Consider the following 55,692-nt stretch of genomic DNA (forward strand, 5'->3'; position numbering starts at 1 on the left):
CGCGCGGCCCGGGCCCGGCGCGCCGCCGCCTCCTGCGCCGCCGCCAGCCGGGCCACGGCCTCGGTCGAGTCGGCCACGTCGCGCTGCGCCGCCTCGACCGCACGCGCGGCTTTCATCTCGGCCTCGAGCGCCTGCAACCGGGCGGTCAGAAGCTCGCGATTGGCCGATGTCTGCCGCGCCGCCTGCACCGCCTCGGCCGCCTTGCCGCGTTGCGCCATGCGCTGGGTCAGGGCGCCCTGCGCGGCGACAAGCTCGCCCCGCGCCGCCTCGGCCAGTGCGCGCGCCTCCTGCGCCCGGCGCTGCAGACCGGCCGCAGCGGCCTGCGTCTCGGCATGGCGGGCCAGCGTTTCCACCTCGCGGCGGAGCGTCTCGGTCTCGGGCGCCCGGGCGGCTTCGGCCTCGGCCCGAACGGCGGCGCGCTTCGCGGCGGCTTCGGCAACCTCAAGCCGCGCTTCTGCGGCATCCATCCGCGCGGCCGCCGCCTGCGTCTCGCGCGCGGCCTCGGCCACCCGAGCCTCGATATCGACCAGCAGCCGCGCGCGGTCGGCGCGGCGGACCTGCGCGGCCAGCTCGGCCATCGCGGGCCCGGCCTCGCGTATCTCGGCCAGAGCCTGGTCTGCCGCCGCCGCCGCCAGAAACCGCGCCTCGGTCTGTTCTGCCGTGCTCAGCCCCGCACGTGCCGCCACCGCCTCGCGCGCTGCCGCCGCCTCGGCGGTCCGGGCCTCGGCCAGCCGCGCCTCGGCCGCGGCAAGACCGGTCTCGAGCGCCTGCATCCCGTCGAAACCCTCGGCCGCAAGCCGTCCCTCGCAGACCGCGCGCGCCTCGCGAAGGGTGCGTTCCAGCATCTCGGCCTCGGCCTTCATCGCCTGCGCCAGCCGCCGGTAGAGCGACACATCGAAGAGCTCGCGCAGGATCTCCAGCCGCTCGCGGGTGCGCGCGGCAAGGAAGGTCTCGAACCGGCCCTGGGGCAGCAGCACGATCTGGCGGAACTGCCCGGGCCCATAGCCCAGAAGCCCGGTCACCGCCGCCGCGACCGCGCCCACCTTCTTTTCGGCCAGCACCTTGCCGCGCCCCTCGGGTCCGATCCGGTCGAGCGCGAGCCCCGTCGCGTCGAAAAGATAGGCCTCGTGCGGGTCGCGGGTTTCGCCGCTGCCCCGGGCCTTGGGTCGCGCCTGGTCGGGGCGGCGCAAGAGCACATAGCGCCTCTCGCCCAGATCGAAGACGAACTCGACCTCGGTCGGCATGTCGGGATCGGCATGGTCGGCCCGAAGCGAAGGCGCGTCCTGTTCGGCCCGCGCGGCCTCGCCGAACAGCGCGAAGGTCATCGCGCTGAAGATCGTCGACTTGCCCGACCCGGTCTGGCCGTAGATCCCGAACAGCCCCGCCGCCACGGCGGCACGGAAATCGACCACCTCGCGGCCGGGAAACGGACCGAAGGCCTGCAGGGTCAGGCGAACCGGCCTCATGCCCCCTCCTCGCGGCCACGCAGCCCGTCGAGCGTCGCGACGATGGCCGCCAGTTCGGCCGCGTCCGGCCCCTCGCCGCGCAGCTGGGTCAGGAAATCGCCGATCACCGCCAGCGGATCGTCAAGCGCCGCGGGCGCCCCGCCCAGCGCCTTGACCTCGGGCGCCTGCATCTCGCGGGCATAGGCCAGATCGCAGGCATTGGGAAAGACCGCGCGCAGCCGCCGCATCGCGTCGATCACCGGCGCCTCGTCGGTCAGGACGACGCGCAGGAAATCCTCCGTGGGCGGCAGGTGCAAAAGATCGGCATGGCGCCCCTCGATCACCCGGACGCCCCGGATCGGCCGGAACGGGATTGGCGCAATCCGGACCTCTCCGGCGCCGCCGATCTCGACCAGGCTCATGGATTTCTCTTCGCCCGCCTCGTCGAACCCGAAGGCCAGCGGCGCCCCGGCATAGCGGATCCCGGCGCGGCCCGCCGATTGCGGGCGGTGAAGATGGCCCAGCGCCACGTACTGGGCGCCATCGAAAAGCTCGGCCCCGACCGTCTCGACACCGCCGATCCGTGCCAGCGGCCGTTCCGCATCGCTGACCGCAGCCCCGGCGACGGTGCCATGCGCGACGATGACCCAGCGCGCGCCTTCCGGCAGCGCAGCCCGGGCGGCGGCGATCTGGGCGCGCATCACATCCTCGGGCGAGGCGAGGCTTTCGTCGCCGAAAACCTCGCGCGCGGCATATTCCCAGGCGAAGGGCAGCGCCGAGATCGCCACAGCGCCATGCGCATCCTCGAGGATCAGCGGCGGTTCCTCGGCCGCGACCGTGCCCCGGATCAGCGCGCGCGCGGTGTCGGTCATCACTGACATCGCCTCGATCCGGTCGCCGGAATCGTGATTTCCCGCGATCATCACCACCGCCGCGCCGGTTTCGGCCCGGATCCGGGCCAGGAAGGCGTTGAACTGGCGCACCGCGCTGGCGGACGGGGCCGCGCGGTCGAAGACATCGCCCGCGATCACCAGCGCGTCTACCTCATGGGCCGCCACCGCCGCCGCGATCTGGTCCAGCACGGCGTCATGGTCGGGCTCCAGCGAAATGCCGTTGAACTGGCGTCCAAGATGCAGGTCGGCGGTGTGGAGAAGTCGCATGCCGGCAATCCGTTCCGCCAATCGGGACAGAAGTCTAGGTGTAGAAGCGAAGGCCGGTCAAGCGGGCGTCAGCTCAGCGCATGAAGCGCGCGGCCTCGATCCAGTCGACCATGGCCATGTCGATCTGGCGCAGGATCTCGGCGGCGCGGTCGGGCTCGTTGCGGTTTTCCAGCGCGTCCAGCGCCATATGCAACGCCCGGTGCATCTGTTGCACCCCGTCGATCGCCTCGCGGCTGGCCACAGGTTTCATGCCCGCTCCTATACTGTCTCCGGTCCCGAAGGGCAGAGATGGACCGGAACCCCGGCCCGAAGCAAGGCCGGAGGCAAGGGTTCAGCGCCAGATCGGGTTCGACCAGGCCCGCCGCCCCGCCGCGTCGATCGCCGTCACCCGCAGCCAGGGCGAACCGGCGCACCGCCCAAGCGGCACCCGCGCCCGGGTCATCGCGGCCCCGTGGCAGGCCACCGCAGCCGAGCCCCGGCCCTGGACGATCACCGTCGAGACCGCCGAGCATGCCACCTCGACCGCCGCGCCATCCAGCGCGACCCCGCGCAGCTCGGGCCCCTGGGTCGCATAGAACCGCCCGGCCTTCAGCGCGGCCAGAAGCGGCTCGGGCGCGTTCTCTTCGGCCTTGACCATGACCCAGCCGCCGAAATGGTCGGGCTCGGTGAAATGCGCGTCGTCGGTCGCGATCAGGCTCAGCCGCCGGCCCTCGGTCAGCAGCAGATCGGCGATGCCGAAGCCATCGGCCCGGTCGCTGCCGACGGCGCAGCCGTGATTGTAGACCTCGACCGCATGGGCGGCCTCGATCCCGCGTGCATCGGCCAACGTCAGCCCCGACCATTGCGGGTGGGCGATGGCCACGAAAGCCCCGGCCGCGGCGGCCCGGGCGGCGATGGCGGCGCCGGTTTCCTGACCCTCGGCAGGGGCGAAATCGGGCGCGTGGCCCGGCGCGAAATCGGCGGGCAGCCCCACGGCCAGGATATGCCAGAGCTCGCCATTGGCCATCGCACCCGAATGCAGTTCGGCCCCCAGAAGGGTGGTGAAGCCTGCGCCCCGGAACGGACGGGTGTCGGCCACCGGATATCCGTAGAGCCCGATGAAATGATCGGTCAGCGCAATGAAATCGTAGCCTTGCGCGGCATAGCGGCGACAGACCTCGGCGGGCGGCAGCACCCCGTCCGAAAGCGTGGAATGGGTGTGCAGGTTGCCGCGAAAGAACCGCCCGGGCGCGGTGAAGGTGTCGGTCATGTCGCTTGCTCCGCCGCGCGCCGCTCGTGCGCCTTCAGCGCCGCCCAGGCCAGCGCGAAGGCGACGGTGGCCAGAATGAACAGGATCCCCAGCGCATTGATCGCGGGCGAGAGCCCGAAGCGCATGCGCGAGCCGATCTCGGTCACCAGGGTATGTTCGCCGCCGATGGCGAACATGGTGGTGTTGTAGTTCTCGAAGCTCTGCAGGAAGGCGATGACGGCGGCGGTCAGGATCGTCGGGCGCAGGAACGGCAGGGTGATCCGGCGGAATGCCTGGAAGGGCGTCGCCCCAAGATCGAGCGCCGCCTCTTCCAGCGCCCCGTCCTGACGTTGCAGCCGGGCCATGAACATCAGCATGGTATAGGAGGCGATGAAGGTGGTCTGGGCAAGGATCGCGGTGAACAGCCCGGCCGAGACGTCGAGCCCGCGCCAGAAGATCACGGTCGAGATCCCCAGGATGATGCCGGGCGTCAGGAGCGGCGAGACCATGGCGGTGTAAAGCACCCCCGCCGCCCGGCTGCCGAGCCGCCCCAGCAGCAGCGCCCCGGCCAGCCCCATCGGCAAAGCCAGCGCGATCACCGCGCCGGCGATCAGCACCGAATTGGCCAGACCCGACCACATCCGTCGGTCCTGCCAGAGCTCGGTGAACCAGTGCAGGGTAAAGCCCTTCCAGACCGTGACCGAGGGCGGCGAATAGTCGTTGAAGCCCGCCGCCACCATGATCGCGAGCGGCAGGAACATGTAGAGGAAGAAGACCCCCATATAGATCCGCAGAAGAAGGCCGCTGCCGGTTCGCGTCATTTCGCGATGTCCCTCAGCCGGACCTTCAGCAGGCGCATCATCAGGAAGACGAAGCCGGTGCAGACCGCCAGCAGGCTGACCGCATAGGCCGCGCCCACGTTCCAGTCGGACGCCTGGAAGAAGCGGTTGTAGACAAGCTGCGCGAACCAGGGCGCCGCGGTGCCGCGGGTCATGATATAGGGCACCGAATAGGACCCGGCAGACAGCATGAAGGTCATGATGCAGCCGACCGCGATGCCGGGCCGGGCATGGGGCAGCACGATCCGCCGGTGGATCTGCCAGGTCTTCGCGCCCAGGTCGCGCGCCGCCTCGATCTGGTTCATGTCCAGCGTTTCCAGCACGTTATAAAGCGGGAAGACCATGAACAGGATATAGGCATAGACCATCGCCACGAAGACGCCCGACCCGCTTTCGAGAAACGGCACCGGGCCGATCCCCAGCAGCCCCAGCGCCGCGTTGAGCGGCCCGCCGTAGTTCAGGATCATCTGCCAGGCAAAGACCCTGAGCAACTCGTTGATGGCATAGGGGATGACGAGGGCCAGCATGATCAGCGCGGCCCGGCGCGGCGGTTCCAGCTTGGCGATGGCGAAGGCGATCGGATAGCAGACCGCGAAGGCGATGGCCGTGACCGCCAGCGCGGCCAGGATCGTCTTGGCGAAGATCCGCAGATGCGCCTGGCCCATCTGGGCGTAGTTCGTCAGGGTCCAGGTCCTGACCGGGGTGCTTTCCCGGGTCTCCAGATCGGCGATCTCTGCCGCAACGGCCGCGCGCTCGGCGTCGATCTGCGCGAGCTTCGCGTCGGTCGCGGACGGTGTGCTGAGCGTCCGCGCCGCCGCGCGATCGAGCGCCAGCATGTCGAGCCGGTTGTAAAGCCGGTCGATCTGTACCGACAGCTCGGCCGCGCCCGCCGGGCGGTCCATCTTCCACAGCGACTGCTCGATCATGATGACCTGCGGCGCGGCGATCAGGCCCAGCACCCAGATCCCGGTCAAAAGCACGATCAGCGCCGCCAGCGGCGCGCCGAAGCTGCGCCTAAGCCGCGTCATCGGCGGTCTCGCCTGCGGGCAGGATCACGCCCGCGCGGTCGGCAAAGCCCAGCCGCAGCGGGCCGGCGGGCAGGCCGCCCGACCCCGAATTGACCCGCTGCACCGTCAGCCGCCCGGCACCCGTCTCGACGATCAGGGTCGAGAAGGCGCCTTCCATGTCGCGGCGCACCAGACCGCCCTCCAGCACATTGGCGGCGGCCTCGCCCGGGGCCAGCAGATGCAGCCGCTCGGGGCGCAGGAACAGCACCGCCTCGGCGCCCGGCGCCAGCCCGCCCGGGTTGGGCGCAAGAAAGCGGCCGCCTGCGGTGGCGATCCGGGCGCGGCCTTCGGCAACGCTTTCGATCCGTCCGGGCAGGCGGTTCATCTCGCCGACGAAGGTCGCGACGAAGGCGGTGGCGGGGCGGTCGTAGACGTCGTCGGCGCTGCCCACCTGCACGATCCGGCCCCGGTTCATCACCGCGACCCGGTCGGACATGGTCAGCGCCTCGCCCTGATCGTGGGTGATGTAGACGAAGGTGATGCCGGTCGTCTCCTGCAGCTGTTTCAGCTCGGCACGCATATGCTGGCGCAGCTTGAGATCGAGCGCCGAGAGCGGCTCGTCGAGCAGAAGCACCGCCGGTTCGACCGCCAGCGCCCGGGCGATGGCGACCCGCTGGCGCTGTCCGCCCGACAGCTCGGAGGGCAGCTTGTCGCCCTGCCCGCCCAGCGCGACCATGTCCAGCAGTTCGAAGGCCCGGGCGCGGCGACGGGCCGTCTTCCAGCCGCGCATCTCGAGCCCGAAGGCCACGTTTTCCCAGACCGTCATCAGCGGAAACAGCGCGAGGTTCTGAAAGATCAGCGCGGTCGGCCGGTCGGACGGCCCGATCCCCGCCATCGGCTGTCCGCCGATCCGCGCCTCGCCCTCGGACGGGTCGAGAAAGCCCGACAGAAGCCGCAGGATCGTGGTCTTGCCGCAGCCCGACGGCCCGAGGATCGAGAAGAACTCGCCCGCCTCGATGGTCAGGTCGGTGGGATGGACGGCCTGAAAGGTGCCGAAACGCACCGCAGCGCCCGAAAGCGCGATGTCCATGCCGCTGGGGGTCGGGGTCATGCCGGGTCGGTCCGCGTGAAAGGGCGCGGGAGGATCGCCCCCCGCGCCTGGCCTGTGGATCAGGCGTTGGTCAGCTTTTCGACATATTCCTCGCGCACCGCCGAGAACCACGGCGTGAACATCGGCCACCACCAGAGATTGTCGATGGCATCGCCCGGATAGGCATAGGCGAAGGCTTCCTTGTTGGCATCGCTCAGATGCTCGGCGGCGCCCATGGCGGCCGAGTTGTAGCCGGTGGCATTCGCGAACATGCCGCCCACTTCGGGCGTCAGCAGGAAGTTGAGGAATTCATAGGCCTGCTCGACGTTCTCGGCGCCCGACGGGATCGCGGCGGTGTCCATCCAGGCCAGCGCACCTTCCTTCGGCGCGCCATAGCGCCATTTCGGGTCGGTATCGGTATGCAGCTTGATGCCGGTCGTGTCCCAGGTCTGGCCGATGGTGCAGCCGCCATCGGTGAAGGCCGAGGTTGCCTCGGTCGCGTTGTTCCAGAAGGCGCCGATATTGCTTTTGTGCGCCTTCACGAACTCGATGCAGGCATCGAAGATGCGGCGATTGTCGGCCTCGGTCTTGTAGACGTCCATGCCGCGGTTCGAGGGCAGCTCGCCGATGGCGTCGAGATAGATCGCAAGGCTCGTCAGCACCGATTTCTGCCGCATCGCCACCTTGCCCGCCAGCCCGTCGGCCCAGAGATGGCCATAGGACAGCTCGCCCGGCGCGATGTCGAGGGCGCTCGAATCCCAGGTGATGCCCTCGGTGCCCCAGTCGAAGGGCACCAGATAGCGCTTGCCGCGATGGGCCGCGCCCAGTTCCAGCGAGGACCGCCACAGCGCGGGCTGGATGCGTTCGACCTTCAGCCGGCTTTCGTCGATCTCGGCCAGCAGGCCGCCCTCGTCATAGTTCGGGCGGGTGTCGATCGACGGAAACAGGATGTCGAAGCCCTTGCCGCCCGCGGCGCGCAGCTTCGAGGCGGCTTCTTCGTTCGAACCGTAGGTCGAGACGTTGACCTTGATGCCGGTGGCGTCGGTGAAGGCGGCCGGGATCTCGCCGTTCTGGAAGTAGTCGCCCCAGGCAAAGACATTGACCTCGCCCGACGAGGCCAGCGCGCGGCGCGCGATCAGGGGCGCTGCCAGCGCGGCGGCGCCGGTCGCCAGAACGGCGCGGCGCGAGAGAGGAAGAACCGTCGATTTCATGTCGTATCTCCTGACAGGTCGCGGAAGGCAGCCGCGCAACCCGCGGCCGGTTGCGACGCCGTTAACCGCTGCATGTGACAGGCATATGTCGTCCGGCCCGGGACGGCTGCGGCACCGGAACGCGGCAAGTGCGCTCCGGCACCGCCTTCTTCGCCCCTGGCGTGCGGCGCGGCGGAGGGGGGACCGCCGCGCCGCGCTCAGTTCAGGGGCGCGCCGGATGCCCGCGCGCCAAGCGCGTCGAGCACCGTTTCCTGGGTCAGATCGAGCAGCGCATTGAGGTCGCGGCGAAAGCCGCGCATCGCCTCTTCGGTCGCGGCGCGGTCGAAGGGCTCGGCCGCGCCCCGCGCCACGACCTCGGCCCGCGCCGCCACCGCCGCCGCAAGCGCCGGGTCGATCCGGTCGCGCCGCGCCTCCAGCGCGCGGCGCAGGTCGCGGCGGATCTCGGCCGGGAAGACCACGCTTTGCGCAGCCGCGGCCTCGCCCAGCAGTGCCGTCTTGACCCGCTGCAGTTTCAGCGCCCCACCCAGCGCCACGGCATTGCCCAGAAGCGACAGCGCCAGTACCGCGACCAGCGCGACCCGTCCGGCGGACATGCCCCGAACTCTTGCCATCAGAACCCTCCGATCCCGGCCGAAAGATCGCCGAGCAGCGCCCAGAGGATCAGCTCTTCGCCGCTGGCCCCGGGCAGCAGCGCATATCCCAGAGCTGCCGCCGCCAGCAACAGCCCGCCGAAGCCCGCCGCCCAGGGCAGCGGCTCGGACAGCACCTCGCCCGCGCCCGGCCCCCGGGCCGGGGGCGCGGCCAGCCGGCTCAGCACCGCGCGCGACAGCTCGGCGGTGTCCTCGTCCTCCGGCCGGGCCAGAAGCCGGGCCAGATCGCTGTCGAACCGGGCAGGGTCCGGGCAGGCCGGTTCGGCCTCGGGGCGTTCGGGATCGCGGGTCATCTGTGGTCCTCCCTGTCGACTGTCGCCCGCAACGCGGCGCGGGCCCGTACCAGAAGCTGTTCGGCCGCCCCGGCGCTGATGCCGAGCGTCCGCGCGATTTCTGCGGTGCCGAGTTCTCCCGCGGCACGCAGCAGGATGGCGTGGCGCTGGCGCGCGGGCAGCGCCCGGATCGCGGCCCGAACCCGGGCCAGACGCTGGCGCGCCGCGACCGTGGCCTCGGCGCCCGGTGCCTCGTCCTCGGGTTCGGCGATGGCGTCGATCCCGACGAACCGCCGGAACCGGCCGCGCCGGTTGCGGTCGATGCAGATCCGCACCGCGATCCGGTACAGCCAGGCCGCGACGCTGCCCCGGCCCGGATCGTACAGCCCGGCGCGGTGCCAGGCCCGCAGGAACACCTCCTGGGTCACGTCTTCCGCCTCTGTTCCGACCGTCAGCGCCTGCGCGGCATAGCGCCGGAGCCCCGGTCCGAACAGCGTCACCAGCCGGGCCAGCGCGCCGCGCTCGCCCCGGGCCAGCGCCGCCATCAGCGCCTCTGCCTCGTCCTGCCGCGGGTCCATGCCCGGCTGCCACCGGCCCCCGATGCGGCGGATCGCGCCGCACCGGAACGCCACCCCTACCGCGACACGGTCACGGTGCGGGACTGGCCGCGGGTCTGACCGTTCGGCCCGGTCCGATCGACCGTGGTGGTCGAGCTTCCAGGCTCGGAGGTCCGGAACCGGGTCTTCGAGCCGGTCTGTCCGTTCGCCCCGGTCGCGGTTGTGGTTGTTTCGCAATTGGCCGCGCCATTGCCGCGCAGACAGGTGCGGTCCTTGCTGAGGGTAGCGCCATTGGCGCCCGTCACAGTGACGCTTTGGCCAAGCGCGGGCAGCGCCACGCCAAGCGGCAGGGTCAGGGCAAGAACAAGGGTCAGGGATCGCATGGGATGTCTCCTTTCCGGTCAGTCGGGGATCAACCGCGGCCGCGCGACAGCGCCCGGGTCAGGCGGGCCAGTTCGTCGCCGGACAGCACGCCGTCGCCATTGCGGTCGAGCTTGCCGAAGGCGCGACCGGCGGCCACGAACTCGGCCTCGGTGACAACGCCGTCGCCATTGGTGTCGCGGCTCATCGCCCGGCCGCCGTCGCCACGGCCCTTGTCCGCGCCAGACAGCTCGGCCGCGTCGAGCCGGCCATCGCCATTGCCGTCAAGCCGGGCAAAAGCCTCTTTCTGCAGCGTTTCGAACTCGGTACGCGACAGGGCGCCATCGCCGTTCCGGTCGTAAGCGGCCAGCAGATCGGATTGCGCCAGGGCCGGGGCGGCAAGGCCTGCGGCACAGACCGCCGCCAGGGTCAGGGATCGCATCGGGGTCTCCTTCGATTGCGTCGATACCTTCCAATACGCAGGCCGCGCGCCCTTCCTACGCGCCGGCCCGGTTTTTTCCGGAGGCCCGCTCCCGGACCGGCACTCGGCGGGCTCTCGCCCGGCAGGCCCGGTCCCGGCCAACCCCAACCATCCCTGGAGTTCGGAGGATCGGAAAACAGTCCGGGGGGACTGTTTTTCCCGAGCGGCGGACAGGTCGAACGGATGCACCGCACGATCAGGGCGGGTGAAGCGGATCAGGCGAGGCACCGGTGGCGCGTCTCCCCGCTGAACGTCAAACGGGACCATCACGACAGCCACGACCAGCTGCGGACGCACCTCGCGGACTTCTTGGCAGCTTACAGCTTCGCGCGCCGCCTCAAGACCATCGACGGGCTCACGCCCTGCGAATACATCTGCAAGATCCGGACATCAGAGCCGGACAGAGTCAGCCTCAACCCGATCCACGAGATGCCGGGACCGAACACCTAGGCGCGGCCCTGCGGCCCGGCTATCCAGAGGCAAACAGGAACGCACCGCGCGGGAGGCCCGGACCATGACCATCGCAAGACGCCCGTTTCTTCTGGGCCTCGCCGCCATGGCCCTTTCGGCCTGCAATGTTGGCCCCGGCCCCGGAACGGCGCCCCGCGCGGTCGCCAATCCCGCCTTCGACGCCTGGCGCCGCAGCTTTCGGCCGCGGGCGGCGGCGGCGGGCATTTCAGCGGCCACGCTCGACCGGGCGCTGGGTCGCGCGGGCTATCTGCCCGAGGTGATCGAGAAGGACCGCAACCAGACCGAATTCACCCGCAGCCTCGAGGATTACCTGGCCATCGCCGCCTCGGACGAGCGGGTCGCGACCGGCCGGGCGATGCTGGCCCGCCATGCCCGAAGTCTTGCCGCGATCGAGGCGCGCTATGGCGTCGAGGCGCCGGTGGTGGCCGCGATCTGGGGGCTCGAAAGCCGCTATGGCGCGCGGCGCGGCGACATTCCCGTGGTCTCGGCGCTGGCGACGCTGGCCTTCGACGGGCGCCGGGGCCGGTTCTTCGAGGGGCAGCTGATCGCCGCGCTGAAGATCCTCGACCGGGGCGACATCACCCCCGCCCGGATGACCGGCAGCTGGGCGGGCGCGATGGGTCACACGCAGTTCATCCCGACCTCGTATCTGGCCTATGCGGTCGATTTCGACGGCGACGGGCGGCGCGACATCTGGTCGGAGGACCCGACCGACGCGCTGGCCTCGACCGCCGCCTATCTGCAGCGGTCGGGCTGGCGCCACGGCCAGCCCTGGGGGAACGAGGTGCGCCTGCCCGAAACGCTCGACCTGGCCCGGACCGGACGCGGGCGGACGCAGGAGGCCAGCGCCTGGTCGGCCCTGGGCGTGACACGGGCCGATGGCCGACCGCTGCCCCGCGCGGGCGCCACCGCGATCCTGGCCCCGGCCGGGCGGCAAGGTCCGGCCTTTGCGCTGTTTCCCAATTTCGAGGTGATCCTGCGCTACAACAACGCGGTCACTTACGGCATCGGCATCGGCCATCTGTCCGACCGGCTGGCGGGCGGCCCGCCTCTGTCGAAAGCCTTCCCGCCCGATGCGACCGGCATGACGCTGGAAGACCGCAAGGATCTGCAACGGCGCCTGACCGCCGCCGGGTTCGACACCGAAGGCACCGACGGGGTGATCGGCCCGAAGACCGAGGAGGCGATCCGGAGCTACCAGGCGCGCCAAGGGCTGCCGGTCAGCGGCACCCCCTCGCCCGCGCTTCTGGCGCGGCTCCGCTAGACGCGGAAACGCCCGGCCAGAGGGCCGGGCGCCTCACCGTCGCGCCGGAACACCGGGCACTCGTCACGTCACTCCTTGCGGCGCTCGGTGATCTCGAGATCGGCGTTCAGGTCGATGTCGTACTGGCCATCCGCGCAGAACACATCGTCAAGCTCGAAGCCGCCGTTGTCCTCGGCCTCGATATCGGCGGGGTCCATCTCGCATTGCATGTCGGTCAGCATTGCCATGATCCGCTCGGCGGTCTCGGCCGGGACGGCCTCGTCGGCCAGGGCCGGGGTCAGCGCGGCCGGGGCCAGCAAGGCGGCAAGAACAAGCGGTCTGATCATCGGGGTCTCCTGAGGGTCAACGGATGGCAAGGACGACGCGCTGGCTGTCGCCGCTGCTGCCGGGGATCTTCAGCTCGTAGCTGCCCGGCTTGATCGCGACGAAGGACAGCCGGACGGTTCCGGCGGCGTCGAATTCAAGGCTGTCGATGGCCATCGGCCGCACCTCGATATCCGCGATGACGATCTCGTTCATCCAGATCGCGCGAAAGAAATCGGGCCCCTGCAAGGCCAGTTCGGCCGAGCCGTCGGCGGTCACGTGCAATTCGTAATAGGCGCCCGACTGCAGCTCGACCGGGCCGTCGCCCGCATACAGCGGCTGGCCCGAGGCCAGCGTCAGCTCGATCGGCGCGCCGCGGTTGCATTTGGCCAGAAGCCCGGCAAAGCCGAACTGGTCGCAAAGCGGCGCGGCGAAGCCGGGGGCCGCGACCGGCGTCGCGGCCAGCACGGCCAGCGCGAAGGCGATGGGTCTCAAGTCTGTTCCTCCCTGTCCTGATCTTCTTCCCTGTCAGTCCGGTGCGACCGCCACCCCCCAGGGCTGCTGGCCGACCTGCACCGACCGGATCACGTCCAATGCGGCCACGTCAATGATCGAGACGTCGTTGGAATTGCCGTTGGTGGTGATCAGATGGCTCTGGTCGGGGGTGAAGGCCATCTGCCAGACGCGCTGGCCCACCAGAAGATAGTCCACCACCTCGTCGGTCGCCCCGTCGATCACCGCGACCCGGTTGGCAGGCCCCAGCGCCACGAAGACCCGCGCGGCGTCCGAGGTGATGGCGATGCCCACCGGCTGCAACCATTCGGGCAGCACGCCCGGCACCTCGAAGCCGATCTTGCGGACGATGGCGGGCGGCTCGGCGGTCATGTCGATCACGCTGACCGTGCCGCCGATCTCGGCGCTGACGTAAAGCTTGGTGCCGTCCTCGGTGAAGGCGGCAAAGCGCGGGCGCTGGTCGACCAGCACGTTATGGACGATCTCGTAGGTTTCGGCGTCGATGAAATGCGCCATGTTGGTGGTTTCCGAGGTGTTGATCACCACGCGGGCGTCGGGGCTGATCGCCATCCCCTCGGGCTCGACCCCCACGGGCACCTCGGCCAGCACGGCATGGGTCTCGGTATCGACCACGGTCACCAGGTTGTCGTCCTCGTTGGCGATGTAAAGCGGGTTGCCCGAGGGGTGCAGCACGAACAGTTCGGGATCGGGGCCCGATGGCAGGGTGTGCCGTTCCTCGAAGGTCCGGGGATCGAAGACCCGCACCAGATCGTCATCCGAGGCGCAGACGTAAAGCTCGCTGCCATCGGGGGCGATGGTGATGCCGCGCGGCCGGTTGCCCGCGGGAAACTCGGCGATCACCTTCCAGGTCGCGCTGTCGAGAACGCTGACGGTGTTGCCCTTCTCGTTGGTCACGAAGACATTGCCCGCGGCGGCAGGCAGGGCGGCCGCGACGGAACCGGCGGCCAGAAGAGCGGCGCGAAACATCGGCATCCTCATTGATCGAAGGCGGTGCAGGCGGATTCGGGCCGGTCGAGCCCCAGCGTGTCGAGCGACGTCACCTGATGCAGGAAGCCTTCCTGCGGCGAGACGCTGACCGTCATCCGCCCCGTCGCCAGCAGGATCGGCTGGCGCAGCTGGCCGTTCCAGGGGCGGAAGCTCACCGGCTGGCCCTTGAAGGCCGCCAGCGCGAAATCGTCGCCCAGCGCATAGGCCCGGATCTTGCCCGGATCGGCCGAGCCGGTGCGGGTCACGGCCTCGCCGATCACCCGAAGCGCCAGCCAGGTCTGGTAGTCTTCCTCGCGCATCGGTCGGCCCGCGAGCTTTTCGAACCGGCTCTGCATCTGGGTCGCGCCCCAGGACTCATGCGTCGGCGCCCAGGTCAGGGGGCGCAGCCCCGCCGATCCCGCGACCGGCGCGGGCGACCACAGGTTATAAGGCAGGTAGCCCGCGAAGTAATCGGTCGCGTCGGCGGCCAGCACGACGTCATGGGCAGGCAGGTCCTGGGTAAAGACCGGCAATTGCCGCTGCACCAGCACATGGCCCGAATCCGACACCCGCGAGCCGCCGGTATCCTCGAAGACCCTTTCCGCGACGATTTCGGCCCCGAACTTGGCGGCAGAGGCGCGATAGGCCTCGGCCAGCGCCCGGTCGGCCGGGTTCGAGCCCTCGATCAGCGCCCAGTCGGTCCACTTCTTCCAGACCAGGAACTGGGTCAGCGCATCGGCCCGCATCGCGTCGCTGGGGGCCACATGCAAGAGGTTGGCCCGGCACTCCTCGCTGCGAAGCGCCCGGTCGCCGTCCGTCGCGTTGAAAAGCAGCGCATCAGGCGGCGCCGCATCGGCCAGCGCCAGCAGTTCGGGCGTGCGTGCCATCACCACGAAAAGCCGGATGCCGCGATCGAGCCCCCCGCGAAACGCCTCCTGGGCGTCCTCGGGCGGCACACTCAGTGCCACCGTGTCGTAGCTTTGCCCCAGAAATCCGCCGGTCGTGGTGTTGTCCTGGGTCGCCAGCTGCGCGCCCGCGAGCCCCAGATCGGGCACCGGCAGGTCGATGCGGGACAGCGGGAGGAGAGAGGGGTACTCGATCCTCAGAACGGCGGTGCGCACCTCCTGCGCGGCGGCAGGGAGTGTCGCCGCTGCGGTCAGCAGGGCGCAAAGGACGCCCCGCCACCGCAGGCACAGGTCAAAGAGGCAAGACCAACCTCCTGGTGCAACCGCCATCCGTTCCCCCCTCATCTCCTCCTCTGTCTGGCTAGCATGGCCGGACGCCGCCGTTCCTCCCCTTTCTGGCCGGGAAGATTCGGCAATGCCGCCACCGGTCGTTCCCGCCCCGGCCGTCCCGTTCGACCTTTGGGCAATCGACCGATGCGAATCGACCGGTTATTCTGGGGCGAACGGAGAGGTATGCGGATGGTCGATCGGCTGCACCTGCGCTGGCAGGTCGTGCTCTGTGTGGGTCTGATGCAGCTGGCAGCGCTTGGGCTGGCGGCAACCGTTCTGCTTCACAACGCGCGCCGGTCGGTCGATCTGGAAATGTCGGCCGCGGAATCCGGGGCGCGGGCGCAGGTGATCGCGGCCGTGGGGGCGGCCCTGCGCAGCCTGCCGCCGGATCAGGTTCTGGCCGGACTGTCCGAAACGCTGGTCGAGCCACGCCATGTGCGGATAGCCATCTTTGACGCCCGGACCGGCGCGCTTCCGGTCACCCGGGCCGGGGTCCGCGACCGGCGCGGCGCCGACCCTGCCGCGCGCGCGGCCCCCCGCTGGTTCAGCAATCTGGTGACACCGGCGGGGCGCGAGACCCGGCTGCCAGTTCTGGCCGACGGAGCCGATTACGGCTTCGTCTCGATCACCACCGCGCCGAAGGACGAAATCGACGAGGTCTGGGAAGACGCCGCCGCACTGCTCTGGGCGCTGGGGATCGGCTTCGGGGTGACGGTCGTCGCGCTGGTGGTGCTGATCCGCCGGGCGCTCGGCCCCCTCGACACGCTGAACCGGGGCCTTGGCGCGCTGAGGGGCGGCGCGCTGACGACCCGGATCTCGGGGGTGCCCGGTCCCGATTTCCAGCCGCTGGTGGGCGGCTTCAACGCCCTGGCCTGCAGCCTCGAGACCAGCGAGGCCGACCGCGCCGCGCTGGCCCGCAAGATCGTCGCGCTGAGCGACGCCGAGCGCCGCGCCATCGCGATGGAACTGCATGACGAATTCGGTCCCTGCCTTTTCGGTCTCAAGGTCAAGGCGGGCGCCATTGCCCGCGCAGCCCTGAAAAGCGGCGACGACACGCTGCTGCGCGACGCCCGGACCGTGACGGCCATCGTCGACCAGATCCAGACCGCGAATACCCGGCTGCTGACCACGCTCCGGCCGATGACGGTGGGCCAGTTGCCGCTGGTCGAGGCGCTGGGCGACATGATCGACGGGTTCCAGAGCACCCATACCGGGATCAAATGGGACATCGCCCTGCCCGACCGCCTGCCCGAGACCGAGGAAATCGTCGACCTGACCGCCTATCGCTTCGTGCAGGAGGGCGTGACCAACGCGCTGCGCCATGGCCGCCCGCGCCGGGTCCGGGTCGAGCTGCAACCGCACGAAATGCCCGGCCGGATCGAGGTGCTGTACCTGACCGTCGAGGACGACGGCATCGGCCTGCCCGAGCGCGCGGCCGAGGGCCGTGGCCTGACCGCGATGCGCGACCGGGTGCGGGCGCTGGGCGGAACGCTGGACCTGGGGCGCCGCCAGGCCGGGGGGACCCGGCTTTCGGCGATCCTGCCGCTGACAACCCGACGCTCGGCCGCGCGCGTCGAACCCGAGCCTGCCCGATGACGCGATCCGCGCTGATCGTCGACGATCACCCCGTGACCCATATCGGCTGCGGCCAGTTGTTGCGCGATCTGGGCTATGACGAGATCCTCGAGGCGCTGAACGACCGCATCGCCTGCCGGCTGGCCGAAACCTGTCGGCCCGGTCTGATCGTGCTTGACCTCGGCATGCCCGGCCCCGGCGGGCTGAACATGATCGGGCCGCTGCTGTCCCGCGCGCCGGGCGCCAGCATTCTGGTTTTCACGATGAACGAACAGGCGGTCTTCGCGGTCAAGGCGCTGGAGGCCGGAGCGCGCGGCTATCTGTCGAAGAACTCGGCACCCGAGGATTTCCTCGAGGCGGTGCGCACGCTTGAACGGGGCGAGATCTTCCTGCCGCACAGGCTGGCTGTCTCGGTCGCCTCGATGAAGATCGGCGGCAAGTCCGATCCGCTGAGCGCGCTGACCGAACGCGAGCATCAGGTGCTGCGGCTGCTCGGCCGGGGCGAGGATCTGCAGTCGATCGCCGATGCGCTCTGCATCAGCTACAAGACCGCGGCGAACACCAGCTCGCAGCTCAAGCGCAAGCTCGGCCTGCGCAACACCACCGAACTGATCCGGCTGGCCATCGAAACGGGGCTGAGCTGACCCCCGCCGTCACGCCAGCGTCACAGTCCGGCGTCAGGACGGCCGCATCGCAAGGTGCGGAGGACCGGTGGCCATGACCAAGACGACACCACCGGGCCGGGGCAGCGCCGCCGAGGTCTTCGCGGTCTTCCTGCGGCTGGGGCTGACCTCTTTCGGCGGCCCCATCGCGCATCTGGGTTATTTCCGCGAGGAATTCGTGGCGCGGCGCGGCTGGCTGGGCGATGCGGCCTATGCCGATCTGGTGGCGCTGTGCCAGTTCCTGCCCGGCCCCGCCTCAAGCCAGGTCGGCTTCGCGCTCGGCCTGAGGCGCGCGGGTTGGGCCGGGGCGCTGGCAGCCTTCGCGGGGTTCACCCTGCCCTCGGCGCTGATCCTCTTCGGCTTCGCGATGACCGCGGCGCATGTCAGCGGCCCGCTTGGTCAGGGCGCGCTTGACGGACTGAAGACGGTGGCGGTCGCCATTGTCGCGCAGGCGGTCTGGGGCATGAGCCGGACCCTGTGCCCCGACCGGCCCCGCGCGGCCATCGCACTGGGCGCCGTCGCGGTTCTGGCGGCCCTGCCCGGCGCGGGCGGCATGGTCGCGGCTATCGCCCTTGGCGCGCTGGCGGGGCTTGGACTTGGCCGGGGCGCCCCCGGCACGGGCATCCCGGTTTCCGGCCGGGTCACCCCACGCCAGGGGGCGACAGCTCTTGCGCTTTTTGCCGGTCTTCTTTGCGGCTTGCCGCTGCTGGCGGGCCTCGCCCAGCCTCTGGCGGTCGCCGACAGCTTCTACCGGGCCGGGGCGCTGGTGTTCGGCGGCGGCCATGTGGTCCTGCCGCTGCTGGAGGCCGGCACCGTCGCCCCGGGCTGGGTCGGCCATGACGCCTTTCTGGCGGGTTATGGCGCGGCACAGGCGGTGCCGGGGCCGCTTTTCACCTTCGCGGCCTATCTCGGCGCGGTCCTCGGTCCCGCCCCGAACGGTCTTGTCGGCGCAACGCTGGCACTTGCCGCGCTGTTCCTGCCGGGCTTCCTGATCCTGATCGGCGTCCTGCCCTTCTGGGACGCCCTCCGCCGCCGGGCCCGGGCGCAATCGGCCATGCAGGGGGCGAACGCGGCCGTCGTCGGTGTGCTGGGCGCGGCCCTTTACGATCCGCTTTTCACCGGCGGGATCACCGATCTGCACCATTTCGCGCTCGGGCTGGCCGGATTTCTGGCCCTGACCCTCTGGCGCGCGCCGTCCTGGGCGGTCGTCCTGCTGGGGGCGGCAGGCGGGGCCGCGCTGGCGCTGGCGGGCTGAGCCGAGACCCGGTTTTCGCTGGCATCCCGTCGCCCAACAGCCTAGTGCTGTGGCAAAATTGCATAGGAGTCCTGCCCGATGCCCGGCTTGCGTCCCGATGTCGATCCCGACGGCCTGAGCGAGTTTTCCGTCGTTTTCACCGACCGCTCGCTGAACCACATGTCAGCCAGGTTCCAGACCGCCATGCGCGACATCTCGGAGATGCTGCGCGAGGTCTATGGCGCGGCCGAGGTGGCGCTGGTGCCCGGCGGCGGCACCTTCGCGATGGAGGCCGTCGCCCGCCAGTTCGCCACCGGACGCCGCGCTCTGATCGTCCGGAACGGCTGGTTCTCCTACCGCTGGACCCAGATCTTCGAGGCGGGCGGCTTTGCCGGGGAAACCGCGGTGCTGATGGCCCGCCCCGCGGGCAATGCCCCGAAGGCCCCCTTCGCGCCCGCGCCCATCGAGGACGTGACCGCGAAGATCCGCGAGACCCGCCCCGATGTGGTCTTCGCCCCCCATGTCGAGACCTCGGCCGGGATCATCCTGCCCGACGACTACATCGCCGCCATGGCCGCGGCCGCCCATGAGGTCGGCGCGCTGATGGTTCTGGACTGCATCGCCTCGGGCTGCATCTGGGTCGACATGCAGGCAACCGGCGTCGACGTGCTGATCTCGGCCCCGCAGAAGGGCTGGTCGGCCTCGCCCTCGGCCGGGATGGTCATGCTGTCGGCCCGCGCCGCCGACCGGCTGGCCGACACGGCGTCCAACTCCTTCGCCATGGACCTGAAGAAATGGCGGGCGATCATGAAGGCCTATGAAGACGGCGGGCATGCCTATCACACCACCATGCCGACCGACGCGCTGCTGGGGCTGCGCGACGCCATGGCCGAGACCCGCGAGATGGGCTTTGCGGCCGCCAAGGCGGCGCAGGCCGAGCTGGGCCGCAAGGTCCGCGAGATGCTGGCCGCGCGCGGCTTCGCCTCGGTCGCGGCGCCGGGCTTTGCCGCGCCGGGCGTCGTGGTCTGCTATACCGACGATCCCGAAATTCAGTCGGGTGCCCGGTTCCGCGCCGAGGGCATGCAGATCGCCTCGGGCACGCCGCTGCAGGTCGGCGAGGGGTCCGACTTCCGCACCTTCCGGATCGGGCTCTTCGGGCTCGACAAGCTCGCCGATACCGATGTCACGCTCGCCCGCCTGCAAGCGGTCGTCGACCGCGTGACCGCTCAGGGCGCGGCGTAACAGCCCCTCTGCTGCCAATAGGTCCGCCCGGCGACGCCGCGTTCGCCGGGCCAGCGCGGCCCTGCCGAGTCGCGCGCGTGCAGGCGGCATTGGTCCGCCCGGACGGGTCGGAACGCGATGTTCCCGCTTCGTCCCGCAGCACGCCCCCCTGCCCCCTCAAGTGACCCAACGTCACGAAAAGCCCGGAAAGTTTTCATTAAGATTCGACTGATAGCCCTGAGCTCACGACAAGAAAGTCCCGTGTTTGTATGAGTTTACGGAGGCGTCATGGCGCATCCCGGCGTCGGTCAGGGCGACCAGCCCGAGACGGGCGAAGTGCCGTTCGCACTACAGGAGATCTTCTACTCCCGCACCGATTCGCGGGGGGTCATTCGCGCAGGTAACGCGGTGTTCAAGAGGATCTCCGGCCATGACTGGCCGGGACTGATCGGTGCACCGCATCGCATCATCCGCCACCCGGACATGCCGCGCGCGGTCTTCTGGCTCTTGTGGCAGACGATCCAGTCGGGGCGGCCGATCGGCGCCTATGTCAAGAACCTGGCGAAGGACGGACGCTATTACTGGGTCTTCGCCGTGGTCATGCCGATGGACGACGGGTATCTTTCCGTTCGGATCAAGCCGTCAGGGCCGCTGTTCCCGGCCGTCCAGGCCGAGTACCGCGCGCTGCGCGCCCGCGAACTGGCCGACAAGCTCAGCCCCGAAGACAGCGCCGCGCTGCTGCTCGAGCGGCTGAATGCGCTGGGTTTCCCGAGCTACGAGGAATTCATGGCCCAGGCGCTGGGGCAGGAGCTTGCCCAGCGCGCCTCTGTCGGCAGCGATGGCGGCACCCGCCTGGCGGCGCTCGACAAGGTGATTGCCAGCCTGACCGCCGCGACCCGGGAACAGGGCGCGCTGATCCAGACCTTCGAGGCGCTGCAATCCATCCCCACCAACATGCGGATCTTCGCCGCCCGGCTGGAACCGGTCGGGGGACCGATCACCGCGATTTCAGACAATTACAAGGTCGCGTCGGCCGAGATCATCGAACAGCTTCGCAGCTTTGCCGGTCAGGACGGCAATCTTTGCGACCGCCTGGCCCGGGTCGTGGGCGATGCCGTCTTCATGCTGGCCGCGGCCGAGGTCCAAAGCGACCTGCTGCGCCAGTTCCGCGGCGAACAGGAGCCGCTCGGCCCGGCCGACCGGGACGAGGAACTGGCACTGCTGGGCGCGATTCAGGCGCGCTGCACCGCCAAGGCGCGGGCCGATCTGCACGAGGCGCTGGCCGCCGCGGCGACCATGTCCCAGACCAGCCGCGACCTGCGCCGCGTGGTGCTTGGGCTCGACTCGATCCGGGTCATGGGCCGGGTCGAATGCGGGCGCCTCGCGGCTGGCGGCGAGGGTCTTGCCGCCACCATCGACCAGCTCGAGACCTTCCATGCCGACATCCGCGCGCGGCTGGAGGCGCTGATCGAGCTCAGCGAACAGATCCGTGCCGGCGCGACCCGCTACGCCGCCTGAACCCCGGGCCTATGCCCCCGCGATCTCGGCCTTCCGTTCCAGCCGCCGGGCATGCAGCACCGGCTCGGTATAGCCCGAGGGCTGGATGCGGCCCTTGAAGACCAGATCGCAGGCCGCCCGGAACGCCACGCCGTCGAAATCGGGCGCCATCGGCCGGTAGGCCGGGTCGCCCGCGTTCTGGCGGTCGACCACCTCGGCCATGCGGCGCATCACGTCGGCCACCTCGGCCTCGGTCACGACCCCGTGGTGCAGCCAGTTGGCGATATGCTGGGCCGAAATCCGGCAGGTGGCGCGGTCTTCCATCAGGCCGATATCGTTGATGTCGGGCACCTTGGAACAGCCCACGCCCTGGTCGATCCAGCGCACCACATAGCCGAGGATGCCTTGGGCGTTGTTCTCGACCTCGCGGACGACCTGGGGCCGCGGCCATTTGCGGAAGGTGGCCAGCGGAATGTCGAGGATGCCGTCGACATGGGCCCGCCGCCCGCCCGCCTTCAGGCTCGCCTGCACCGCGAAGACATCGACCTGGTGATAATGCAGCGCATGCAGCGTCGCGGCGGTGGGCGACGGCACCCAGGCGCAGGTGGCGCCCGCCTTCGGGTGTTCGATCTTCGTGGACAGCATCGCCGCCATCCGGTCGGGCATCGCCCACATGCCCTTGCCGATCTGGGCCTTGCCCGACAGGCCGCATTCGAGCCCGATATCGACATTGAGGTTCTCATAGGCGGTGATCCAGGACTTGCGCTTGATGAAGTCCTTGCGGCTGAAGGGTCCGGCCTCCATCGAGGTATGGATCTCGTCCCCGGTGCGGTCGAGGAAGCCCGTATTGATGAAGGCCACCCGGTGCTTCGCCGCGCGGATGCACGCCTTGAGATTGACCGAGGTGCGGCGCTCCTCGTCCATGATGCCGAGCTTCACGGTATAGCGCGGCAGGCCCAGCATCTCTTCGACGCGGGTGAAGGTCTCGTCGGCGAAGGCGACCTCGTCGGGGCCGTGCATCTTGGGCTTGACCACGTAGATCGAGCCCGCGACCGAGTTCCGCGCGCCGTCGGTCTTTTTCAGGTCATGCATCGCGATCAGCGTGGTGACGGCCGCGTCCATCAGCCCCTCGAAGATCTCCTGGCCCGCGCCGTCGCGGATCGCGGGATTGGTCATCAGATGGCCGACATTGCGCACCAGCATCAGCGCCCGGCCCTTGACCGCAAGCGGGCTGCCGTCGGGCGCGATGAAATCCAGATCGGGCGACAGCGCCCGGGTCAGCCGCTCGCCGCCCTTGACGAAATCGGTCGACAGATCGCCCCGCATCAGCCCCAGCCAGTTGCGATAGGCGACGGTCTTGTCGGCGGCATCGACGCAGGCGACCGAATCCTCGCAATCCATGATCGCCGAAACGGCACTTTCCAGCCGCATGTCCGCAAGCCCCGCCTGATCGCGGGCACCGACCGGATGGGTGCGGTCGAAGACCAGCTGAACATGCAGGTTGTTGTTCTTCAGCAGAACCGCGTCCGGCGCCCGCGGATGGCCGCGATAGCCCACGAATTTCGACGGATCTTCCAGCGGATGATCGTCGATCAGCAGCGCGCCGCCCTGGACATGATAGCGCCGGGCATCGGCATGGCTGGTGCCCGAGACCGGAAACGCCTCGTCCAGAAAGACCCGCGCCCGGGCCACGACGCGCGCGCCGCGGCCTCGGTCATAGCCCCCGGCGGGGATCGGACCGCCCATCGCGTCGGTCCCGTAAAGCGCGTCGTAAAGGCTGCCCCAGCGCGCATTGGCCGCGTTCAGCGCATAACGCGCATTGGTGATCGGCACCACCAGCTGCGGCCCCGGCACCGAGGCGATCTCGGGGTCGAGCCCCTCGGTCCCGATCTCGAACTCCGCGCCCTCGGGCAGCAGATAGCCGATCTCTTCCAGAAAGGCCTTGTAGGCCTCGTGATCGTGCGGCGCACCGCGCCGGGCCTGATGCCAGGCGTCGATCTGCACCTGCAACCTGTCGCGCGTCTCCAGCAGCGCCCGGTTTCTGGGCGTCAGGTCGTGCACAAGCCCGGCCAGCCCCTCCCAGAACCGGTCGGGCGCAACCCCGGTGCCCGGCAGGGCCGCCTCTTCGATGAAGGCGGCCAGCTCGGCCGCGACCTCAAGCCCGGCCTTCGATACATAGCCCTCGCGCGCGCGTTTCCCGGTCACGGCGGTCTCCTGTCCAGATGGTTCCCCCCCCGTGGTCAGACCAAGTCCGGCGGGCTTTGGCAAGTCCCGATGGACCGTCCCTATCCGGCAGGCCGATTCTGCGGTATGCTGATGGGCAGGGGCCTGCCGCGATCGGTTCCTGTTCAGCTGCCGGGCGTCGTCTCTGCCGGTCGCGGCCTGCCCTGTCGGACCCGGACCGGCCGATCCCTCGGACCTCGCGCCTGCACGCCCGAACCGCACACCTGTCCCGGGTGGCCGATCTGCGCTAAGCCGATGGGCGACGCCAATCGCCCGGAGACGCCCCGATGCCCTATCGCCCCTGCCCCGAGCCCGCCGCCACGACCGAGCGCGCGGGGCCGCTGACCGGGCTGCGCGTCGTCGAGATGACGGGGCTTGGCCCCGCCCCCTATGCCGCCATGATCCTGGCCGATCTGGGCGCGCAGGTGATCCGCATCGACCGGCCCGGCGGCTATCCCGCGCCCGATCCGGCGCTCGACCCGGCCGCGGCCGGGCGCGCCGCGGTGACCTATCGCTCGCGCCCCCATGTCCGGGTCGATCTCAAGGCCGAGGCCGGGCGGGCGCTGGTGCTGCGCCTGATCGCCGAGGCCGACGCGCTGATCGAGGGCTTCCGGCCCGGCGCGATGGAACGGCTGGGCCTTGGCCCCGAGCCCTGCCTCGCGGCCAATCCTGCGCTCGCCTATGTGCGGATGACCGGCTGGGGGCAGGACGGGCCGATGGCCGGGATGGCCGGACATGACATGAACTTCACCGGGCTTTCGGGCGCGCTGTCACTTTTCGGCCAGGACGGGCGGGTGCCGAAGGGCATGCCGCCCCTGATGGGCGACATGGGCGGCGGCGCGCTTTTTGCCGTGGTGGGCTGTCTGGCGGCCGTGATGAATGCCTGGCGCTGCGGCGAGGGACAGGTGGTCGATGCCAGCATCCTTGACGGGTCGGCCAGCCTTTACGCAATGGTGTCGGGGATGGCCGCGCTTGGCCTGCATGAGGCGCCCCCGGGCGGCAACATGCTGGATGGCGGGCGGCATTGCTATCGGACCTACATCTGCGCCGATGGCAAGGCGGTGGTGGTGGCGGCGATCGAGCCCGCCTTTCGCAAGGTCCTGCTGGACCGGCTGGGGCTGACCGAAGAGCCGCGCTTTCTGTCCGGCCGGGCCGAGGACGAGGCCTATTGCACAAGCAAACTCGAGGCGATCTTCGCCAGCCAGCCGCGCGATCACTGGGCGGCGCTTTTCGACGGCAGCGACGGCTGCGTGACGCCGGTTCTCGACCTTGCCGAGGCGCCGGGATCGGCCCAGGCCCGGGCGCGGGGCCTCTTCGAGACCATCGATGCCGTGGTGCAGCCCGCCCCCGCGCCGCGTTTCTGCCGAACTCCGGGGCGGATCGCGCTCGGCCCCGCAGATGCCAGTCGCCCCAGCCCGGACGCGCTGTGCGACTGGGGCCTGTCGGAGGCCGAGATCGACGGGCTGATCGGCTCGGGCATCCTCGCCGACGCAGACTGAGGACGCCCCCTCCGTCAGGCCGCCGCCGACCGGCGCGCGGCATAGAGCCGCCGCACGGCCATGGCGATGGCGCCCTCGACGGGCAGCCAGGCCAGGCAATAGGCCCAGACCAGAAGCGCCGCGGTCCAGCCGATGGGGGTGACGAGCACGCCATAGACCGCGATCAGCGTGCCGATGACCTGGGTCGCCTCGGTGGTCGCGAAGAGCTTCCAGTCGGGCCAGGGCCGGGTCCAGAACCAGTTCTGGTTGCGGGTGACGTAAAGCGTCATGTGGCCCGAGACGAGAAGCTTCAGGAAGATCAGCGTCTGGATCGTCTCGCGCGGCAGATGCAGCACACTGTCGACATACCAGAACAGCAGGAAGGTCTCGGCCACGCCCATAACCCCCAGCGTCGAGGCGATGGTGATGACGCGGCGCATGTCCCAGCGGACGGGTTTGGGCGACACCGCGACATTGTCGAAGGCGATCATCATGATCGGGAAATCGTTCAGCACGGCCAGCAGCACGATCATGATCGCGGTGACCGGATAGACGTCATAGGCCAGGATCGCCAGCGCCATGAACAGCAGCACCCGGATCGTCTCGGCAATGCGGAAGGTGGCGTAGCTGGTCATGCGTTCGAAGATACGGCGGGCCTCGGCGATGGCCTCGGTGATGATCGACAGGCCCGTTCCGGTCAGCACCAGATCGGCCGCGGCGCGCGCGGCATCGGTCGCCCCGCTGACCGCGATCCCGGCATCGGCACGCTTCAGGGCGGGGGCGTCATTCACCCCGTCGCCGGTCATCGCGACGATGCTGCCGCCCTGCTGCAGCACCTCGACGATGCGGAACTTGTGTTCGGGCAGAACGCGCGCAAAGCCGTCGGCCGCGCGCACCCGCGCCTCGACCTCGGCGGGATCGCCCTCCAGGAGCTGGCCCGCCGGGTACATCGCCTGCCCGAGCCCGAGCTGCCCCGCGATCTGACGGGCGATGGCCTCGTGATCGCCGGTGATCATCTTGACGGTGACGCCCATCTCGCCGGCCTTCGCGATGGTCTCGGCCGCATCGGGCCGGGGCGGATCGAAGATCGGGATCAGCCCGAGAAACTGCCAGGCACCCTCGCCCTCGGCCCGGGCCGCACCGATGGCGCGGAACCCCTGGGCCGCCAGGGCATCGACCTCGGCCTCGAGCGCGGTCCGCGCCGCCCCTTCGAGCCCCGCAAGATCGAGGATCACCTGCGGCGCGCCCTTGGCAAAGCGCCAGGTCTCGTCGCCGCGCCGGGCCTCGGCCAGCGTCCGTTTCGAGACCGGATCGAAGGGCGTGAAGGTCGAAAGCTTGTAGTCGCGCCGCGCCTCGATCCCGTCGGCGGCGGCCAGCACCGCCTGGTCGATGGCGTCGGGCGCGTTGGCATTGCAGGCCAGAACCGCGGCCAGCAGCAGATCGTCCCGGGTCGCGCCCGCCGCCGGGCGCGGGGTTTCGACCGTCAGCTGGTTCAGGGTCAGCGTGCCGGTCTTGTCGGAACACAGCACATCGACGCCCGCCATTTCCTCGATGGAAACCAGCCGCGAGACGATGGCCTTCATCCGCGCCAGCCGCTCGGCGCCCACCGCCATCGTCACCGACAGCACCGTGGGCAAAGCCACCGGAATGGCGGCAACCGTCAGGATCAGCGCGAATTGCACGGTCTGCCACAGCGGATTTTCGCGCCAGATCGAGACGATCAGGATGATCGTGACCAGCACCAGCGCGGCGACGATCAGGAAGTTCCCGATCCGCATCACCGCCTGCTGGAAATGCGAGGGCCGCTCGGGGCCCTGCACCAGCGCCGCGGTGCGGCCGAAATAGGTGCTCATGCCGGTCGCGGTGACCTCGCCCACCATCTCGCCCAGCCGCACGACCGAGCCCGAATAGGCGGTGTCGCCGACCGCCTTGTCGACCGGCAGCGATTCGCCCGTCAGCGCCGCCTCGTCGACGGAAAGATACTGCCCCTCGGTCAGGCGCAGGTCGGCCGGGACGATATTGCCGATCTCGAGCCGCACCAGATCGCCCGGCACCAGGTCCTTCGCGGCGATCTCCTGCCAACGGCCGTCACGCAGCACCCGGGCGGCGGGGGCCAGCTTCTGCTTGAGCAGGGCGATGGCTGAATCGGCCTTGTTCTCCTCGAAGAAGCCGACGCCCGCATTGACCAGCAGCATGGCGAGGATCACGCCGAAATCGGCCCAGTCGGACAGGATCAGCGACAGGATCGCCGCGATCTCGATCAGCCAGGGGATCGGCCCCCAGAAATAGCCGAAAATCCGCTTGAACAGGCTCCGGTGTTCCTCGGCCAGCGTGTTCGGGCCGAACCGTCCCAGCCGGGCCGCGGCCTCGGCCGTGCTCAGCCCCTTTTGCGGGTCGGTCGGGGGCAGCGTCTCGCCCGTTGGCTGGTCCTGTGCGTCCATCACTTGCCTCCCTGTTCCCCGATCCACTCCGCGATGCCCGGCCAGACATCCGTCAAGGTGTGCCGCCCCATGAACAGCCCGATATGCCCGCCCTTGGCCAGCAGCTTGCGGATCTGCGCCTTCGGCGTGCCCAGAAGGTCCTCTGCGGCGAAGACCTGCTCGCGGGTGGTGATATCGTCGCTTTCGCCCGCCAGCAGATAGGCCGGGCAGGTCACGTCCTTCAGCGACAACCGCCGCCCGAGGCCCGTGAATTCGCCCCTGGCGAAGAGGTTCTGCTTGAACAGCAGGTCGATGGCCTGCAGGTAATAGCGCCCCGGCAGGTCCAGCGGGTTTTCGTACCAGCGTTCGAAGGTCTCGGTCCGCTCGATATAGTTGCGGTCCTCGATATGGGCGTACAGGTCGAGGAACTTGCCCAGATACTGTTTTTCCGCATGCATGTTCTTCCAGCCGGTCAGCATCAGGCTGCCCGACATCCGGCCGTCATGGGCCGCCACCATCTTCTGATAGGCCGCAAGCGGCGTGTCATGCGCCATCCGGCGGATCGGCCCGTCGCCCGCATCGGTGTCGATGGGCGACCCCGCCAGCACCAGCGCCGCCACCTTCGAGGGAAAGCGGGCGGCGGCCATCGCCGACATCCAGCCGCCCTGACACAGCCCGACCAAAATCGCGCGGCCGCCCACCTCGTCGATGGCGACGTTGATCTCGGCCAGATACTTGTCGATGTCGAAGTCGCGCATCTCGGGCGTGGCCGGTTTCCAGTCGGTGACCAATACACGCCCAAGCCCGGAGGCCAGAAGCGTCGCGGCCAGGCTTTGCCCCGGCGCGAAATCGGCGATGGTGGCGGAATGGCCCGCATAGGGCGCGTCAATGATCACCGGAAGCCCGGTGCCACTGCCCCCGAAATCGCGCAGCCGCATGGTGTCGAGATCGAGCAGAACCTCGTTCGGGCTGGCCCAGTCGGGCTCGGGCGGGGCCGAAATCTCGGCGGCTTCCTGCACGAAGCGAAGCCCGTCGGTCATCGCCTGATAACCGGCCTGCTGCCAGCCCAGGACCGCGGCCATCGGCCAGAACAACGGAACGGATTGCTCGATTGCGGGAGGTCTGTCGGCCATGACGCGGCTCCTTCTGCGGACTGGACGGTGCCAGTCCCGCGGCCGCGTCGGCCCCTGCTAGGGGGCGGGGCATCGGGGGCTTCGGGACGGCTCCGGAACGGATCTTGTCCCCAAGATAGGGGGCCCGAATGTCCCCAGCGTTATGCCTGGCTTGCAAATATGTAAAGTGACAATGCTGCGATGCAGCGTGTCCCGCCGCGGACGCCGTCCGGGGCAGGTCGGCGGCCGCGCGGGGGCCGCCGCCGCCGACCGCTCACTTGGTCAGGATCAGCTTGCCCGACCGGGTGATCCGCAGCGTGTAGGCCACCCCGTCGAGCACGATCACCGCGGTATTGCCGCCGCCGGTCAGAATCCGCGCATCGTGTTGATTGCTTTCGCCGCTGCTGTGGCGGATCGCCTGGACCAGGGTCATCGCGGCGCCCTCCCCGACGGGCTGACGGTTCCGGTCCCCATGATCGTGCGGGCGTTGGCTCGCTCCATTCTGTCCCTCCATTGCGTTGCGGATTCTGCCGCGCGGCTCCGGCCCTTCTTCCCGTCCCCTGCCCCCGTCTCCGGTCCCGGCCCCGGCTCTGGTCCCGGCCCCGGTGCCAGACAGGCAGAGCGTCGCGCGCCCGGGCTCGGGCGCTGACCGGTCCGGGAAAACCCGGTGTGGATGGGGGAAATCGGCAGGCAGAGTCATCGCGCGTTTCTGTCTTGATCGGGCAGGGGACCGGGCGACGAGCTGGGGCCTGACAAGTGGCGGTTGAGGCGGCGCGCAAGCATGCGTCGCGTACCTGAGCGTTTCTATCAACTTTCGGAACCGAGGAAAAGGGGCCTTTGCACCGCTCGTGCGGTGCGCTGCCGAAAACGCGGCCGCTGTGCAGCGACGGCGTGAAAAAGAAACGGCCGCGGGGCGACCGCGGCCGGGACCGGACCTTGACAGAACCGGAAGGGGTCAGACCGGGCCCTGTCGGCGCGCCTTCAGAGCGCCATGGACCAGCATCGCCAGATAGATCAGGTCGAGCGTGACCAGCAAAAGCCAGATGCGGGTGAACATCAGCCCGACCGCCGCCACCGTCGCGAACATCATCAGCCCGACCAGCGCGCGCGGGATTCGCATCGCCTTGGGCGAGAAGGTCTTGATCCGCGAAATCATCAACAGCCCCACCAGCCCGATCCAGAAAGCCACCAGATGCGGCGTGGCGCGCAGATCGGCGATGCCCGACAGCGCCAGAAACAGCGGCAAAAGGCCCAGCATCGCGCCTGCCGGGGCGGGTACCCCGAGGAAGTGATGGCTGGTCTCGGCCTCGTTCTCGTCGCGCATCACGTTGAAGCGGGCCAGCCGCAGGCAGCAGGCGGCGGCGAAGACCAGCACGAAGATCCAGCCGAAATTGTTCGAGGGCTCGAGGAAGTAGCGATAGACCAGAAGCCCGGGCGCAACGCCGAAGCAAAGGAAATCCGACAGGGAATCGAGCTCGGCCCCGAAATTCGAGGTGGCGTTCAGGCGCCGCGCCAGAAGCCCGTCGAGCCCGTCCATCAGCGCCGCCAGCAGGATCAGCAGCGCCGCCCCGTCATAGCGCCCGTCCATGGCGAAGCGGATCGAGGTGAGCCCCAGGCACATGCCCGACAGCGTCACCAGATTGGGCAGAAGCTGCAGGAACGGCACCTGGTCGCGGTGCTGCGGGTCGCGGCGGATGAACTTCTTCATCGTCAGCCCTCCGTGCGCTCAGGCGCCAAGATCGGCGATGACGGTCTCGCCCGCCACCATGGTCTGGCCGATGGCGACCAGCGGCTCGACGCCCTGGGGCAGGTAGATATCGAGCCGCGAGCCGAAACGGATCAGGCCGAAACGCTCGCCGGTGGCAAGGCTCTGGCCCTCGGCGGTCCAGCACAGGATGCGCCGCGCCACCAGACCTGCGATCTGCACGACGCCATAGAGGCGCCCGTCGGGCAGCTCGACCGCCAGCCCGTTGCGCTCGTTATCCTCGGACGCCTTGTCGAGCGAGGCGTTCAGAAACTTGCCGGGCCGGTAGGCGACCTTTGTCACCCGTCCCGCCGCGGGCAGCCGGTTCACATGGCAGTTGAAGACCGACATGAAGACCGAAACCCGGGTCATCGGCGCCGCCCCCAGGCCCAGCTCGGCGGGCGGCACAGCAGGCTCCAGCAGCGACACGATCCCGTCGGCGGGCGAGACCATCAGCCCCGGCCGCAGGGGCGTCACCCGTTCGGGGTCGCGGAAAAAATAGTAGACCCAGACCGTCAGCCCGAGGCCGATCCAGCCCAGAGGCGCCCAGATCAGGAACAGAAGAACCGTCAGCCCCGCCGCGATGGCGACGAAACGGCGCCCTTCGGGATGCATCGGCTTGACGAAGGTGGACAGCATCGAAACGGACATGGGCCCCGCCGGATTGGTTGGTTCTTCCCGTGAATAATCGTTTGCGCAGAGGATGCAAACCGCAGATCGGCGCGGCGCCTGACGGGCCGCGCCGACATATCCGAAACGGCCAGGAGGCTCTGCGCCCCGTTCCCGGCACATGTGCCCGAATGCTGCGCAGGCCCAGGCGGCAGCTCGGCCACGTAAAGACCCGCGATCGGGGACCGGCCAAAAAACCGCGCTCAGCTCTTCACGCTGTTCGCGCCTGGCAACCTGTTCCTGGTCCGACGACGGCGGATGCCGTGGGGACGAGTCCGTCCGAATTCTGCAAAACCGCCAACACGGCGGGCCAAGACATCGCGAAAGGGTCCGTGAAAGTCCCGAGCCAAGGTCCCCGCAGCGATCAGACCGCCATCTCGGCGCAGCCGAACCCGTAGATCAGACGCTCCTATGGCATGGACGGTCGAACGTGCAATTTCCCTCAGGAATTATATTCCTGTTTTCTGCAACCAAAAGCAGTAAAGGCATATCCTTGCTGTAAATTCGCGCCATTCACGACATCGAGCGAACGACTGCCGCAACTCATCGCGAAATTCTCTTGCGAGAAGCGGCTCAATTCCGGCGCCCGCAGTCGAAGGGTGTCGTCCCGGGGAGCGAGAACCGGCTGCCCTGTCCGAAGCCTCTCGCCTCTCCGGCGCCCGCCAAAAATCAAAATGCTGACCCTGGAAATGTGTCTCCACGTGCATTTATCGATTCTCTCGAATGGCAATATCCGATCAGGAGCGCGACACTTGGGGTCCACCGATGCGCCGGCACGCGCGACCGTCAGGTCACTGTCCGGCTGCGCGCGGCCCGGCCAGAATTTTTCTCGCCCCGACACATTCGCCAGCAGTCCGAAAGAGGGACGGCAAGCCAAGCGCCCCGCCCACAACAAAAGATGCCGGTCCTCAAACGCTGCGGCCCCACGCTCTCTGCCATGCCGTCCCAGGCTATTCTTCTTCGGGCCCCTCGCAGCTCGGCTCCGCTGTCGGCCCGATCGGCGCCCGCCCCTCGCGCAGAGAAGGCCGCCGTCATCGCGATGATCGCGGAACTTGTCGCGGAATTACCCGAAATTCTTCAAAATGCCCTGCCCCCCCTTGGCTGAAAATCGTGAAATTCTCGCCATCCTGCACTTTCTTTATTTCCCCTGCACTTGTTCCCAAATTTGCCTTCGATCGAACCGAATGTGTTTTATCCAACCAACATCTCATTGACAGGTGTTTCTCCCGCCCCCTAGGTTCAATTCCACAATTTCATTCCGAAACAAGGAGCGGCTCATGCGCGAAGAGGACGGTCCGCCGCCAGGGGTGGAGGGAAATACCGGCCTCTCGGCAAAGCCGGGCACATCCACCGGCGCTGCGGCGCCCAGATCCGTCGGCGCCCCCTCGGGGCTGTCGGCCGTCGAGGATCTGGCCGAAAAGCTGCGCGCTCTGATCGCGTCGGAGGGCCTCAGGGTGGGCGACAGCCTGCCGACCGAGCGCGAACTTTGCGACCGGTTCCGGGCCAGCCGCAACACCGTGCGCGAGGCGATGCGCATTCTCAAGGCCTATGGCATCGTCACCGTCCGCCCCAAGGTCGGGGCCACCATCGTCGACGACCGCATGGAACGCGCGCTGGAGCTTTTTTCCTTCAACACGCTCGAGGTCTCGCGCAAGACCTTTTCCGACATCCAGGGCTTTCGCGGTCTGCTCGAGATCGCCAGCGTCGATCTGATCTTCGACCGTGTCGCCCGCGCCGACATTGCCGAGCTGCGGGAAATCAACGAACGGCTGCGCGGGGCCGCCAGTTGCGACGAGGCCGCCGAGATCGACTTTCGCCTGCACACGCGGCTGATCGCGGTGATGGGCAACAAGGCGATCCTCGACGTCTACAAGATCATGAAGCCGGTGATCCTGCGGATCATGGCGACCGGAAAGACCAAGCAGATATACGCCACCGAGACGCTTGGCGAACATGCCACCATCCTCGACGCGCTGGAGGCCCGCGACCGGCTCGCCTACCAGTACCGCATGCGCGCGCATCTGCAGGCGGGGGGAGGAAATTTCGACCCCTGAGCGGGTTCTGCCGGGCCCCGATAGGCGCGGCGCAGAACGCGACCGGCGGCCCAATGGGGGGCCCAATGGGGGCGCCGGGCGGAACGACCGGACGGGCCGGACGGGACTTGGACCAGAACCGCCCGTGACCGACACCGGAACGAGGCGGCCCGGCAACAACGGCAAGAAGGCGCGCGAAAGAGCTCCGAGGGAGGACGACATAAAGGCTGTTCGCCCGATCGCCCCCGCGCTGGCGGGGGGCGTTCTGTCATCGGGTCTGGCTCTGGCCGGTCCGCAAGGCGTACCCGGACCGGGCGCGGACCCGGACTGTCTTGCGTCCCGGAGCGCGGGCACCGGCTATCTGCAATGGCCCCCGCGCGAGGGACCCTGCCGGATCGCCATCGTCAACGGCTTTGTCGGCAATGGCTGGCGCATCCAGATGATCAAGACCGCCAATGCCTTCGCCCAAGCCCCCTCGATCCGCGACCGGATCGCCGAATTCAAGGTGGTCTCGACCGGCACCGACGCCGCCGTGCAGCTGGGCGCGATCGAGGACGTCATCAATCAGGGCTATGACGCCATCGTCACCATCGCGGTGGCGCCCGACGGCTTTGACCGGGTGATCCGGCTGGCGGACCGCAACGACGTGGTGCTGGTGCCCTTCGAGAATGTGCTCGACACCGACAGGGTGATGCAGGTCAACGAGGACCAGCTGGCGATGGGCCGGACCTGGGCAGGCTTCGTGCTGGATCAGCTGAAGGCCGAGGGCAAGACCTCGGGCCGCATCCTCGAGATGCGCGGGCTGCCCGGCAACTCGGTCGACCGCGACCGCTCGCCGGGCATCGGCCAGCTGCTCGACGAGCCGGGCGGCGGCGGGCAGCGGGTCTCGGCGGTGGGCAACCGGGATGACGGCGCGGCGCAGAAGGTGGTGGCCGACGCCATCGCGGTGCATGGCCATTTCGACGCCATCCTCGCCCAGGGCGGCACCACCGGCGTGGTGCAGGCGTTGCTCGCTTCCGGCCATCCGATGGTGCCGGTGGCGGGCGAATCCGAAAACGGCTTTCGCAAGCTCGTCGCGCAGCATGCCGACGAGGGCCTGAGGGGCATCTCGATCGGCCAGTCGCCGGGTCTGGTGGCCATCGCGATGAAGGCCGCGATTTCGGCGCTCGAGGGCAATCCGGTGCCGCAACTGATTTCGGTGCCGCTGCCCGTGGCGACCTACGACCAGTTGCAGGATGGCGTGAACCACTGGAAAGATCTGCCCGACACCTTCTTCACCGTGAACGAGTGTCCGCCCTGCGGGGTGAATATCACCGGGCCTGCGATCGTGGCACAAAGCGAGGCCGACACCAACTGACCGTCTACGGGTCCTCTGCCGCCTCAGGGAAGGACGGCAGAGGACCTGCCCCTGCCCCGCCGCGTCGGAGTTTCCGCCTCATGCCCCCCCCACAGACCCCATGATCCGGCTGTCCCGCGTCTCGAAGGCCTTTGCCGGGACGCAGGCGCTGGAGGCGGTCGATTTCGCCTGCGAGGCGGGGCCGATCCATGCCCTCTCGGCGAGAACGGGGCATGGCAATGGCGTTATCCCAGCTTTCCCCCGAGACCCGGCCGGTGCTGATCGCCTCGGGCTTCGTGCCGGCGATCCTGGTGCTCGGTTGGGCCTGCACGCTGGCCACGGCGGGCACCGCGCCCTTGCCGATGCCGGGCTATCTGCTGCAGAAATTGCAGGCCGGTGCCTTTCTGGGGATCGTGGCAACAGGGATGATGATGGTGATCCTGCCGGGCCATATCGACCTGCCGGTGCCCTGGACAATGACCGCCGCGACGATGGTCGCAACCGCGGTCGGCGGCCCCAGGGCGATCCCGGCCGGGCTGGCGGTCGGGCTGGCCGCGGGGCCTTTCAACGGGCTCGGCGTCTCGGTGCTGCGGATCCCCTCGATGATCTTCGCGCTTGGCGTCGATTCCGTGCTGCGCGGGCTGATGGTGGCCCAGACCGGGGGCTTGGCGCCCCAGGACCGCGCCACCGACACGATGCGCCTGCTGGCCGCCGGAAAGCGCGCGGGCGTTCCGGCCGCGAGCTTCGTCTGGCTGGCGGTCTGGGTCGGGATCGCCGTCCTGCTGCGCCGCACCGCCTTCGGCCGCGAGATCCATGCCACCGGCACCTGCGAGGCCGCGGCCTATCTGGCGGGCATCCGCAGCCGCCGGGTGATCGTCGGCGCCTTCGCCGCGTCGGGGCTTTGCGCGGCGCTCGCAGGCGTGTTGCTGGCGGGCTGTTCGGCCAAGGCCTGTCAGGGCATCGGCACGCCGTTCCTGCCGCCCGCCATCGCCGCGGTCGTGATCGGCGGCACCCGCTTTCTGGGCGGTCAGGGCCGCTATGCCGGCACCTTCGCCGGAGTGGTGCTGATCGTGCTTCTCAATTCCGTGCTGTCGATCATGCAGATGCCCGAAGCCGGGCGGCAGGTGATCCATGGCAGCGTCATCCTGTGCCTGCTGCTGGTCCATGGCCGCAGCGCGCAATCCCCCTCGTGAGGCCCCATGACCGACACCGCCCCGCTTTACGACATCCGCGACGGCCGCTTTGCCCGGCTCATCCATCCCCATGCCCGGCTCGACCGGCTCTGGACCGGCGGGCGCTGGTGCGAGGGGCCTGCCTGGTTTCCGGCCGGGAAATACGCGATCTGGTCCGACATCCCCAATGACCGCGTGATGCGCTGGGACGCGACCGACGGATCGGTTTCGGTTTTCGAATGCCCCGCGCAGAACCAGAACGGCCACGCGGTGGACCGCGAGGGACGCCTGATCCGCTGCGAACATCGCGGCCGCGCCGTGACCCGGATCGAGCCCGACGGGACGCGGACCGTACTGGCCGACCGGTATCGCGGCCAGCGTTTGAATTCGCCCAATGACGTGACCGTGCATGCAGATGGGTCGGTCTGGTTCTCGGACCCGACCTACGGCATCGACAGCGACTATGAGGGCGTCGCGGCCGAAAGCGAGATCGGCGCCCAGAACGTCTACCGGATCGGCCCCGACGGCGCGCTCGAGGCTGTCATCGAGGATCTGCGGCAACCGAACGGGCTGGCCTTTTCGCCGGATGGCAGCGTGCTTTACGTGTCGGATACCGGCATCACCCATGACCCCGCCTGCCCGCCCGAGATCCACGCCTATCCGGTCCTGGCCGATGGCACCGGGGTCGGCGAGGGCGTGCCCTTCTGCCGCTGCGAAACCGGCGTCTTCGACGGCTTCCGGCTGGACCGGGCGGGAAACCTCTGGAGCTCGGCCGGGGACGGGGTGCATTGCTTCGCCCCCGACGGCACGATGCTGGGCCGGATCGCGGTGCCCGAGACGGTGGCCAATCTGTGCTTCATCGGCCCCGCCCGGAACCGTCTGCTGATCTGCGCCACCAGCTCGGTCTATGCGATCTACGTCAACGCGACCGGGCTTTGAGCCGGTCCGGCCTCAGCCCTTCTCCCAGATCCGGCTGACCGCGCGGTCGAGCCAGGCCAGCCCCGCCAGCGCCAGGCCCAGCCCGACGAAGGACGCGACCCGCACCAGTCCGGACAGCCCCGACATGTCGATCAGGAACACCTTGGCCACGGTCAGCCCGACCCCCGCCATGGCCAGCCGCCGCAGCATGTGCGAGCGCATCAGGACGGCCGCGACCAGCCCCAGACCCGAGGCCAGCAGCAAGGCCAGCGTATAGCTGTAAAGCTCGCCATCGCTGGGCCCCGGCAGCGACAACTCCGGCCCGCGCCAGAGCCGCCGGATTTCAAGCCAGCCCCAGAGGCCCAGCGCCCCCGCGGACAGCCCCGCCAGACCCGGCCGCAACAGCCGCGCGCCAGGCCGCCCCGGCTCGCCCAGCCAGCGCGCCCCCGCCGCCAGCACCAAGGCCAGCGGCCAGAGCGCCAGCGCGAGACTGTCGAACACCGGCGGCCCGGCGACGCGGCGACTGGCAAGGCCGGGGTCGAGAAGCTGTGCCAGATCGCTCAGCAGCAAGATGGACGCCGTCAGCGCCGAGAGGCTCAGGAGCGCCGCGAAGAGGATCCTCAGCGGGCGCAGCAGGCCCGGATCGTGCGGCAGCCGCCAGATCTGCGCCAGAACCGCCAGCGTCCAGACCGTGGCGGTCAGGCCCATGGCCCAATGGGTCTCGAACCCCTCGGGTCCGGCCCAGCGCCGCAGCATCACGGTGGCGGCGATGGCCGCCGTCGTCACCAGCGCGGAGTCGGCCAGCGCCCGCACCGCACCCCGGTCGGGCCGCGCCAGCACCCGCATCGCGGCAAAGGCGGCAAGCGGCCCCAGATGGGCCAGTGCCGCATCGAGCGGCCCCGCGACGTCGATGGCCCAGTCGACGCCCGGGTCGAACACCAGCCGGTAGCCGATCACCGCCGCCCCCAGCTGTGCAAGCCAGCCCAGAGGCCGCATCGGATGCCGCCGGTCGATGGCGACCGCTGCAACCGCCATTGCCGACAGCGCCAGGGTCAACGCCGTCTTGGTCAGCAGCAGGAACAGCGCCAGCCCGATCAGGATCAGCGCCGAGGCCGCGAAAAGCCCGGTCTCGAAGGCCCGGCCCTCGCCCCCCAGCGCCGAGCGCCGCTCGGCCAGCAGCACCATCAGCGCCGCCCCGGCCATCACCGCCAGCGCCCAGGGGTAGGCGCCCGTCACCTCGGCGGGCGCCCAGAAGACCTCGAGGATCAGCAGCGTCGCCGGAAGCAGCACTGCCGCCCCCAGCGCCCAGAACCCGCGATGGTTTGGGCCGTCGGGCTCGGCCTGGCGGAGCCGCTGGAAGGCGATGACCGACAGGGCCGCGCCACCTGCCGCCAGCCACCAGACGGTCGTGGGCGCCGGGCTTTCGGGCATCCGGTCGATCCCGGCGCGAAAGGCGCGGTAAAGCGGGCCGTCGCCCGCCGCATGCAGCCCAAGCGCCAGAAGCGCCGCGCCCCCTGGCAGGATCGCCAGATCCTCGAAGGCGGGCGCCCGGGCCAGCCCCAGCACCGCCCCCGCGAAGAGCACCAGAAGCAGCGCAAAGCCGATGGCGGCCTCGGTCGGGCGCAGGGCATCCAGCACCAGCCAAAGCCCCGCCCCGCTGGCCAGCGCCAGTCCGGCCGCCCCCAGCCAGGTCGGAAAGGCGGGCCGCGCGCCGCCAAGGCCCTCGGTCACGGTCGGGCCATCGGCGCCGGGCCGCAGGCTGCGGGCCGGGATCAGCACCGCGCCCGCCGCCAGTGCCAGCGCCGCCAGCGCCAGCCCGCGTGCGTCGGGCGCATGGAACCACAAGAGCCCCAGCGCCCCTGCAGGCAGCGCCAGCGCCAGCCCCGACACCCAGGCCCAGCGCCGGAACGTGTCGATGCCCAGCCCGGCAAGCCCCACCATCGCGAAATAGGGGTAAAGCAGAACCGCCTTGTCCGAGGACCCGCCGACGAAAAAGGGCGCAGCCGTGGCGCCCAGAAGGCCGATGGCCGACAGCACCGGACCGTAAAGCCAGCCCAGCAGCATCGCCACCACCGAGACCACGGCCATGCCCGCGAGCGCCGGAACCGATCCGATCAGCCCGTAAAGCGCATGGGCCGACAGGATCGCGATGAAGAGAACGACCGTGCCCGCGCCCGAGAAGGTCGAGGGCAGATGCCGCAGGTTCGGCGCCGCGGTGTCGCCATGGCGCCGCCGGATCGCCTCGCCGCCCGCGATCAGCGCGGCCCCCAACACCAGCGCCCCCAGCACCCGGAGCGGCGGGGTCAGCAGACCCTGCTCGACCCCGTATTGCACCATGAAGAGCCCGCCGAGGATCAGCGACAGCGCGGCCAGCGCCAGCGTCCAGTTTTCCCGCAGCCAGCCCGCCAGGCGGTCGGCCAATGTGGGCCCCTGCGGTTCGGGCGGCGCCGCCTGCGGCGGGGCCGAGACCGGCGAGGCCTGCTCGTCGTGCCGGGCCACGGGCGCCGTCAACGGCGCAGGACCGGGGTCGGGCTCGGGCGAAAGGGCCGCAGAGCGCTCGGTCTGCTCCGGCGGGGTCTGCTGCGGCGCATCCTGCCGCAGCGCCGCGACCTCCCGGACCAGTATCTCGACCTCCTTGACCAGTTGCTCCAGTCGGGTCCGCAGATCGGCATTCTCCGTGCGCAGCCCGAGATAGGCAATTATCAAAGCCGGCAGCCCGACCAGCACGAGAAGGCCGTAGATGCCCCCGAACACGATCAACATGATTTCCAAGATGCTCTTCCCTTCGCCGTCCGGGTCGCAGTCTCGCGATCGGCATCGTCCTGCGCAAGGCCCCGAACCGGCGGGATTCCGCCGCTTGGCTGCGGACGCCCGACAGGCTAGGGTGTCGCCCCCTGACCCAGACTTCGGACCGCCATGACCGCCGATCTTGCCCCCCGCATCGCCCGCACCATCGCCACCGAAATCGGCGCCCAGCCGCATCAGGTCGCCGCCGCGGTCGAGCTGCTTGACGGCGGCGCGACCGTTCCCTTCGTCGCCCGCTACCGGAAAGAGGCGACCGGCGGGCTCGACGACACCCAGCTGCGCGATCTGGCCGAACGGCTGACCTATCTGCGCGAGCTCGAGGCGCGGCGGGCGACGATCCTCGAGTCGGTGCGCGAGCAGGGCAAGCTGACTGAGGCGCTCGAGGCCGAGATCCGGAAGGCCGAGACCAAGGCGGTGCTGGAAGACCTGTACCTGCCCTACAAGCCCAAGCGCCGGACCCGCGCGATGATCGCCCGCGAAAACGGGCTCGGCCCGCTGACCGAGGCGATCCTTGGCGACCGCGCCGCCGCCCCCGAGGCGCTGGCCGAGGGCTATCTTTCCGAGGCCGTGCCCGACGTGAAGGCGGCGCTGGCGGGGGCGCGCGACATCCTTGCCGAGGGGCTTTCGGAGAATGCCGACCTGATCGGGCGGCTGCGCAGCTTCCTGCAGGACAGCGCGCTGGTGACGGCGAAGGTGGTCGAGGGGCAGGAACAGGCGGGGGCCAAGTTTTCGGACTATTTCGACCATCGCGAGCCCTGGGCCACGATGCCGAGCCACCGGGCGCTGGCGATCATGCGCGGCTCGAAAGAGGGCGTGCTGACGGTCGATATCGGCCCCGAGCCCGAAGAGGGGCTGCCCCGGGTGCAGGCCATGGTGGCGGGCGCGCTCGATGTGCGGGGCGAGGGCCCCGGCGACCGCTGGCTGCGCGACGCGGCGGGCTGGACCTGGCGCACCAAGCTGAGCCTGTCGATGATGCTGGACCTGATGGGCGATCTCAGGACCCGCGCCCAGGACGAGGCGATCCGGGTCTTTGCCCGAAATCTCAAGGACCTGCTGCTGGCAGCACCTGCCGGGGCCAAGGTCACGATGGGGATCGACCCCGGCATCCGCACGGGCTGCAAGGTGGCGGTCGTCGATGCGACCGGCAAGCTGCTGGACACCGCCACGATCTATCCCTTCCAGCCGAAGAACGACCTTCGGGGCGCACAGGCGACGCTGGCCACGCTGATCCGCAAGCATGGGGTCGATCTGATCGCCATCGGCAACGGCACCGCGAGCCGCGAAAGCGAACGGATGGTGGCCGAGCTGCTGGGCGACCTGCCCGCGCCGAAACCGAAGAAGGTGATTGTCAGCGAGGCGGGCGCCTCGGTCTATTCGGCCTCGGAACTGGCGGCGAAGGAATTTCCCGGGCTCGACGTGTCGCTGCGGGGGGCCGTCTCGATCGCGCGGCGGCTGCAGGACCCGCTGGCGGAACTGGTCAAGATCGAACCCAAGGCCATCGGCGTCGGCCAGTACCAGCACGATGTCGACCAGCACCGGCTGGCCCGCGCGCTGGACGGTGTGGTCGAGGATGCGGTGAACGCGGTCGGCGTCGATCTGAACATGGCCTCGGCCTCGCTGCTGGCGCGGGTCTCGGGGCTCGGGGGCTCTCTGGCAGAGGCCATCGTCGCCCATCGCGACGCGAACGGCGCGTTCTCGAAACGCAAGGACCTGCTGAAGGTCGCGCGTCTCGGGCCCCGCGCCTTCGAGCAATGCGCGGGCTTCCTCAGGATCACCGGCGGCGACGAGCCGCTTGACGCCTCGGCCGTCCACCCCGAGGCCTATGACGTCGCGCGCCGGATCGTGACCGCCTGCGGGCGCGATCTGCGCGCGGTGATGGGCGACGAGGCCCGGCTGGGTACGCTTGACCCGATGGCGTTCGTCGACGACCGGTTCGGCCTGCCGACCGTCAAGGACATCCTGTCGGAACTGGCCAAGCCCGGGCGCGACCCGCGGCCCGAATTCGTGACGGCAAGCTTTGCCGACGGCATCGAGGAGATCACCGACCTGCGCCCCGGCATGCTGCTGGAAGGCACGGTGACCAACGTCGCGGCCTTCGGGGCCTTCGTCGATATCGGCGTGCATCAGGACGGGCTCGTCCATGTCTCGCAACTGGCCGACCGTTTCGTGAAGGACCCGCATGAGGTCGTGAAGGCGGGCGATGTGGTGAAGGTCCGGGTGGTCGAGGTCGACGTGCCCCGCAAGCGGATCGGGCTGTCAATGCGCAAGGAGGGCGGGGCCGAGGCCCCCCCCCGCGACGGCGCGCGCGGTTCGGCGGGCAAGGGGCCGGGACGCGGCGCGGGTCCGAAAGGCCCAGGCAAGGGAGCTGGCAAGGGATCTGGCAAAGGCCCCGGGAACGGTCCGTCGCGGCACGCCTCGGGGCCCGCCGGCGGCAAGGCCCGGGACGACGCGCCCGGCGCCCTTGGCGCGGCGCTGCTGGACGCGATGAAGCGCCGCTAGGCCTCCGCCCCGGACCCGGCGGGGAAGGCGAGCGGATCGCCGTCTTCTTGCGCCGGATCGCCCCCGTCGGCGCGCCGCGCCTCCCTTGGGACATGCGCCCGCGCCAAAGCTACGGCGGGCGGGTGGGCGCCCAGCCGCCCGCCGCGACGCCGGTTCGATTGACGCGGCAGGGCCGATCTGCCATGCCGCCAGCGCTTGGGCTGCGAGGGCAAGATGCAAGACAAACCGCTCGAATCCGTCGAACTCGACCTGTTGGCGATCATCCGCCAGATCCATGCCGAAGAAGGCCCCTTCGGGCGCGACCTGCTGCTGGTGCGGGCGCGCGGGCGGGGGCTGGAAGTCTCGCGCCCGCTGGGACGGCTGAAGGCGCTGGGGCTGGTGGAAGAGATCCAGCGCAAGCCCTTCCTTCTGCGCCGGATCTTCGGTGCGATGCCCGTCGCCCTGCTGCGCCCGACCGCTGCCGGTCTGGCCCTGGGCGAAACCGCCGCCGAGGACAGCCCCGCCGAAGGCGCCGCCGAAACTCCGGCCAAACCGCCGGTGACCGCTCCGGCCAGGACCGCTGCCGCCAAAGCCCCCACCAGCAAGCCCGCCCCCCCCGAGGCCAAGGCCGCCGCGCCCGAGGCCCGGGCTGAACCCGCGCCGCAACCGGCCAACGTCCAGCAACCGGCCGATCCGGCCCCTGTTTCGGCCCCCGCGCCTCAGATCGCGCCCCCCGAGCAGCCGACCACTGTTGTCGCCGCTCCGGCTCCGGCTCCTGCTCCGGCGGCCGACGACCTGCCCTTGCCGATGCCCCGCCGCGCCGCGCCGCGCAACCTGCGCGGCTATACCGAAGAGCTGGGCGGCAGTCCCGCTCCGGTGAAGACGGTGCCGCTGCGCCACAATGCCGACCCGGCCCTCATGGAGAACCTGCGCGAGGCGCTGGCGGTGATCGGGATCGAGATGACCTTTGCCGGCGAGGCCCTGATCGCCGACCGGATGGAGCACGGCGCCTCGATTGGCGAGGCGCTGTCGCAGGTCGTGCTTTTTGCCTTTGCCCATGCCGTGGCCGAGGATGCTCGCGAGGGCGGCCAGCTTCAGGCGATGGGCCTGACCGACTACGCGGTCGACGTGATCGCCGAGTTCGAACGGCTGCGCGACGCGGGCGAGATTTCCGGGGATCGGCTGGAAGAGGACATGCGCCGCCTCTGGACGCTGGTCGGCGACAGCCCCGAGCGGCTGAGCCTGGCCCAGGAGTTGCTGGCCGACCCCGTGGGCGGGCTGACGCCGCCTGCCCTTCTGCCCGAGGATCTGCGCCCGGCCGAAGACGCCTGAGCTGTCACAAGCGGCGCGCGGCAGAAGCGCCCGCGCCGCCCGGCGTCAGGCCACACTGGTCTCGATCAGCGCGTCATGGACCATGCGTTCGGTGAAGGGCCGCAGCAACAGGCGCCAGCCCTCGCCCATGACCCGCTCGACATCCTCGCCAAGGGTCAGCACCAGTCGGGCTCCGTGCTTGGCGAGATGCGCCGCAAGGCCGCTCGACAGCGCGTCGTCGACCCGCATCTCGAGAAACGCCGCATCGACCGCCCCCACGCCTTCGAGCGCGGGCGTCACCTGCTCGATCGACGAGAAATGCATCACGCGGCACGGCCCGAGCGATTCGATCGCCTGAATGAGATCGGCCGAAATCAGCGCGTCCCTTTCCAGCACCACATAGGTCGGGCAGTACGTCGTAAAAGGCGCAGCCGCGTGCGGCATCGAGGGGCTCCGTTCCTGTAAGAGGGTCCGTGAGCTTCGATCATAGACGGAACGTCGCGGCAAGTGCATTAACAATGCAATTACCGATACCGTTCCCGCGGAAAGACGCCGCCTTCCCTTGGGGAAATTCCGGTAATCGCCGGAAAAACAGGCAGTCCTCGCGACCGCTCCGGCGGCGGGCGGTCCTTGTGGATGGGCACCAGACGAACCTGCGCCACACAGGAACGGGCGCCCCGTCCACGAGGGACAGGGCGCCCGGGTCTTGAAGCGGCCGCGTCAGCTGAACTTCGAGAGGAACTCGTCCACCTCGCGCTCGGCTTCCTGACGGGCCTTGCCGTAGCGTTCCTGGACGAGACCGACCAGCTGTTCGCGGTCGCCTTCGGTGCGCTCCAGTTCGTCATCGGTCAGCGCACCCCAGGCTTCGCGCGCCCGGCCCTTGATCTGTTTCCATTTCCCTTGAATGATATCCGTATTCATCGAATTCCTCCTTTTCGTTCCTGTCTGCCCAATCAACGTCCCAGGGTCGGAAAGGGTTCCGCAAGGACACGCTGATACGCCCCGGCGCGACATATCTTTCGCGGCTCCCTTGCACCGCAGGAACCGCGGCAGGAACCGCGCGCCCGCAGGCGCGTTGACCGGCCATGACAGACCCCACATTCCGCATCGATCCGGCGTCCCGCACAGCCCTCATCATTCTGGCGGCCGTCGCTGGCTTTGCCGCGCTGAAACTGGCCGAAGACATCTTCGCCCCGCTCTGTCTGGCGCTGGTTGCGGGGATCATCCTGTCGCCACTGGCGGATTCGCTCGAACGGCGGCTGAAACTGCCGCGCACCCCGGTCGCGGCGGCGCTGCCGATGCTGGGCATCCTCGCGGTCGGGGCACTGGCCTTCGCGCTGGAACCGCTGGTCGGACGGCTGGTCGACCAATGGCCGACGATCCGCTGGGAACTGCGGGGCGTGGTCAACGATTTCCGCGGCTTCGTGCAGAATCTGGGCCAGGTCGGCGACGAGGTCCAGCGCGCGCTGGGCGGCGGCGGCGGGGACGAGACCGCGGCCCCCTCGATCCCGACCCTGACCGACGCGCTGTTCGTGGCGCCCCGGATCGGCGCCCAGATCCTGATCTTCATCGCGGCGCTCTTCTTCTTTCTGCTGACCCGCTCCGAGGTCTATGCCTGGATCGCCAGCTTTGCCGGTCGGCGGCTGGGGCGCGAGGCCATCCTGACCCGGATCCGCACCGCCGAGCGTCTGGTGGCGGTCTATTTCCTGACCATCACACTGATCAATGCCGGGCTCGGCATCGCGCTGGCGGTGGCGTTGGGGGTGCTGGGCATGCCCGGGGCCATCGCCTGGGGCGCGGGGGCCGCGCTTTTGAACTTCGTGCTTTACGTGGGTCCCGCGACGATGGTGGCGGCGCTGTTTCTGGGCGGGCTGATCGTCTTCGACGGCTGGGCGTCGGTCTTGCCGGCCGCGATCTATCTGGTGCTGAACGGGATCGAGTCGCAGGTCGTCACGCCGACCTTCGTCGGCCGCCGGATCGCGGTGAACCCGCTGGCGATCTTCGTCTCTCTGGTCTTCTGGCTGTGGTTCTGGGGACCTCTCGGCGGGGTGATCGCGATCCCGGTTCTGGTGATCGTTCTGGCGATGCTCGACATCTTCGACGAGCCCGAACCGGACATGATGCCCGACCCCGAGCCCTCTGAAACCGTCTGACCCGGCCTCGGCCCTGGATGACCGAGGCGGCCGGATCTGCAGTCTCGCCCCTTGCAGACAGCAAACGGGGCAGGTCCGACCCGCCCCGCTCTCTGCGTCCCCGCAAACCCGGGACAACCGCCACCCGCGCTGCGGATGCCGCGTCAGACCATCTCGGGCGGCACTCCTGGCACCGGCAGACCCAGCTTGCGCGCGGGGTCGGAATCGTAATGCACCAGAAACCCTTCGCGCCGCTCGGGGCGGCGTCGGCTGTTGAGATCGGCCAGCACCCGCCAGTGCTCGAAGGCGGTCGCGGGGTCCAGCGCCTCCGGATCGACCTGACCGTCGGCGTCGCGCGACAGCCAGTGCCCCATGACCCGGGTCCGGATCTGTTCGACATGGGGGGCGGCGGTCAGCTCGATCCCCGCCTCGGTATCCCAGCGCATCGACCGGCCGTTCAGGTTGGCCGAGGACAGGATCGCCGCGCGATCGTCGAAGATCGACACCTTGGAATGCACATAGATGATCGGCGCGTCCTGCAGCGCCTCGCGGCCGTCGGCGTCAACGATCCGGCGCGGCTGCACCGGCGACAACACCAGCACCCGGTCCGGACCGAAGGCGTCGTAGAGAAGGCCCAGGCAGCGGCTTTGCAGATGCTCGCCATAGCGCACGTCGAGCCCGCTGCTGTTCTCGAAGGCCACGTCCTCGGGGGCCGCGGGCAGCACCAGGATGGCGCGCAGCTCGGGGCGCGCCTCGGCCCGGCGGGCGAGCGCCTGAGCGAGCGGCAGATGCCGGAAGAACTGGGTTTCGAGATAGACCAGATGTTCGGCCGCGGCGATGCGCGACAGATGCGCCCGCTCGATCTCGGTCACCACCGGCAACGGCGAAAAGCGGAACGGCGCACGCCGCGCGGGCCGCGACAGCGTGCGCAGGAACCCCGGCGCGGCCGGACCCGGCGGGCGCTGGCCGGCCACGATCGAAAGAAAGCCCTCGAGATGGTCCTCGGCCGCGCTGACAACCGGCCCGCGCACCAGCGCATGGACGTCATGCCAGGTCCGCTCGGGCGCGCGGCGGTGGCGGGGCGTGTCATAGCGCCGCTCGTTCAGATCGAGCCCGCCGACATACAGCAGACGCCCGTCGAACACCGCCATCTTCTGGTGATGGGTGGCCGGGGTCAGATCCGGCACGCCGGGCACCGCCACGATCCGGCCGTCGCGCCGGGTGCGGGTGATCCGGGCAAGCCCCGGGGCTTCTTCCAGAAACCGCGCGCGCGCGTCCTCAGAAAGAGCGTTCAGCTCGGCCAGCACCACGCGCAGCTTGCCATGCGCGCCGGGCCAAAGCACCAGCCGCGCGCCAATCCCGGCCCGCGCGCTGTGCAGGGCGCTGACCACCTCGAGGCTTCCCGCTCGGGCGATCTCGCAAGCGGCAATCAGCTTGCGCCGGGCGTTCCAGCTGAGCCGGTGCAGGTCGGCCGCGCCGATCGGGTCGAAATCGGCCAGTACCAGCCGGACCCGGACCCCGCGCTCGAGCGTATGGACCAGAAGGTCGAACCAGTCCTCTCCCACCGCCCGGGCTTCGGGCGAGCGAAGCCGGGTCGACACATCGAAGATACGGAAACTGGCCGAGATGGTGTGGCGCGCCTCCAGAAAGGCGCGCTCGAGGGCCGGATAGGCCTCGGCCGCGGTCAGAAGAAGCTCAAGCTCCTCGACCGGACCGGTCGCTGCGGCACGCGCCGCACTGCTTTCGGTGAATCCATGCATGGCGTTGGCCGCAGGCTTGTCTGGCCGGACCTCAGCGGATGACGGCGGAGCGCGGCCCCGCGATCAGCCAGATGATGAAGCCGATCAGCGGCAACAGCAGGATCAACAGGATCCAGAGCACCTTGTTGCCGGTCGCGACACCGGAATTCAGGACCGAGACGATGGCCCATATATCGAGAATGAGGACGAGAAGACCGCCGATCCCTGTGACTTCCATGACGGATGTTCCTTTTCTGATGGCCTGGTTCCGAGTGTCGGAAGCGATGTCCCCGGACAACGCCGGGCTCTGCCCTGCGGTTCCCGGACCGGCCCGGACCGGCCCGTACCGGCGGCAGGCCGGTCCCGCCAGGCGGCGCGGTCGCCCGATGCCGAACCGGGAGCCGCCGCGGACGCGCCCCGAATGGCAGATGGACCAGAGTCGGAACGGGCGCGTCGAAACGCACGGAAACCGGGCAGGTTCCTAAGATTTTCTGTCCTTTTTCTGGGCGTTTTCTGAAACCAGCAGGCCCCGACCACGTTGTCTGGCCATGGAAGCGGCGCCGGACCGGCACCGCCACACGAAGAAGGAGGTTCACAGATGAAACGTATTCTTGCGACCACCGCCCTTGCCACTCTCGTCGCCATGCCCGCCCTCGCCCAGAGCCAGGGCGGTCCGATTTCCGCTCCGGATGTCGATGTGGCCGGCCAGTCGATGAGCGCCGACACCCTGATCGGCAAACGCATCTATGTCGACACCGGCACCGATGAGGGCGTGTCGATGACCGACCTGACCGACGCTCCCGACAGCTGGGAGGACGTGGGCGAGATCGGCGACGTCTATATCGACGGCAATGGCTCGGTCGAAGCCGTGATCGCCGATATCGGCGGGTTCCTGGGCGTGGGCGAGCGCGAGGTCGCGCTCGACATGCAGAGCCTGAAATTCGCGCCCGACGCGGATGACGAGGGCGAGTATTTCGTCGTCTTCCAGGGCGATCCGTCGACCCTCGAAGGCAAGGACGCCTATGACCGGGCCGCCATGGACAATGACGGCGACTTCCTCGGCATGCAGACCAAGCAGGCCAAGGCTGAAGACAGCGACATGGGCACCAAAGCCGGCGCGCCGCTCTCGGACAGCGAACGGGCCGAGCTGACCGCCGAGGATCTGCAGGGTCAGCCGGTGATCGGCGCCGATGGCAAGAAGATCGGCGAGATCGGCGAGCTTGTGCTGACCGATGACGGCAAGATCGACCGGGTGATCGTCGATGTCGGCGGCTTCCTGGGCATCGGCGAGAAACAGGTCGAACTGGCCTATGGCGAGCTTGACATCTCGCATGGCGAGGACGGCGATCTGAAAGTCACCACCGTCCAGACCGAAGACACGCTGAAATCGCTGCCCGAGTGGACGGGCTGACCCTTCGCCACGTCAGCAGAACAAGGGGCCGCCATCGCGCGGCCCCTTTTGCCGTGCCGTCTCCTGCGGCACCGACACGGCCCGGCGCGCGTTAGCAAACCGTTCATCTGAGACGGCCATGCTTGCCCCGACCCGCAAGGCCGGGCCGCCTTCGAGGGAGAATCATCGATGAATGTTCAGGGACACAACGCCTTCGCGCAAAGCATTGCGAATTACACGCGCGCCAGCGGCACCGCCGGGGTCCGGTCGTCCGATTTCGCCAAGGCGGCGGAAGAAGCCTCCGGACCCGCCGCCGCAAGCCCGGCAGACGCCCCCCGCGGCCCCGATGCCATCGCCGACATCTTCGCCCGCTACGACATGGCCAACATCTCGCCGCGAGAGATCGACGCCATGGCCAGGGACCTGCGCGATGCGGGCTTCGAGGATCACGATTTCCTGCTTCATCTCGAAATCCATGGCGAGACGTTCCAGTCGCATCTGGTCGACTGTCTGCGCGAGGCCGGAATGGATGTCAGGGACCCGGATTTCACACAACCGATGGACATGTTCTCGACCACGCGCGCGCAGATCAGCTATTCGCGCCTCGCGGGCCAACCGACCGCCTGGCTCGAGAGCTTCCTTGCCAAGCTCGAGACCTATCAGTCGCCCGTGCATGCGGATGCGGCCCGTGGCGCGGTCGCACAAAGCATGGTGCTCGGTCAGGCGAGCTGATCCCGCCCCGTCGGCGAAGCGCCCCTCACCGCCCCGGGCGGTCCGGCAGGCTGGCGAAACCGCTGGACCGGCGCGCCCGGTTCCGGTCAGATCGGCCGCATGACCCAAAGCACCGACCGCATCCTGCCCGGCATCCTTCTGATGATCGGCTTCACCATCACCGCCCCGGTGATGGACAGCTTTGCCAAGCTCGCCTCGGCCGAGATCCCCGTGGGGCAGATCGCCGCCGCGCGGTTCGGTCTGCAGGCCCTTATCCTGGTACCGCTGGCCGTCGCGCTGGGTCAGATCGTTCGGCCCTCGGCGCGCGAGGCGGCGCTGCATCTGGTGCGGGCCGGGCTGATCCTCTGTGCGACGACCGCATTCTTTGCCGCGTTGCAGGCGATGCCGCTGGCCGATGCCATCGCGATCTTCTTTGTCGAGCCCTTCATCCTGACCCTGCTCGGCGCGCTTTTCCTGGGCGAATCCGTGGGCTGGCGCCGGATCGTCGCCTCGGCGGTCGGGTTCTCGGGGGCGATGCTGGTGATCCGGCCAAGCTTTGCGGCCTTCGGCGCGGTGGCGTTGCTGCCGTTGGCCACCGCCTTCTGCTTTGCCGCTTATATGGTGCTGACCCGACAGATCGCGCGGCGGATGCCCACTGTGGCGCTGCAGGCCTGGACAGCGGTCGCGGCCAGTTTCATCGTCCTGCCGGTGCTGGTCCTCTGCGACGGGTCGGGGATCGGACCGCTCGACCCGGTCTGGCCGCGGGGCCCATACTGGGTCTGGTTGGCCGGGGTCGGGATCGCGGCCACCGTCTCGCATCTCCTGATCAGCGGGGCCCTGCGGCTGGCACCGACAGCCGTCATCGCCCCGCTGCAATATCTTGAAATCGTCGCGGCGGCGGCTCTGGGCTATCTGATCTTCGATGACCTGCCCGATATCGAGGCGCTGGCCGGGATCGCCCTCATCATCGGCTCGGGGTTTTACGTCTTCCTGCGCGAACGTCGGCTCAGCCTGACGCGGCCTCCGCCTCCGGCCCCATGAGCGCCGCGACCGCCGCGTCCAGCGCCGCGACCGGCAGGATCACCGCCATGCCCGGCCCTTCCATCCGCAGCCGCACCGGCCCCGAGACCCGGTTCGAGGTGCCGATCCGGCCGCCCGGGGCGAAATCGAGTCCGTCGATGGGCCAGTGCAGACCCCTGCTGGTGCCGCGCACCGGAGCCATCGGAAAGAGCGAGAACCGCGAGCCCGGCGGCAGGTCCAGCGCCAGTTCCGGCGGGCAGTGAAAGCAGAGATCGTCGTCGCCGATCAGCAGGCAGCGCCGGTCGGGGTGGCGCACCAGCGTGTTGACCGCCGCCAGGCCATGGTCGAACCGGTCGCCGAGGAAGCCGAGCCCCAGGATCAGCCGCGCCGCCACATGCCGGAGGCATTTCTCGAAATCCGTGCTGTCCTGCTCTGCCACCGGGTGCTGGCGCTCGGCCGGGATCGCCGCCCGCGCCGCCGCCGAGATAGAGTCGAAATCGCCGATCACCGCCTCGGGCATCCGTCCCGCCGCCAGCGCCGTATCCGCCCCGCCATCGGCCGCGACCAGGGCCGGTGCGATGACCAGCGCCCGACTCAAAAGCGCCGGATCGACCGAGGCGCCGCCAAGAAGCGTGATCTTGTCGGAATGATGGACGAATTGTGTCGGCATTCTGGCAACCTTTGGGAGAGATCGTGTCGGACAGTCCCGAAATGACGAAAAAACCTTGAAAATTCCGCTTTCTGTTCATTCTCTGGAACCGCACTATGGTAAACATAGGCGTGTAGTGTCCGGGGAGAAAGCGAGTTTCGGATGGTTGGTCCGACCAAGACCCTGACGGTTTCCTATGGAACCTTCTCCTGCAAGCTGGAGGGGTTCGAGGATTCCTTTGGCATGATGAAGGCGGTCACCGAATATTACCGGGACCTTGCGGCCGAAGACCGATATTTCGGCGCCGAACCTCCGCCGCCCGATGCCGAAACCCTTCAACGCATCGCCGAACGCGAGGTGCGCCGCCGGGTCGAGGCCCGCGTCGAACTGGATGGGGTCGTGCTGCGCTCTGGCGAAAGCCCGGTCGCGGGTGCGGCGCAGGTCTCGCATGCGGCGCCGGCACCGTCCAAGGTGCTGCCGCCGCGCGCTGACGAACCCGAATCCGTCGCCGCCAAGCTGGCGCGCATTCGCGCGGCGGTGGAAACCGCCCATGCCACGGATGCCGAACTGGCCGGACCCGTTTTCGAGGACGAAACCGACGAACTCGCGGCGCCCGCGCAGGGCCCGCAGCGCCCTTTCGCCCGACCGCCGGACCGCCCGGCGGATCCGGGCAGGGCTTCCTCCCCCCTTCGACAGAAGGCGGGTCCTGACAGCGACACCGGCGTCGCGGCCCGGCACAGCCTCCGGCCGGATGCGCCCGCCCGGGCCGCGGCCACCGAGGACCGACCGCACACGGCAGCGGCCTCCGGTCCCGAGTTGCAGCGTCGCCCGGCGGATCGCGGCCCGGCGGCCAATGCCGCCTCGCACCCGGGTCCCGAGTCCGCAGAAACCACCGCGGCGCCGGCCCGGCCGCGGCAGGCGCGCGCCCGGGTGCTGAAGCTGCGCCGGGACGATCTGACCGACGCATGGCCCGACACGCCCGAACGGCCGCTCGCCCCTCCGGCCGACCCCGACGCCCGGCTGCCGGAGCCCGACGCGGCCGACCTTCAGGCCGAACTGGCCGCACTCCAGGCCGATGCCGCCCCGGCTCGGCTGGCCGATCCGCGCCCAGGCCCGCATCCCGCATCCGGCGATGCGGTCCCGGCCCGTCAGGGCCCTGCCGAGCGCAGCCGGTCGGCCGATCTTGCCGATCACGAACTGGCGCTTCAGCGGTTGCTGGACGAGACCAATACCAAGCTGGCCGGACCCGAACAGAAACGCCGCCAGGCCTCGATCGGCCATCTGAAAGCGGCGGTCGCCGCCACGGTGGCCGAGCGGCGGATCGGCAACCGCCTGCGCCGCGATGACGACGGCCAGACCCGCCCCTATCGCCAGGTGCTGGCAGAGGTGGTCCGCGGCGACCGCGAGACTTCGGCGGACTGGGATCGCGGCCGGCTGGCCCCGCTGATTCTGGTGACCGAACAGCGGATCGACGAACCGAAGGAAATTGTCCGCTCCGAAACCGCCGCCGTCGGCGAACACCACGGGACCTTGCGGCTCGACACGCCGGTTCTTCCAGCGACCGAGGCCCGGCTGCGCGCCTTCGCCGCCGATCTCGGCGCGCATGACCCGACCGATCTTGCCGGATTGCTGGAGGCCGGGGCCGCCTATCTGATGCGGCAGGACGGTGTGACCTATTTCACCCGGCCGCAGGTGATCGAACTGGCCCGCAGCATCGCGGGCGACGGCTTTCAGCGCGAGGACATGCTGCGGGCCTTCGGCACTCACCTGCGCGACGGGCGGTTCCGGCGGCTGCGGCGCGGCCAGTTCGTCATCGACGACGCGACCGGCGACCGGGAAGACAGGTCCGCCAACCGCATCGCCTGAGGCACGAAACCACCGTTCAGCCGTCGCGCCGCCCGGTTTTTCCGGCGGTTTCGTCGTTTCGTGCCGCGTCGGAGTCAGGCTGTCCGATGCCGCGGAACACAAAGCGGAAGGGCAGCGCCCAGACGATGCCCAGCGCCACATAGACCAGAAGCTCGACCAGGAAGGACGGGCGGCCGAGCGCGTTCATCACGCTCACGGCCACCACGATATATGCGGGCAATCCGATCAGCAGGATCACCAGCGACCAGCGGCGGCGGGCTTTCCAGGACAGGGCCATCAGTCGGAGAACGGATCGGTGACGAGGATGGTGTCGTCGCGCTCGGGCGAGGTCGACAAAAGCGCCACCGGACAGTCGATCAGCTCCTCGACCCGGCGCACATACTTGATGGCATTGGCGGGCAGGTCGGCCCAGCTGCGCGCGCCCTCGGTCGATTCCTGCCAGCCCGGCAGTTCCTCGTAGACGGGTGTGCAGCGCGCCTGCTGATCGGCGGCAGTCGGCAGGTGATCGAGCCGTGTGCCGTCAAGCTCGTAGCCCACGCAGACCTTCAGCGTCTCGAAGCCGTCCAGCACGTCGAGCTTGGTCAGCGCGATCCCGGTCATGCCAGAGGTGGCGCAGGTCTGGCGCACCAGCACCGCGTCGAACCAGCCGCAGCGGCGCTTGCGCCCGGTGACGGTGCCGAATTCATGGCCGCGCGTACCGAGACGCTCGCCGTCCTCGTCGTGCAACTCGGTCGGGAACGGCCCCTCGCCCACGCGGGTCGTGTAGGCCTTGACGATGCCCAGCACGAAATTGACAGCCCCCGGGCCGATGCCGGTGCCGGTCGCGGCCTGACCGGCGATGGTATTCGACGAGGTGACGAAGGGATAGGTGCCGAAGTCGATGTCCAGAAGCGCCCCCTGGGCCCCCTCGAACAGGATCCGCTTGCCGGCGCGGCGCTTCTCGTTCAGCACCTTCCAGACCGGGGCCGCGTATTTCAGGATCTCGGGCGCGATCTCGCGCAGGCTCGCCAGAAGCGCGTCGCGGTCGATCTCGGGCAGGCCCAGCCCCGCGCGCAGCGCATTGTGGTGCACCAGGGCCCGGTCGACGCGCAGTTCCAGCGTCGCGGCGTCGGCCAGATCGGCGACCCGGATCACCCGGCGGCCGACCTTGTCCTCGTAGCAGGGGCCGATGCCCCGCCCGGTGGTGCCGATCTTGGCCAGGGTGTTCTGGCCTTCGCGGGCGCGGTCAAGTTCGCCATGGAAGGGCAGGATCAGCGGCGTGTTCTCGGCGATCATCAGCGTCTCGGGCGTGATCTCGACGCCCTTCTCGCGGATCGTCTCGATCTCTTTCACCAGATGCCAGGGGTCGAGCACGACCCCGTTGCCGATCACGCTGAGCTTGCCGCCCCGGACCACGCCCGAGGGCAGCGCGTTCAGCTTGTAGACGGTTCCGTCGATCACCAGGGTATGGCCCGCGTTGTGCCCGCCCTGAAAGCGCGCCACCACATCGGCGCGTTCGGACAGCCAGTCCACGATCTTGCCTTTTCCCTCGTCGCCCCACTGGGCGCCAACGACGACGACATTGGCCACGGCCAATTCCTTTCAAGCTGCTGCCATGCAAACCCGCGCAGGTATAGACCCCTGCGGCGACGAGGCAAGGCAAAAACTCGGCGACACCGCCGCCCGGGCCGCTAGATTCGCCGCAGGACGCACGAAACACGAACGAACGGAGAGCCCGAAATGGCCGCATTGTTGCTTCGCTGGCTGGTCGCCTTCCTGCTGCTGGCCCTGACCTACAACCCCACTTCCTGGAATTACGTCCGCTGGGCGATGTCGGGATGGGACACACAGACGCCGATGGTGGTGCTGGCGGGGCTGCTGCTGTTCACCGGCTATGCGATCTATCTTCGCGCCACGCTGCGCTCGATCGGGCCGTTCGGCATGGCGCTGGTGGCGGCGCTGGTCGGGGCACTGCTCTGGGTGCTGGTTGACTGGAACGTGATCCGGCTGGACGATCCCGGGCTCAACACCTGGATCGGGCTGCTGGCGCTGTCGCTGGTGCTGGGGGTCGGGCTGGGCTGGAGCATCATCCGGCGCAAGCTCTCGGGACAGGCCGACATCGACGACGTGGACGACTAGCCCCGCGCCTGACATCGCGTCGCAGAGCCTTGACGGACCCCGGATCGGGACCGGCCCTGCGACGATGAGGCCGCCCGAAAGTCAACGCATCCGCCTTAGGCCGCGTTACACTCTTGTCGAGTCGGCACATTAAATAATCACGGAGGAACATGAATGTCCGGATTCCTGCTTCGCTGGCTGGTCGCCTTCCTGCTGCTCGCCGCCACCTACAATCCGACCGACTATAACTACGTCACCTGGGCCCAGGCCAATTACGAAACCGACAAGCCGCTGGTCATCGGTATCGGCGTGATGCTGGCCCTGGCCCTGCTGATCTACCTCGTCGCCGCCGTCCGCACGCTTGGCCTGCTGGGGATCGTGCTGCTGCTGATCATCCTGGGCCTCCTGGGCTACATCCTCGTCGGCAACGGCACGCTCAGCATGGAAATGAACAGCTTCAACGTCTGGGGCGGCGCGGTCCTGCTGTCGCTGATCCTCGGCGGCGCGATGAGCTGGCGCTCGCCCGGCAAGATCAAGGCGGCGAACGCCAAGAAAGCCCGGTCGACCAGCAAGACCGCCGGCAAGACCGCCAGCGCCTGAGGGGTTGCGGGAGCGGCCCGTTCGGCATAGGTACGCGCCAAGTCAAAGCCGGGGCCGCTCCATATGGAAAACGTCATCCTCATCGTTCATCTGATCCTCGCCGTCTGCCTGATCGGCATTGTGCTGTTGCAGCGCAACGAAGGCGGCGGGCTCGGCATGGGTGGGGGTGGCACGATCACCGGCCGCGCCCCGACCACGCCGCTGGGCAAGCTGACCTGGTTCTTCGCGGTCTGCTTCATCTCCAGTTCCGTCGCGCTGACCATCATCGCCGCTGAAAACGCCGCAGGCACCTCGGTCGTCGACCGGCTGGGCATCCCCGCCCCGGCCGCCCAGGACGAGACCGCGCCCGGCGAGGCGCCCGCAACCGAGCCCGGGCTTCTGCCCCCCGCCCCCGTCGCACCCAGCGACACACCGGTTGCGCCGCCCCGCGCGGACTAGACCGCGCCCCGCCCCACCGCGCGGCCCGACCGGCCGGGACCGCGTGGCTGCCACAAAATCACCACAACACGTTGATTCGGGCCACAGAC

52 protein-coding genes and 1 pseudogene are annotated in these 55,692 nt (G+C 69.3%); 22 read left to right on the forward strand and 31 right to left on the reverse strand.

What is annotated here, in order from left to right; genetic code table 11:
- The 13 genes from DSD19_RS18635 to DSD19_RS21925 form a co-directional block, all read right to left on the reverse strand.
- A partial coding sequence (locus DSD19_RS18635; protein ID WP_165828185.1) for an AAA family ATPase occupies nt 1–1,466 on the reverse strand: 1,466 nt, incomplete at its 3' end.
- Nucleotides 1,463–2,605, reverse strand: coding sequence for an exonuclease SbcCD subunit D (locus DSD19_RS18640; protein WP_113670700.1), 1,143 nt, complete (start codon nt 2,603–2,605; stop codon nt 1,463–1,465). The genes DSD19_RS18635 and DSD19_RS18640, both read right to left, overlap by 4 nt.
- A 73-nt stretch (nt 2,606–2,678) precedes the next feature.
- Entirely contained in the window at nt 2,679–2,855 is a 177-nt protein-coding gene (locus DSD19_RS21920; protein ID WP_158272341.1) for a hypothetical protein, read from the reverse strand.
- Nucleotides 2,856–2,936: 81 nt separating this feature from the next.
- Nucleotides 2,937–3,854: a PHP domain-containing protein gene (locus DSD19_RS18645; RefSeq protein ID WP_113670701.1), complete on the reverse strand. Its 918-nt coding sequence runs from the start codon at nt 3,852–3,854 to the stop codon at nt 2,937–2,939.
- A complete protein-coding gene (locus DSD19_RS18650; protein ID WP_113670702.1) occupies nt 3,851–4,654 on the reverse strand; it encodes an ABC transporter permease in 804 nt (267 codons plus the stop codon). The genes DSD19_RS18645 and DSD19_RS18650 overlap by 4 nt, the downstream gene beginning before the upstream one ends.
- A complete protein-coding gene (locus DSD19_RS18655) occupies nt 4,651–5,700 on the reverse strand; it encodes an ABC transporter permease (protein WP_113670703.1) in 1,050 nt (349 codons plus the stop codon). Before DSD19_RS18655 ends, DSD19_RS18650 begins: the two co-directional genes overlap by 4 nt.
- A complete protein-coding gene (locus tag DSD19_RS18660; RefSeq protein WP_371412635.1) occupies nt 5,687–6,790 on the reverse strand; it encodes an ABC transporter ATP-binding protein in 1,104 nt (367 codons plus the stop codon). Before DSD19_RS18660 ends, DSD19_RS18655 begins: the two co-directional genes overlap by 14 nt.
- A gap of 59 nt (nt 6,791–6,849) precedes the next feature.
- Nucleotides 6,850–7,980 (reverse strand): extracellular solute-binding protein, encoded by a 1,131-nt coding sequence (locus DSD19_RS18665; protein ID WP_207802488.1) that lies wholly within the window; start codon nt 7,978–7,980, stop codon nt 6,850–6,852.
- A gap of 197 nt (nt 7,981–8,177) precedes the next feature.
- On the reverse strand, nt 8,178–8,573 hold the full coding sequence (locus DSD19_RS18670) for a hypothetical protein (protein ID WP_113670704.1): 396 nt from the start codon (nt 8,571–8,573) through the stop codon (nt 8,178–8,180).
- A 17-nt stretch (nt 8,574–8,590) separates the two neighbouring features.
- Complete coding sequence (locus DSD19_RS18675; protein ID WP_113670705.1) at nt 8,591–8,923, reverse strand: hypothetical protein; 333 nt, start codon at nt 8,921–8,923, stop codon at nt 8,591–8,593.
- Complete coding sequence (locus DSD19_RS18680; protein ID WP_113670706.1) at nt 8,920–9,480, reverse strand: RNA polymerase sigma factor; 561 nt, start codon at nt 9,478–9,480, stop codon at nt 8,920–8,922. Before DSD19_RS18680 ends, DSD19_RS18675 begins: the two co-directional genes overlap by 4 nt.
- A 56-nt stretch (nt 9,481–9,536) precedes the next feature.
- Nucleotides 9,537–9,842 (reverse strand): hypothetical protein, encoded by a 306-nt coding sequence (locus DSD19_RS18685; RefSeq protein WP_075786706.1) that lies wholly within the window; start codon nt 9,840–9,842, stop codon nt 9,537–9,539.
- Nucleotides 9,843–9,871: 29 nt separating this feature from the next.
- The gene (locus DSD19_RS21925) at nt 9,872–10,261 is read right to left on the reverse strand and encodes an EF-hand domain-containing protein (RefSeq protein WP_134078774.1); all 390 of its coding nucleotides are present in this window, start codon (nt 10,259–10,261) and stop codon (nt 9,872–9,874) included.
- Between the two features lie 201 nt (nt 10,262–10,462).
- On the opposite strand from DSD19_RS21925, the pseudogene DSD19_RS18695 reads away from it, so the two are divergent.
- Nucleotides 10,463–10,750: pseudogene (locus DSD19_RS18695) on the forward strand (hypothetical protein); the annotation flags it as partial.
- Between the two features lie 64 nt (nt 10,751–10,814).
- Complete coding sequence (locus DSD19_RS18700) at nt 10,815–12,035, forward strand: lytic murein transglycosylase (protein WP_113670708.1); 1,221 nt, start codon at nt 10,815–10,817, stop codon at nt 12,033–12,035.
- A 68-nt stretch (nt 12,036–12,103) separates the two neighbouring features.
- On the opposite strand, the gene DSD19_RS18705 is transcribed toward DSD19_RS18700, so the two are convergent.
- Genes DSD19_RS18705 through DSD19_RS18720 form a run of 4 tightly spaced genes read right to left on the reverse strand, consistent with a single transcriptional unit; the run spans nt 12,104 to nt 14,959 of the window.
- Nucleotides 12,104–12,361: a hypothetical protein gene (locus tag DSD19_RS18705; protein WP_075786709.1), complete on the reverse strand. Its 258-nt coding sequence runs from the start codon at nt 12,359–12,361 to the stop codon at nt 12,104–12,106.
- 16 nt (nt 12,362–12,377) lie between these two features.
- Nucleotides 12,378–12,824, reverse strand: coding sequence for a hypothetical protein (locus DSD19_RS18710; protein ID WP_113670804.1), 447 nt, complete (start codon nt 12,822–12,824; stop codon nt 12,378–12,380).
- A gap of 42 nt (nt 12,825–12,866) precedes the next feature.
- Entirely contained in the window at nt 12,867–13,844 is a 978-nt protein-coding gene (locus tag DSD19_RS18715; RefSeq protein ID WP_207802489.1) for a YVTN family beta-propeller repeat protein, read from the reverse strand.
- 2 nt (nt 13,845–13,846) lie between these two features.
- Nucleotides 13,847–14,959: an ABC transporter substrate-binding protein gene (locus DSD19_RS18720; RefSeq protein ID WP_243628114.1), complete on the reverse strand. Its 1,113-nt coding sequence runs from the start codon at nt 14,957–14,959 to the stop codon at nt 13,847–13,849.
- 303 nt (nt 14,960–15,262) lie between these two features.
- On the opposite strand from DSD19_RS18720, the gene DSD19_RS22640 reads away from it, so the two are divergent.
- The 5 genes from DSD19_RS22640 (at nt 15,263) to DSD19_RS22600 (ending at nt 21,283) form a co-directional block, all read left to right on the forward strand.
- Complete coding sequence (locus DSD19_RS22640) at nt 15,263–16,669, forward strand: ATP-binding protein (protein WP_133260472.1); 1,407 nt, start codon at nt 15,263–15,265, stop codon at nt 16,667–16,669.
- Nucleotides 16,666–17,292 (forward strand): response regulator transcription factor, encoded by a 627-nt coding sequence (locus tag DSD19_RS18730; RefSeq protein ID WP_075786712.1) that lies wholly within the window; start codon nt 16,666–16,668, stop codon nt 17,290–17,292. Before DSD19_RS22640 ends, DSD19_RS18730 begins: the two co-directional genes overlap by 4 nt.
- 73 nt (nt 17,293–17,365) lie before the next feature.
- Entirely contained in the window at nt 17,366–18,565 is a 1,200-nt protein-coding gene (gene chrA / locus DSD19_RS18735) for a chromate efflux transporter (protein ID WP_113670711.1), read from the forward strand.
- Between the two features lie 78 nt (nt 18,566–18,643).
- Nucleotides 18,644–19,786 carry an aminotransferase class V-fold PLP-dependent enzyme gene (locus DSD19_RS18740; RefSeq protein WP_113670712.1) on the forward strand — a complete coding sequence of 381 codons (1,143 nt, stop codon included), beginning with the start codon at nt 18,644–18,646 and terminating at the stop codon, nt 19,784–19,786.
- A 267-nt stretch (nt 19,787–20,053) separates the two neighbouring features.
- Complete coding sequence (locus DSD19_RS22600) at nt 20,054–21,283, forward strand: PAS domain-containing protein (protein ID WP_075786715.1); 1,230 nt, start codon at nt 20,054–20,056, stop codon at nt 21,281–21,283.
- A 9-nt stretch (nt 21,284–21,292) separates the two neighbouring features.
- On the opposite strand, the gene DSD19_RS18750 is transcribed toward DSD19_RS22600, so the two are convergent.
- On the reverse strand, nt 21,293–23,467 hold the full coding sequence (locus DSD19_RS18750; RefSeq protein ID WP_113670713.1) for a malate synthase G: 2,175 nt from the start codon (nt 23,465–23,467) through the stop codon (nt 21,293–21,295).
- A 305-nt stretch (nt 23,468–23,772) separates the two neighbouring features.
- On the opposite strand from DSD19_RS18750, the gene DSD19_RS18755 reads away from it, so the two are divergent.
- Nucleotides 23,773–24,984: a CaiB/BaiF CoA-transferase family protein gene (locus DSD19_RS18755; protein WP_113670714.1), complete on the forward strand. Its 1,212-nt coding sequence runs from the start codon at nt 23,773–23,775 to the stop codon at nt 24,982–24,984.
- Nucleotides 24,985–24,998: 14 nt separating this feature from the next.
- Here DSD19_RS18755 and DSD19_RS18760 read toward each other — a convergent pair whose 3' ends face one another.
- The 5 genes from DSD19_RS18760 to DSD19_RS18780 form a co-directional block, all read right to left on the reverse strand.
- A complete protein-coding gene (locus DSD19_RS18760; RefSeq protein WP_113670715.1) occupies nt 24,999–27,404 on the reverse strand; it encodes a plasma-membrane proton-efflux P-type ATPase in 2,406 nt (801 codons plus the stop codon).
- Nucleotides 27,404–28,516, reverse strand: a complete 1,113-nt coding sequence (locus tag DSD19_RS18765) for an alpha/beta fold hydrolase (protein WP_113670716.1) — start codon at nt 28,514–28,516, stop codon at nt 27,404–27,406. The genes DSD19_RS18760 and DSD19_RS18765 overlap by 1 nt, the downstream gene beginning before the upstream one ends.
- Nucleotides 28,517–28,769: 253 nt before the next feature.
- Nucleotides 28,770–28,928 carry a hemin uptake protein HemP gene (gene hemP / locus DSD19_RS18770; protein WP_075786720.1) on the reverse strand — a complete coding sequence of 53 codons (159 nt, stop codon included), beginning with the start codon at nt 28,926–28,928 and terminating at the stop codon, nt 28,770–28,772.
- Nucleotides 28,929–29,450: 522 nt separating this feature from the next.
- Nucleotides 29,451–30,203, reverse strand: a complete 753-nt coding sequence (pssA, locus tag DSD19_RS18775) for a CDP-diacylglycerol--serine O-phosphatidyltransferase (protein WP_075786721.1) — start codon at nt 30,201–30,203, stop codon at nt 29,451–29,453.
- An 18-nt stretch (nt 30,204–30,221) separates the two neighbouring features.
- Entirely contained in the window at nt 30,222–30,890 is a 669-nt protein-coding gene (locus DSD19_RS18780) for a phosphatidylserine decarboxylase (RefSeq protein ID WP_113670717.1), read from the reverse strand.
- Nucleotides 30,891–32,185: 1,295 nt separating this feature from the next.
- Here DSD19_RS18780 and DSD19_RS18785 point away from each other — a divergent pair.
- The 4 genes from DSD19_RS18785 (at nt 32,186) to DSD19_RS18800 (ending at nt 36,388) form a co-directional block, all read left to right on the forward strand.
- Nucleotides 32,186–32,962 carry a FadR/GntR family transcriptional regulator gene (locus DSD19_RS18785; RefSeq protein ID WP_113670718.1) on the forward strand — a complete coding sequence of 259 codons (777 nt, stop codon included), beginning with the start codon at nt 32,186–32,188 and terminating at the stop codon, nt 32,960–32,962.
- A 124-nt stretch (nt 32,963–33,086) separates the two neighbouring features.
- Nucleotides 33,087–34,298, forward strand: coding sequence for a sugar ABC transporter substrate-binding protein (locus tag DSD19_RS18790; RefSeq protein ID WP_243628115.1), 1,212 nt, complete (start codon nt 33,087–33,089; stop codon nt 34,296–34,298).
- Nucleotides 34,299–34,516: 218 nt separating this feature from the next.
- Nucleotides 34,517–35,470, forward strand: a complete 954-nt coding sequence (locus DSD19_RS18795; protein WP_113670806.1) for an ABC transporter permease — start codon at nt 34,517–34,519, stop codon at nt 35,468–35,470.
- 6 nt (nt 35,471–35,476) lie between these two features.
- On the forward strand, nt 35,477–36,388 hold the full coding sequence (locus tag DSD19_RS18800; protein WP_113670720.1) for an SMP-30/gluconolactonase/LRE family protein: 912 nt from the start codon (nt 35,477–35,479) through the stop codon (nt 36,386–36,388).
- A 12-nt stretch (nt 36,389–36,400) separates the two neighbouring features.
- On the opposite strand, the gene DSD19_RS18805 is transcribed toward DSD19_RS18800, so the two are convergent.
- Entirely contained in the window at nt 36,401–39,130 is a 2,730-nt protein-coding gene (locus DSD19_RS18805; RefSeq protein WP_165828187.1) for a DUF2339 domain-containing protein, read from the reverse strand.
- A gap of 153 nt (nt 39,131–39,283) precedes the next feature.
- On the opposite strand from DSD19_RS18805, the gene DSD19_RS18810 reads away from it, so the two are divergent.
- Together DSD19_RS18810 and DSD19_RS18815 are read left to right on the forward strand one after the other, a co-directional pair.
- Nucleotides 39,284–41,671 (forward strand): Tex family protein, encoded by a 2,388-nt coding sequence (locus tag DSD19_RS18810; RefSeq protein WP_113670807.1) that lies wholly within the window; start codon nt 39,284–39,286, stop codon nt 41,669–41,671.
- Between the two features lie 213 nt (nt 41,672–41,884).
- Nucleotides 41,885–42,982, forward strand: coding sequence for a hypothetical protein (locus tag DSD19_RS18815; protein WP_133260474.1), 1,098 nt, complete (start codon nt 41,885–41,887; stop codon nt 42,980–42,982).
- A gap of 45 nt (nt 42,983–43,027) precedes the next feature.
- On the opposite strand, the gene DSD19_RS18820 is transcribed toward DSD19_RS18815, so the two are convergent.
- Nucleotides 43,028–43,405: a hypothetical protein gene (locus DSD19_RS18820; protein WP_081382186.1), complete on the reverse strand. Its 378-nt coding sequence runs from the start codon at nt 43,403–43,405 to the stop codon at nt 43,028–43,030.
- 276 nt (nt 43,406–43,681) lie between these two features.
- Nucleotides 43,682–43,882 (reverse strand): CsbD family protein, encoded by a 201-nt coding sequence (locus tag DSD19_RS18825; RefSeq protein WP_113670723.1) that lies wholly within the window; start codon nt 43,880–43,882, stop codon nt 43,682–43,684.
- A 164-nt stretch (nt 43,883–44,046) separates the two neighbouring features.
- Between DSD19_RS18825 and DSD19_RS18830 the strand changes: the two genes are divergently transcribed.
- Entirely contained in the window at nt 44,047–45,114 is a 1,068-nt protein-coding gene (locus tag DSD19_RS18830; protein WP_113670724.1) for an AI-2E family transporter, read from the forward strand.
- 143 nt (nt 45,115–45,257) lie between these two features.
- Here DSD19_RS18830 and DSD19_RS18835 read toward each other — a convergent pair whose 3' ends face one another.
- Together DSD19_RS18835 and DSD19_RS18840 are read right to left on the reverse strand one after the other, a co-directional pair.
- Nucleotides 45,258–46,853, reverse strand: a complete 1,596-nt coding sequence (locus DSD19_RS18835; protein ID WP_113670725.1) for a phospholipase D-like domain-containing protein — start codon at nt 46,851–46,853, stop codon at nt 45,258–45,260.
- A 31-nt stretch (nt 46,854–46,884) separates the two neighbouring features.
- Nucleotides 46,885–47,070, reverse strand: coding sequence for a PLDc N-terminal domain-containing protein (locus DSD19_RS18840; protein ID WP_075786729.1), 186 nt, complete (start codon nt 47,068–47,070; stop codon nt 46,885–46,887).
- 360 nt (nt 47,071–47,430) lie between these two features.
- Between DSD19_RS18840 and DSD19_RS18845 the strand changes: the two genes are divergently transcribed.
- From DSD19_RS18845 to DSD19_RS18855, 3 genes are all read left to right on the forward strand, one after another.
- Nucleotides 47,431–48,243: a PRC-barrel domain-containing protein gene (locus DSD19_RS18845; RefSeq protein WP_075786730.1), complete on the forward strand. Its 813-nt coding sequence runs from the start codon at nt 47,431–47,433 to the stop codon at nt 48,241–48,243.
- A 168-nt stretch (nt 48,244–48,411) separates the two neighbouring features.
- Complete coding sequence (locus DSD19_RS18850; protein WP_113670726.1) at nt 48,412–48,954, forward strand: hypothetical protein; 543 nt, start codon at nt 48,412–48,414, stop codon at nt 48,952–48,954.
- A gap of 99 nt (nt 48,955–49,053) precedes the next feature.
- Nucleotides 49,054–49,974 carry a DMT family transporter gene (locus tag DSD19_RS18855; protein WP_113670727.1) on the forward strand — a complete coding sequence of 307 codons (921 nt, stop codon included), beginning with the start codon at nt 49,054–49,056 and terminating at the stop codon, nt 49,972–49,974.
- Here DSD19_RS18855 and DSD19_RS18860 read toward each other — a convergent pair.
- On the reverse strand, nt 49,940–50,623 hold the full coding sequence (locus DSD19_RS18860) for a thiamine diphosphokinase (protein WP_113670728.1): 684 nt from the start codon (nt 50,621–50,623) through the stop codon (nt 49,940–49,942). The genes DSD19_RS18855 and DSD19_RS18860 overlap by 35 nt on opposite strands.
- 141 nt (nt 50,624–50,764) lie before the next feature.
- On the opposite strand from DSD19_RS18860, the gene DSD19_RS18865 reads away from it, so the two are divergent.
- A complete protein-coding gene (locus DSD19_RS18865) occupies nt 50,765–52,468 on the forward strand; it encodes a hypothetical protein (RefSeq protein ID WP_113670729.1) in 1,704 nt (567 codons plus the stop codon).
- Between the two features lie 16 nt (nt 52,469–52,484).
- On the opposite strand, the gene DSD19_RS18870 is transcribed toward DSD19_RS18865, so the two are convergent.
- Together DSD19_RS18870 and DSD19_RS18875 are read right to left on the reverse strand one after the other, a co-directional pair.
- Nucleotides 52,485–52,745: a DUF2842 domain-containing protein gene (locus DSD19_RS18870; protein WP_075786735.1), complete on the reverse strand. Its 261-nt coding sequence runs from the start codon at nt 52,743–52,745 to the stop codon at nt 52,485–52,487.
- Nucleotides 52,745–54,037, reverse strand: coding sequence for an adenylosuccinate synthase (locus DSD19_RS18875; RefSeq protein ID WP_075786736.1), 1,293 nt, complete (start codon nt 54,035–54,037; stop codon nt 52,745–52,747). The genes DSD19_RS18870 and DSD19_RS18875 overlap by 1 nt, the downstream gene beginning before the upstream one ends.
- Nucleotides 54,038–54,187: 150 nt before the next feature.
- Here DSD19_RS18875 and DSD19_RS18880 point away from each other — a divergent pair, with 150 nt between their 5' ends.
- From DSD19_RS18880 to secG, 3 genes are all read left to right on the forward strand, one after another.
- The gene (locus DSD19_RS18880; RefSeq protein WP_075786737.1) at nt 54,188–54,586 is read left to right on the forward strand and encodes a DUF6524 family protein; all 399 of its coding nucleotides are present in this window, start codon (nt 54,188–54,190) and stop codon (nt 54,584–54,586) included.
- 153 nt (nt 54,587–54,739) lie between these two features.
- Nucleotides 54,740–55,165 carry a DUF6524 family protein gene (locus DSD19_RS18885; RefSeq protein ID WP_113670730.1) on the forward strand — a complete coding sequence of 142 codons (426 nt, stop codon included), beginning with the start codon at nt 54,740–54,742 and terminating at the stop codon, nt 55,163–55,165.
- A gap of 63 nt (nt 55,166–55,228) precedes the next feature.
- Nucleotides 55,229–55,603: a preprotein translocase subunit SecG gene (gene secG / locus DSD19_RS18890; protein WP_075786739.1), complete on the forward strand. Its 375-nt coding sequence runs from the start codon at nt 55,229–55,231 to the stop codon at nt 55,601–55,603.
- Nucleotides 55,604–55,692: the final 89 nt, after the last annotated feature.

The organism is Rhodovulum sp. BSW8 (genome assembly GCF_003314725.1).
Taxonomy (GTDB): Bacteria; Pseudomonadota; Alphaproteobacteria; order Rhodobacterales; family Rhodobacteraceae; genus Rhodovulum; species Rhodovulum visakhapatnamense.

Excerpts from the sequence above, each read along its gene's own strand:
- DSD19_RS18640 (WP_113670700.1), bottom strand. The coding sequence starts at position 2,605 with ATGCGACTTCTCCACACCGCCGACCTGCATCTTGGACGCCAGTTCAAC.
- DSD19_RS21920 (WP_158272341.1), bottom strand. The coding sequence starts at position 2,855 with ATGAAACCTGTGGCCAGCCGCGAGGCGATCGACGGGGTGCAACAGATG.
- DSD19_RS18645 (WP_113670701.1), bottom strand. The coding sequence starts at position 3,854 with ATGACCGACACCTTCACCGCGCCCGGGCGGTTCTTTCGCGGCAACCTG.
- DSD19_RS18650 (WP_113670702.1), bottom strand. The coding sequence starts at position 4,654 with ATGACGCGAACCGGCAGCGGCCTTCTTCTGCGGATCTATATGGGGGTC.
- DSD19_RS18655 (WP_113670703.1), bottom strand. The coding sequence starts at position 5,700 with ATGACGCGGCTTAGGCGCAGCTTCGGCGCGCCGCTGGCGGCGCTGATC.
- DSD19_RS18660 (WP_371412635.1), bottom strand. The coding sequence starts at position 6,790 with ATGACCCCGACCCCCAGCGGCATGGACATCGCGCTTTCGGGCGCTGCG.
- DSD19_RS18665 (WP_207802488.1), bottom strand. The coding sequence starts at position 7,980 with ATGAAATCGACGGTTCTTCCTCTCTCGCGCCGCGCCGTTCTGGCGACC.
- DSD19_RS18670 (WP_113670704.1), bottom strand. The coding sequence starts at position 8,573 with ATGTCCGCCGGACGGGTCGCGCTGGTCGCGGTACTGGCGCTGTCGCTT.
- DSD19_RS18675 (WP_113670705.1), bottom strand. The coding sequence starts at position 8,923 with ATGACCCGCGATCCCGAACGCCCCGAGGCCGAACCGGCCTGCCCGGAC.
- DSD19_RS18680 (WP_113670706.1), bottom strand. The coding sequence starts at position 9,480 with ATGGACCCGCGGCAGGACGAGGCAGAGGCGCTGATGGCGGCGCTGGCC.
- DSD19_RS18685 (WP_075786706.1), bottom strand. The coding sequence starts at position 9,842 with ATGCGATCCCTGACCCTTGTTCTTGCCCTGACCCTGCCGCTTGGCGTG.
- DSD19_RS21925 (WP_134078774.1), bottom strand. The coding sequence starts at position 10,261 with ATGCGATCCCTGACCCTGGCGGCGGTCTGTGCCGCAGGCCTTGCCGCC.
- DSD19_RS18700 (WP_113670708.1), top strand. The coding sequence starts at position 10,815 with ATGACCATCGCAAGACGCCCGTTTCTTCTGGGCCTCGCCGCCATGGCC.
- DSD19_RS18705 (WP_075786709.1), bottom strand. The coding sequence starts at position 12,361 with ATGATCAGACCGCTTGTTCTTGCCGCCTTGCTGGCCCCGGCCGCGCTG.
- DSD19_RS18715 (WP_207802489.1), bottom strand. The coding sequence starts at position 13,844 with ATGCCGATGTTTCGCGCCGCTCTTCTGGCCGCCGGTTCCGTCGCGGCC.
- DSD19_RS22640 (WP_133260472.1), top strand. The coding sequence starts at position 15,263 with ATGGTCGATCGGCTGCACCTGCGCTGGCAGGTCGTGCTCTGTGTGGGT.
- DSD19_RS18730 (WP_075786712.1), top strand. The coding sequence starts at position 16,666 with ATGACGCGATCCGCGCTGATCGTCGACGATCACCCCGTGACCCATATC.
- chrA (WP_113670711.1), top strand. The coding sequence starts at position 17,366 with ATGACCAAGACGACACCACCGGGCCGGGGCAGCGCCGCCGAGGTCTTC.
- DSD19_RS18740 (WP_113670712.1), top strand. The coding sequence starts at position 18,644 with ATGCCCGGCTTGCGTCCCGATGTCGATCCCGACGGCCTGAGCGAGTTT.
- DSD19_RS22600 (WP_075786715.1), top strand. The coding sequence starts at position 20,054 with ATGGCGCATCCCGGCGTCGGTCAGGGCGACCAGCCCGAGACGGGCGAA.
- DSD19_RS18755 (WP_113670714.1), top strand. The coding sequence starts at position 23,773 with ATGCCCTATCGCCCCTGCCCCGAGCCCGCCGCCACGACCGAGCGCGCG.
- DSD19_RS18760 (WP_113670715.1), bottom strand. The coding sequence starts at position 27,404 with ATGGACGCACAGGACCAGCCAACGGGCGAGACGCTGCCCCCGACCGAC.
- DSD19_RS18765 (WP_113670716.1), bottom strand. The coding sequence starts at position 28,516 with ATGGCCGACAGACCTCCCGCAATCGAGCAATCCGTTCCGTTGTTCTGG.
- hemP (WP_075786720.1), bottom strand. The coding sequence starts at position 28,928 with ATGACCCTGGTCCAGGCGATCCGCCACAGCAGCGGCGAAAGCAATCAA.
- pssA (WP_075786721.1), bottom strand. The coding sequence starts at position 30,203 with ATGAAGAAGTTCATCCGCCGCGACCCGCAGCACCGCGACCAGGTGCCG.
- DSD19_RS18780 (WP_113670717.1), bottom strand. The coding sequence starts at position 30,890 with ATGTCCGTTTCGATGCTGTCCACCTTCGTCAAGCCGATGCATCCCGAA.
- DSD19_RS18785 (WP_113670718.1), top strand. The coding sequence starts at position 32,186 with ATGCGCGAAGAGGACGGTCCGCCGCCAGGGGTGGAGGGAAATACCGGC.
- DSD19_RS18795 (WP_113670806.1), top strand. The coding sequence starts at position 34,517 with ATGGCGTTATCCCAGCTTTCCCCCGAGACCCGGCCGGTGCTGATCGCC.
- DSD19_RS18800 (WP_113670720.1), top strand. The coding sequence starts at position 35,477 with ATGACCGACACCGCCCCGCTTTACGACATCCGCGACGGCCGCTTTGCC.
- DSD19_RS18805 (WP_165828187.1), bottom strand. The coding sequence starts at position 39,130 with ATGTTGATCGTGTTCGGGGGCATCTACGGCCTTCTCGTGCTGGTCGGG.
- DSD19_RS18810 (WP_113670807.1), top strand. The coding sequence starts at position 39,284 with ATGACCGCCGATCTTGCCCCCCGCATCGCCCGCACCATCGCCACCGAA.
- DSD19_RS18815 (WP_133260474.1), top strand. The coding sequence starts at position 41,885 with ATGCAAGACAAACCGCTCGAATCCGTCGAACTCGACCTGTTGGCGATC.
- DSD19_RS18820 (WP_081382186.1), bottom strand. The coding sequence starts at position 43,405 with ATGCCGCACGCGGCTGCGCCTTTTACGACGTACTGCCCGACCTATGTG.
- DSD19_RS18825 (WP_113670723.1), bottom strand. The coding sequence starts at position 43,882 with ATGAATACGGATATCATTCAAGGGAAATGGAAACAGATCAAGGGCCGG.
- DSD19_RS18830 (WP_113670724.1), top strand. The coding sequence starts at position 44,047 with ATGACAGACCCCACATTCCGCATCGATCCGGCGTCCCGCACAGCCCTC.
- DSD19_RS18835 (WP_113670725.1), bottom strand. The coding sequence starts at position 46,853 with ATGCATGGATTCACCGAAAGCAGTGCGGCGCGTGCCGCAGCGACCGGT.
- DSD19_RS18840 (WP_075786729.1), bottom strand. The coding sequence starts at position 47,070 with ATGGAAGTCACAGGGATCGGCGGTCTTCTCGTCCTCATTCTCGATATA.
- DSD19_RS18845 (WP_075786730.1), top strand. The coding sequence starts at position 47,431 with ATGAAACGTATTCTTGCGACCACCGCCCTTGCCACTCTCGTCGCCATG.
- DSD19_RS18850 (WP_113670726.1), top strand. The coding sequence starts at position 48,412 with ATGAATGTTCAGGGACACAACGCCTTCGCGCAAAGCATTGCGAATTAC.
- DSD19_RS18855 (WP_113670727.1), top strand. The coding sequence starts at position 49,054 with ATGACCCAAAGCACCGACCGCATCCTGCCCGGCATCCTTCTGATGATC.
- DSD19_RS18860 (WP_113670728.1), bottom strand. The coding sequence starts at position 50,623 with ATGCCGACACAATTCGTCCATCATTCCGACAAGATCACGCTTCTTGGC.
- DSD19_RS18865 (WP_113670729.1), top strand. The coding sequence starts at position 50,765 with ATGGTTGGTCCGACCAAGACCCTGACGGTTTCCTATGGAACCTTCTCC.
- DSD19_RS18870 (WP_075786735.1), bottom strand. The coding sequence starts at position 52,745 with ATGGCCCTGTCCTGGAAAGCCCGCCGCCGCTGGTCGCTGGTGATCCTG.
- DSD19_RS18880 (WP_075786737.1), top strand. The coding sequence starts at position 54,188 with ATGGCCGCATTGTTGCTTCGCTGGCTGGTCGCCTTCCTGCTGCTGGCC.
- DSD19_RS18885 (WP_113670730.1), top strand. The coding sequence starts at position 54,740 with ATGTCCGGATTCCTGCTTCGCTGGCTGGTCGCCTTCCTGCTGCTCGCC.
- secG (WP_075786739.1), top strand. The coding sequence starts at position 55,229 with ATGGAAAACGTCATCCTCATCGTTCATCTGATCCTCGCCGTCTGCCTG.